The organism is Rhizobium sp. BG4, assembly GCF_016864575.1.
Classification (GTDB): domain Bacteria; phylum Pseudomonadota; class Alphaproteobacteria; order Rhizobiales; family Rhizobiaceae; genus Rhizobium.
In genome coordinates this window covers 113,584-171,254 of the sequence record NZ_CP044127.1, presented here as the reverse complement: position 1 = coordinate 171,254, position 57,671 = coordinate 113,584, and the positions used below count along the sequence as shown (strand labels likewise).

At 57.7% G+C, this 57,671-nt stretch carries 51 protein-coding genes and 4 pseudogenes (2 of these 55 only partly in view); 27 read left to right on the top strand and 28 right to left on the bottom strand.

The window, feature by feature from the left end; translation table 11 throughout:
- From F2982_RS28455 to F2982_RS28420, 7 genes are all read right to left on the bottom strand, one after another.
- On the bottom strand, positions 1-1,144 hold the 5' portion of the coding sequence (locus F2982_RS28455) for a methyl-accepting chemotaxis protein (RefSeq protein ID WP_203431498.1). It extends 1,100 nt beyond the left edge of the window; the window shows 1,144 of its 2,244 coding nt (coding positions 1-1,144); its start codon is at positions 1,142-1,144; its stop codon lies beyond the left edge, outside the window.
- Positions 1,145-1,730: 586 nt separating this feature from the next.
- Positions 1,731-1,883 (bottom strand): hypothetical protein, encoded by a 153-nt coding sequence (locus F2982_RS28450; RefSeq protein WP_199630027.1) that lies wholly within the window; start codon positions 1,881-1,883, stop codon positions 1,731-1,733.
- A 55-nt stretch (positions 1,884-1,938) separates the two neighbouring features.
- The gene (locus F2982_RS28445; protein ID WP_203431497.1) at positions 1,939-2,805 is read right to left on the bottom strand and encodes a DUF1236 domain-containing protein; all 867 of its coding nucleotides are present in this window, start codon (positions 2,803-2,805) and stop codon (positions 1,939-1,941) included.
- 121 nt (positions 2,806-2,926) lie between these two features.
- Positions 2,927-3,211 (bottom strand): DUF1236 domain-containing protein, encoded by a 285-nt coding sequence (locus F2982_RS28440; RefSeq protein WP_148195335.1) that lies wholly within the window; start codon positions 3,209-3,211, stop codon positions 2,927-2,929.
- A gap of 155 nt (positions 3,212-3,366) precedes the next feature.
- Positions 3,367-3,591 (bottom strand): hypothetical protein, encoded by a 225-nt coding sequence (locus F2982_RS28435; RefSeq protein ID WP_246777727.1) that lies wholly within the window; start codon positions 3,589-3,591, stop codon positions 3,367-3,369.
- Between the two features lie 849 nt (positions 3,592-4,440).
- Positions 4,441-4,680 (bottom strand): hypothetical protein, encoded by a 240-nt coding sequence (locus F2982_RS28425; RefSeq protein WP_148195337.1) that lies wholly within the window; start codon positions 4,678-4,680, stop codon positions 4,441-4,443.
- A gap of 692 nt (positions 4,681-5,372) precedes the next feature.
- Positions 5,373-5,912 carry a Pycsar system effector family protein gene (locus tag F2982_RS28420; protein ID WP_203431495.1) on the bottom strand — a complete coding sequence of 180 codons (540 nt, stop codon included), beginning with the start codon at positions 5,910-5,912 and terminating at the stop codon, positions 5,373-5,375.
- Positions 5,913-6,048: 136 nt separating this feature from the next.
- Between F2982_RS28420 and F2982_RS28415 the strand changes: the two genes are divergently transcribed.
- The 3 genes from F2982_RS28415 to F2982_RS28405 all read left to right on the top strand — a co-directional run bounded on the left by F2982_RS28415 (position 6,049) and on the right by F2982_RS28405 (position 12,338).
- Positions 6,049-9,690, top strand: coding sequence for a FecR domain-containing protein (locus F2982_RS28415; protein ID WP_281438231.1), 3,642 nt, complete (start codon positions 6,049-6,051; stop codon positions 9,688-9,690).
- The gene (locus F2982_RS28410) at positions 9,690-11,654 is read left to right on the top strand and encodes an adenylate/guanylate cyclase domain-containing protein (RefSeq protein WP_203431493.1); all 1,965 of its coding nucleotides are present in this window, start codon (positions 9,690-9,692) and stop codon (positions 11,652-11,654) included. The genes F2982_RS28415 and F2982_RS28410 overlap by 1 nt, the downstream gene beginning before the upstream one ends.
- A gap of 288 nt (positions 11,655-11,942) precedes the next feature.
- The gene (locus F2982_RS28405; RefSeq protein WP_203431492.1) at positions 11,943-12,338 is read left to right on the top strand and encodes a helix-turn-helix transcriptional regulator; all 396 of its coding nucleotides are present in this window, start codon (positions 11,943-11,945) and stop codon (positions 12,336-12,338) included.
- Positions 12,339-12,634: 296 nt separating this feature from the next.
- Here the strand turns inward: F2982_RS28405 and F2982_RS28400 are convergent, their stop codons facing one another.
- Both F2982_RS28400 and F2982_RS28395 read right to left on the bottom strand, forming a co-directional pair.
- Positions 12,635-12,949: a hypothetical protein gene (locus F2982_RS28400; protein WP_203431491.1), complete on the bottom strand. Its 315-nt coding sequence runs from the start codon at positions 12,947-12,949 to the stop codon at positions 12,635-12,637.
- 405 nt (positions 12,950-13,354) lie between these two features.
- Positions 13,355-14,251 carry a LysR family transcriptional regulator gene (locus F2982_RS28395; protein WP_203431490.1) on the bottom strand — a complete coding sequence of 299 codons (897 nt, stop codon included), beginning with the start codon at positions 14,249-14,251 and terminating at the stop codon, positions 13,355-13,357.
- A 228-nt stretch (positions 14,252-14,479) separates the two neighbouring features.
- On the opposite strand from F2982_RS28395, the gene F2982_RS28390 reads away from it, so the two are divergent.
- From F2982_RS28390 to F2982_RS28375, 4 genes are all read left to right on the top strand, one after another.
- Entirely contained in the window at positions 14,480-15,760 is a 1,281-nt protein-coding gene (locus F2982_RS28390; protein WP_203431489.1) for a sugar ABC transporter substrate-binding protein, read from the top strand.
- 2 nt (positions 15,761-15,762) lie between these two features.
- On the top strand, positions 15,763-16,719 hold the full coding sequence (locus tag F2982_RS28385) for a sugar ABC transporter permease (protein ID WP_203431488.1): 957 nt from the start codon (positions 15,763-15,765) through the stop codon (positions 16,717-16,719).
- 256 nt (positions 16,720-16,975) lie between these two features.
- A complete protein-coding gene (locus F2982_RS28380; RefSeq protein WP_246777726.1) occupies positions 16,976-17,566 on the top strand; it encodes a carbohydrate ABC transporter permease in 591 nt (196 codons plus the stop codon).
- 36 nt (positions 17,567-17,602) lie between these two features.
- Complete coding sequence (locus tag F2982_RS28375; RefSeq protein WP_203431487.1) at positions 17,603-19,105, top strand: sulfatase; 1,503 nt, start codon at positions 17,603-17,605, stop codon at positions 19,103-19,105.
- Between the two features lie 3 nt (positions 19,106-19,108).
- Here the strand turns inward: F2982_RS28375 and F2982_RS32220 are convergent, their stop codons facing one another.
- Positions 19,109-19,462: a GFA family protein gene (locus tag F2982_RS32220; RefSeq protein ID WP_348652548.1), complete on the bottom strand. Its 354-nt coding sequence runs from the start codon at positions 19,460-19,462 to the stop codon at positions 19,109-19,111.
- A 765-nt stretch (positions 19,463-20,227) separates the two neighbouring features.
- Here F2982_RS32220 and F2982_RS28365 point away from each other — a divergent pair.
- Positions 20,228-21,202, top strand: coding sequence for a L,D-transpeptidase (locus tag F2982_RS28365; protein WP_203431613.1), 975 nt, complete (start codon positions 20,228-20,230; stop codon positions 21,200-21,202).
- Positions 21,203-21,746: 544 nt separating this feature from the next.
- On the opposite strand, the gene F2982_RS28360 is transcribed toward F2982_RS28365, so the two are convergent.
- Both F2982_RS28360 and F2982_RS28355 read right to left on the bottom strand, forming a co-directional pair.
- Positions 21,747-22,136 carry a nuclear transport factor 2 family protein gene (locus F2982_RS28360; RefSeq protein ID WP_203431486.1) on the bottom strand — a complete coding sequence of 130 codons (390 nt, stop codon included), beginning with the start codon at positions 22,134-22,136 and terminating at the stop codon, positions 21,747-21,749.
- Between the two features lie 21 nt (positions 22,137-22,157).
- Positions 22,158-22,910: an SDR family oxidoreductase gene (locus tag F2982_RS28355; RefSeq protein ID WP_203431485.1), complete on the bottom strand. Its 753-nt coding sequence runs from the start codon at positions 22,908-22,910 to the stop codon at positions 22,158-22,160.
- 112 nt (positions 22,911-23,022) lie between these two features.
- Here F2982_RS28355 and F2982_RS28350 point away from each other — a divergent pair, with 112 nt between their 5' ends.
- The gene (locus tag F2982_RS28350) at positions 23,023-23,919 is read left to right on the top strand and encodes a LysR family transcriptional regulator (RefSeq protein WP_203431612.1); all 897 of its coding nucleotides are present in this window, start codon (positions 23,023-23,025) and stop codon (positions 23,917-23,919) included.
- A 182-nt stretch (positions 23,920-24,101) separates the two neighbouring features.
- Here the strand turns inward: F2982_RS28350 and F2982_RS28345 are convergent, their stop codons facing one another.
- The 3 genes from F2982_RS28345 to F2982_RS28335 form a co-directional block, all read right to left on the bottom strand.
- Positions 24,102-25,466: an FAD/NAD(P)-binding protein gene (locus F2982_RS28345; RefSeq protein ID WP_203431484.1), complete on the bottom strand. Its 1,365-nt coding sequence runs from the start codon at positions 25,464-25,466 to the stop codon at positions 24,102-24,104.
- Positions 25,467-25,524: 58 nt separating this feature from the next.
- Complete coding sequence (locus F2982_RS28340) at positions 25,525-26,844, bottom strand: LLM class flavin-dependent oxidoreductase (RefSeq protein WP_246777725.1); 1,320 nt, start codon at positions 26,842-26,844, stop codon at positions 25,525-25,527.
- Positions 26,845-27,264: 420 nt separating this feature from the next.
- The gene (locus F2982_RS28335) at positions 27,265-28,449 is read right to left on the bottom strand and encodes an ATP-binding protein (RefSeq protein WP_130279909.1); all 1,185 of its coding nucleotides are present in this window, start codon (positions 28,447-28,449) and stop codon (positions 27,265-27,267) included.
- A 558-nt stretch (positions 28,450-29,007) separates the two neighbouring features.
- Between F2982_RS28335 and dinB the strand changes: the two genes are divergently transcribed.
- Positions 29,008-30,093: a DNA polymerase IV gene (gene dinB, locus F2982_RS28330; RefSeq protein WP_203431483.1), complete on the top strand. Its 1,086-nt coding sequence runs from the start codon at positions 29,008-29,010 to the stop codon at positions 30,091-30,093.
- 39 nt (positions 30,094-30,132) lie between these two features.
- On the opposite strand, the pseudogene F2982_RS28325 reads toward dinB, so the two are convergent.
- Positions 30,133-30,665, bottom strand: a pseudogene (locus F2982_RS28325) (lipocalin family protein).
- Between the two features lie 794 nt (positions 30,666-31,459).
- On the opposite strand from F2982_RS28325, the gene F2982_RS28320 reads away from it, so the two are divergent.
- From F2982_RS28320 to F2982_RS28310, 3 genes are all read left to right on the top strand, one after another.
- The gene (locus F2982_RS28320; RefSeq protein WP_203431482.1) at positions 31,460-31,636 is read left to right on the top strand and encodes a hypothetical protein; all 177 of its coding nucleotides are present in this window, start codon (positions 31,460-31,462) and stop codon (positions 31,634-31,636) included.
- Positions 31,637-31,911: 275 nt separating this feature from the next.
- Positions 31,912-33,093 (top strand): GGDEF domain-containing protein, encoded by a 1,182-nt coding sequence (locus F2982_RS28315; protein ID WP_246777724.1) that lies wholly within the window; start codon positions 31,912-31,914, stop codon positions 33,091-33,093.
- 205 nt (positions 33,094-33,298) lie between these two features.
- Positions 33,299-33,547 carry a DUF3253 domain-containing protein gene (locus F2982_RS28310; RefSeq protein WP_203431480.1) on the top strand — a complete coding sequence of 83 codons (249 nt, stop codon included), beginning with the start codon at positions 33,299-33,301 and terminating at the stop codon, positions 33,545-33,547.
- 1,287 nt (positions 33,548-34,834) lie between these two features.
- Here the strand turns inward: F2982_RS28310 and F2982_RS28305 are convergent.
- Positions 34,835-35,080 (bottom strand): DUF982 domain-containing protein, encoded by a 246-nt coding sequence (locus tag F2982_RS28305; RefSeq protein ID WP_203431479.1) that lies wholly within the window; start codon positions 35,078-35,080, stop codon positions 34,835-34,837.
- Positions 35,081-35,203: 123 nt separating this feature from the next.
- Here F2982_RS28305 and F2982_RS28300 point away from each other — a divergent pair.
- The 3 genes and pseudogenes from F2982_RS28300 (at position 35,204) to F2982_RS28290 (ending at position 37,761) form a co-directional block, all read left to right on the top strand.
- Positions 35,204-36,298 (top strand): annotated as a pseudogene (locus F2982_RS28300) (IS256 family transposase).
- Between the two features lie 517 nt (positions 36,299-36,815).
- Entirely contained in the window at positions 36,816-37,133 is a 318-nt protein-coding gene (locus F2982_RS28295) for a PepSY domain-containing protein (protein ID WP_203431478.1), read from the top strand.
- A gap of 29 nt (positions 37,134-37,162) precedes the next feature.
- Positions 37,163-37,761, top strand: a pseudogene (locus F2982_RS28290) (general stress protein).
- A gap of 573 nt (positions 37,762-38,334) precedes the next feature.
- On the opposite strand, the gene ctaD reads toward F2982_RS28290, so the two are convergent.
- Together ctaD and F2982_RS28280 are read right to left on the bottom strand one after the other, a co-directional pair.
- Positions 38,335-39,999, bottom strand: a complete 1,665-nt coding sequence (gene ctaD / locus F2982_RS28285) for a cytochrome c oxidase subunit I (protein ID WP_203431477.1) — start codon at positions 39,997-39,999, stop codon at positions 38,335-38,337.
- A gap of 353 nt (positions 40,000-40,352) precedes the next feature.
- Positions 40,353-40,607 carry a helix-turn-helix transcriptional regulator gene (locus tag F2982_RS28280; RefSeq protein ID WP_246777723.1) on the bottom strand — a complete coding sequence of 85 codons (255 nt, stop codon included), beginning with the start codon at positions 40,605-40,607 and terminating at the stop codon, positions 40,353-40,355.
- A gap of 215 nt (positions 40,608-40,822) precedes the next feature.
- Here F2982_RS28280 and F2982_RS28275 point away from each other — a divergent pair, with 215 nt between their 5' ends.
- Positions 40,823-41,515 carry a CBS domain-containing protein gene (locus F2982_RS28275; RefSeq protein WP_203431476.1) on the top strand — a complete coding sequence of 231 codons (693 nt, stop codon included), beginning with the start codon at positions 40,823-40,825 and terminating at the stop codon, positions 41,513-41,515.
- A 215-nt stretch (positions 41,516-41,730) separates the two neighbouring features.
- On the opposite strand, the gene F2982_RS28270 is transcribed toward F2982_RS28275, so the two are convergent.
- A complete protein-coding gene (locus tag F2982_RS28270) occupies positions 41,731-42,036 on the bottom strand; it encodes a DUF6522 family protein (RefSeq protein WP_203431475.1) in 306 nt (101 codons plus the stop codon).
- A gap of 323 nt (positions 42,037-42,359) precedes the next feature.
- Between F2982_RS28270 and F2982_RS28265 the strand changes: the two genes are divergently transcribed.
- The 3 genes from F2982_RS28265 to F2982_RS28260 are packed head-to-tail and all read left to right on the top strand — an operon-like array spanning position 42,360 to position 43,368.
- Entirely contained in the window at positions 42,360-42,830 is a 471-nt protein-coding gene (locus F2982_RS28265) for a hypothetical protein (RefSeq protein ID WP_348652550.1), read from the top strand.
- The gene (locus F2982_RS32215) at positions 42,743-43,030 is read left to right on the top strand and encodes a 5-formyltetrahydrofolate cyclo-ligase (RefSeq protein WP_348652547.1); all 288 of its coding nucleotides are present in this window, start codon (positions 42,743-42,745) and stop codon (positions 43,028-43,030) included. The genes F2982_RS28265 and F2982_RS32215 overlap by 88 nt, the downstream gene beginning before the upstream one ends.
- On the top strand, positions 43,027-43,368 hold the full coding sequence (locus F2982_RS28260) for a hypothetical protein (protein WP_203431474.1): 342 nt from the start codon (positions 43,027-43,029) through the stop codon (positions 43,366-43,368). Before F2982_RS32215 ends, F2982_RS28260 begins: the two co-directional genes overlap by 4 nt.
- A 14-nt stretch (positions 43,369-43,382) precedes the next feature.
- On the opposite strand, the gene F2982_RS28255 is transcribed toward F2982_RS28260, so the two are convergent.
- Entirely contained in the window at positions 43,383-44,009 is a 627-nt protein-coding gene (locus F2982_RS28255; protein WP_203431473.1) for a Tim44/TimA family putative adaptor protein, read from the bottom strand.
- Between the two features lie 190 nt (positions 44,010-44,199).
- Between F2982_RS28255 and F2982_RS28250 the strand changes: the two genes are divergently transcribed.
- The 4 genes from F2982_RS28250 (at position 44,200) to metB (ending at position 48,279) form a co-directional block, all read left to right on the top strand.
- The gene (locus F2982_RS28250) at positions 44,200-45,054 is read left to right on the top strand and encodes a LysR family transcriptional regulator (protein WP_203431472.1); all 855 of its coding nucleotides are present in this window, start codon (positions 44,200-44,202) and stop codon (positions 45,052-45,054) included.
- A gap of 119 nt (positions 45,055-45,173) precedes the next feature.
- Positions 45,174-46,466, top strand: coding sequence for a cyclopropane-fatty-acyl-phospholipid synthase family protein (locus F2982_RS28245; RefSeq protein WP_246777722.1), 1,293 nt, complete (start codon positions 45,174-45,176; stop codon positions 46,464-46,466).
- Between the two features lie 2 nt (positions 46,467-46,468).
- Entirely contained in the window at positions 46,469-47,095 is a 627-nt protein-coding gene (locus F2982_RS28240; RefSeq protein WP_203431470.1) for a peroxiredoxin, read from the top strand.
- 29 nt (positions 47,096-47,124) lie between these two features.
- Complete coding sequence (gene metB / locus F2982_RS28235) at positions 47,125-48,279, top strand: cystathionine gamma-synthase (protein WP_203431469.1); 1,155 nt, start codon at positions 47,125-47,127, stop codon at positions 48,277-48,279.
- Between the two features lie 10 nt (positions 48,280-48,289).
- Here the strand turns inward: metB and F2982_RS28230 are convergent, their stop codons facing one another.
- Complete coding sequence (locus tag F2982_RS28230; RefSeq protein ID WP_203431468.1) at positions 48,290-48,712, bottom strand: helix-turn-helix domain-containing protein; 423 nt, start codon at positions 48,710-48,712, stop codon at positions 48,290-48,292.
- Positions 48,713-48,750: 38 nt separating this feature from the next.
- Complete coding sequence (locus F2982_RS28225; protein WP_203431467.1) at positions 48,751-49,206, bottom strand: MarR family transcriptional regulator; 456 nt, start codon at positions 49,204-49,206, stop codon at positions 48,751-48,753.
- A gap of 48 nt (positions 49,207-49,254) precedes the next feature.
- On the opposite strand from F2982_RS28225, the gene F2982_RS28220 reads away from it, so the two are divergent.
- Together F2982_RS28220 and F2982_RS28215 are read left to right on the top strand one after the other, a co-directional pair.
- A complete protein-coding gene (locus tag F2982_RS28220) occupies positions 49,255-51,111 on the top strand; it encodes a chloride channel protein (protein ID WP_203431609.1) in 1,857 nt (618 codons plus the stop codon).
- A gap of 52 nt (positions 51,112-51,163) precedes the next feature.
- Positions 51,164-51,781 (top strand): carbonic anhydrase, encoded by a 618-nt coding sequence (locus tag F2982_RS28215; protein ID WP_203431608.1) that lies wholly within the window; start codon positions 51,164-51,166, stop codon positions 51,779-51,781.
- A gap of 22 nt (positions 51,782-51,803) precedes the next feature.
- On the opposite strand, the gene F2982_RS28210 is transcribed toward F2982_RS28215, so the two are convergent.
- The 4 genes and pseudogenes from F2982_RS28210 to F2982_RS28195 all read right to left on the bottom strand — a co-directional run bounded on the left by F2982_RS28210 (position 51,804) and on the right by F2982_RS28195 (position 56,394).
- On the bottom strand, positions 51,804-52,928 hold the full coding sequence (locus tag F2982_RS28210; protein ID WP_203431466.1) for an HPP family protein: 1,125 nt from the start codon (positions 52,926-52,928) through the stop codon (positions 51,804-51,806).
- A gap of 18 nt (positions 52,929-52,946) precedes the next feature.
- Positions 52,947-53,843: a LysR family transcriptional regulator gene (locus F2982_RS28205; RefSeq protein ID WP_203431465.1), complete on the bottom strand. Its 897-nt coding sequence runs from the start codon at positions 53,841-53,843 to the stop codon at positions 52,947-52,949.
- A gap of 540 nt (positions 53,844-54,383) precedes the next feature.
- Positions 54,384-54,782 (bottom strand): nucleoside diphosphate kinase regulator, encoded by a 399-nt coding sequence (gene rnk / locus F2982_RS28200; protein WP_203431464.1) that lies wholly within the window; start codon positions 54,780-54,782, stop codon positions 54,384-54,386.
- A 596-nt stretch (positions 54,783-55,378) separates the two neighbouring features.
- Positions 55,379-56,394, bottom strand: a pseudogene (locus tag F2982_RS28195) (putative sulfate exporter family transporter).
- Positions 56,395-56,489: 95 nt separating this feature from the next.
- Here F2982_RS28195 and F2982_RS28190 point away from each other — a divergent pair.
- Positions 56,490-57,371 carry a LysR substrate-binding domain-containing protein gene (locus tag F2982_RS28190; RefSeq protein ID WP_203431463.1) on the top strand — a complete coding sequence of 294 codons (882 nt, stop codon included), beginning with the start codon at positions 56,490-56,492 and terminating at the stop codon, positions 57,369-57,371.
- Positions 57,372-57,540: 169 nt separating this feature from the next.
- Here the strand turns inward: F2982_RS28190 and F2982_RS28185 are convergent, their stop codons facing one another.
- Positions 57,541-57,671 carry the 3' portion of a HAMP domain-containing methyl-accepting chemotaxis protein gene (locus tag F2982_RS28185; RefSeq protein ID WP_246777721.1) on the bottom strand. 2,071 nt of this gene lie beyond the right edge of the window, so 131 of the gene's 2,202 nt are visible here — the last part of the coding sequence; the start codon falls outside the window, past its right edge — the gene reads right to left on this strand; it ends in the stop codon at positions 57,541-57,543.

Below are 57,671 nucleotides of genomic sequence, written 5' to 3'. Positions count from 1 at the left end.
GTTCAGCGATCTGGCGGCGCTCCTGATCCGAAACTTTCCGCTGGTGATCCGCATCTTCCTCCAACTGAAGGGTGCGGATCGCATTGTCCTTAAAAATCTGCACCGCATGCGCCATTGCGCCGACTTCGTCGCGGCGCGCAGTGCCTTCGATCGATACAGCGAGATCGCCGTTGGCCAGCCTCGACATGGTTGCGGTTAGCCGGGCGAGCACCCCGGCAAGCGAGCGCGCAAAGAAATAGAAACCGAGCAAAGAAATGATTGCGACAAGAACCGTACCCAAGACAGTCGTCAAAAGGGCGGCCTGTGCATTTGAAGCGACGTCGGTAACGTTTGACGCCACCTCCAGCACACCAATGGTTTGCCCCGAAAAGTTCTTGAACGGCACGGCATTGACGACCACTGTCGTCTCACCGTCGGCGACCTCCCGTGGGCTGAACACTCCATCCATCGCCGCCTTGAGTTCTTCGGCAGAGAGCTTGGATTTCGAACCCGTCGAGGCTTGGACCGCCAGTTTGCCGTCATTAAGAATGTAAACGGTGATCGCGCCGTCGATCCGGTCGGCAATCGTATTGAAATAGTCGTTCGTGAGCCCCGTGCCGACATCGACGACCCCGACCGTCTTTCCATCGGCAACGATCGGCGCAGACGCGAACATCGAGACCGCCGTCCGACCGGGCTCGATCCCTGCAACAAGCTTACCGCTCGCTAGCGCCTCCACGACGGTCTTCCGCCGGCCGGTCATATCGTCGCCAAACTTGTCCGGTGAATGAATTCGCGCGAGCGCGATACCCTTCGCATCGATGAAGGTAATGTTTTGAAGGCCGCCGGCGTCTTTGATCGCCGGCATCGCGGAGACATAGCGGGCGATTATATTGTCTTTGTCGCCGCCTTTAACCAATGTCGCCGTCTCAGGCTCTCCAGCGAGCGCGATAGCCAATGCCGAGGCGGCCTTCTGCTGGGCAGCCATATCGGTCTGAATGAGTGAAAGGTCTCCTGCTGCCTCGCGGTGAAGGGCTTCGTCAACGGCGACCGATTGCCGATACCAAGCACTTCCTCCAATTGCGATGCTTGAAAACAGAACCGCTGCGAAACCGCAGGCCGTAATCGTGAGCCACAAGGGCCGCTTGATGTTCACATCCGACATATTGACCGTCCTTATACGTGACAGACATCACTGAGATGAAAACGAAAACGATTTCTGAACCGGGACTACAATTTCTCACTAGGTGAATTGCTTCTCCAGCCGCATGGGAAGGAATTTCCGATCGATGTGGCAGCAGCCTTTGAGACCAACCGTCGCCATCTGTCGAGGACGATCTCAGTTTCCAGCCCTTCAATGCCGACACGTGTGTTGCGTTGCCGATGCGAGGCACCCTATCTACGAGGACGCTTGCACTCAGGCGAGACTCGTAAGCTCCGACATCACAACGATTAGGCCGCTGTCACCGGACGCCTTCTCTCCAAAAGCTCAACGGCGGGGTGCGCAATAGTCACGCCGATCACGTAGAAAACGAGAAAATCGGAGCGCGGGACCTCGGGTAGATCGTCGCCCAAAGTTCGACAGCGCTTTGTGAACGCGCGTGGCGAGCGGCTCGTCATGGGATCGCCGCTCGCCTTTGTTGTCGCATATAGGGTGCCTTATCGGTCAATGATCATGTTCCACGGTGAGGTGGTCAGGCATCCCTCATCAGCTCGGATTGGGGTCTGATGCTCTTTGTGTTAATAGCCTATCACGGTGATATGCCAGCCGCGGGGACGAAGACGCGGGCGGGCGACGGGCGCTCCGTCGTCAGCACCAAGCCCCCACAGACGCAGGCGATAGCGATGACAATGACGATTAACGGGAAACCGATACCTGATGATTTTTCTTCACCGTAGATCATGGACATTCCTCCAGCGGCCCCGACGGCGCAAAGTGACGCCGCCGGGTACTGCCTGCTAGGCCTCGATGATGTAGACGATCGTCAGCGCGTCCGGATCGACGATGACGATCCGGCCGTCCGCAAGGAGGAAAAAGCGGTAGCCTTCATACGCCGGTACGATCTTAACGATTCGCGGCGGCAGCCTCTCAAGGTGAACCCGCTTAGGGATAGTTGTGCCGACGGAAACCGTGAAGTCGACTTCTTTGACCGGTGCAACGTGGACTTCCTGGATCACCTGTCGGATTTCAGTGCGCTGTTCGACGGTCACGTTGACGTTGGTCTTGGAATTGGTCGTCTCGTTGCTTGTCGTGCTGTTATTGACGTTCGCCTCGGTTGACTTATGAGTGGAGGTGTTCTGATCGGCAGAACTCTTGGAAGCGTCACCACCTTGAGGGCTCGTGCCAGACGTGGTGGAGTTCTTTGTGGTGCCGTTATTCGCGTCCGTCGCCGCGTCGTTGGTGCCAGACTTCGCCTTCTGCTCGGTCATCGTGCCGCTGGAGGCGTCTTGCGATGCAGACGTCTTCTTCATGTCGGCAGAGGGTTTCCCGGGCTCAGTTCCGCTTGCACCATCGGTCGACTGCTTTGTCCTGCTCTCCTGCCCATCGGACCCTTCGTCGCTCTTCTGCTTGGCTTGATCCTTGGTTTGCGGACATGCGCCTGACGCGTCGGGAGTGCAATCCGTGCCGGAGGCATGCGAGCCGGCATCCGACTGACTTGACTGGGACCCAGAGACGGCATTGGTCGAGGTCGCGCCTGACTGGGAACCGGATTGAGCGCCTGACTGCGTTTTCGTGCCGCTTTGTGCGGCGGCCGGAGTGGTCGCTAACGGCGAAACGCTTAGAGATAACGCGGCCAGCACAGCGGCGAGATGGGTTCGTTTCATGACATAATCTCCAAATTCTAAGAGGCAGCGCCGGCCGTAACGAACGCTTGTGTCGCGGCAGGCGTGGCCACTTGTTGATGGTAGACGGCTGTCGCCGCCCGACGATCACGGCGGAACTGTCTTACTGGATGACCTGGATGACCTTCCGGGTGGAAGGTTCGACGATCACGCGCTCATCGTTGACGATGGCGTAGGCATAGCCAGTTTCGTCGGGGATCGGCGTCACCACGACGGTGTCAGGAAGAGCCTGTCCGACAACGATCTTCTCCTTGACAACCACGCGTTCCTCGGGAGCAGGAGCCTTTTGGACGAAGGTGATTACCTTCTCCGACGGCATGGCCGACTGTGCAAATGCAACGCTCGAAGTCATAAGCGCGGCGGCGGCGATTGCTGCTCTGATATTCATGATGTTTCCTCCTTTTTGATGGACCGTTCCACCGGGAAGGCCAAACTTTCGCACCGCGCACTCGTTCCAGACCCCGGACCTCAGTCCGGGGTCAATTCGACCTTAGTCCGATGCCTCTGCAATTCGCCGTTTGGAGCGAAGGCCCGCCTCGATCATCAGTTCGTCAAATGCTTCACGCGCGGCCATGACATTCGCTGGTTCAAGCGGATTGCCGTCGTCGAAAACCACTGGTGGCCGCGCCAGTGATGCAGGGGAGCGTCTGGGGCAGCGATCCGCGTTTTCGGCAGACTGACGCGCCATGATTTGGCCAGCGGCATGAGCTGCCCGCCAGACGCGCCGATGCCATGCAGGAGGATGACGAGGTGGTCGAGGGATGACATGACCGATCCTGGAGGTTGCGGAATGGCCCGACGGCGCTCGACATTAAGGAAGCGAGCAGCCGTCTCACCCCACACATAAGCCGTCACGCAGACGGCGGCGGATACCGCTGCGGAAGCTCACGTGATGATGGGGTGGCAGATCGTAGATGGTTTACATGCAGCGCCTCCGCAAGGAGGAAAGGCTGGCCATACGCTACTGGACACGGGGCCCGAAGCCGTTGAAGCGCCCTCTCGACTTCCCCACATCTGAGGAAACCTTCACGAATGGCTGTCATGGTAACCAGGATCAGGAAGACGCTGGCCGTGCAACAGCGTTCAGCGGCCTTCGAACGCACGAACAAGATTGTAGCAGACGCCGCAGATGAAGAGCGGCATCTCCGGGAGGAGAGCGCGCGACTTTGCAAACTGAGGTTGGCTGCTTTGAATGCGAGGGAATGAACCACAGATCTCGTGCAACGAAGCTGCTTGTCGATCAGGCGCTGCAACTGCGACCGACAGGCCGCTCTCCGGCTGTCACACCGCTGCCGCTGCCGATTGGAGAAGGCCCATGACGACCTCGGTTAATGCGGTCATACAGGCTGTCGATCCGAGGAGTCTGGCTGGAAGCTGTCGATCCAAGATCTTATCTCTTCGGAGGCACAATGGTAGAATACTGTTCGGCCGCATCTCCGCGTTCTGATCAGGCCGGCCTTGCGCAGCTCGCGAAGATGAGCGGTTGCAGTCGATCGGCTCCGGTCGCAAAGCCGAACAATCTGCTCGGCACGTAATTCGCCTTCCGATACCGCCTTAGCGAGCCTAAGCTTCAGGGGATGGGAAAGTAGCGCCCGGAACAAGGCGCGCTGATCGGGATTAATGTCGATCATCAAGATCCTGAAGGGAGGGACTGTAGTGGAGACCAGCCGGACAATCAACGGCGGAGAAGAACTCAAAGTTATCAAGCATCGCGTGGCTTTCAGAGCCCATCACCGCGACAGTCCAAAATTCGCGCTCTCCACCGAAAACGGATGAAACCATGACAATCTCGGTACGGCTGCTGCCTCGTCGGCGAGCCCAGTAAAACTTTTCGGTTTCGAGCTCTGGTCGGTCCATACTATTCCTCCGAGGGAGGACCGGAAATGGTACCGCCTGACTTTCAGATAGGGCGACTGCAGTCAATTGCCAGCGGAGATCGTACCGAAGATCGAAGTCGAGCTTAGCGGCTCGTCTTCCAGAGCGCTCTTTCGCCCGGATCAGCGCTTTCGTTGCGCAATTCTCTCAAGGTCGAGGCTACCAGTCCCACAAACATGGTCGCGATAAGGACTGTCAGTATTGTCAGAAGGGCGAACATTTTATTTCTCCAGCGTCCCATATGAATGAGCGCCATGTGAAAAAGTTCCGCGAGATTTCCGCGACGCGCGGATGCTGTCAGCGCTTCGATAAGGCGAAAATTCTTGCAGAGCCTAGCAGCGGCTCGCCGTCTGCCTGATTGCCCGCGCGTGCGCTCTGCTCGCCAGTCTGTGGCGCGGGCGACTGAGAGCTCTTTTACCTCCGCCCCAGAGCGTGTTCCGGAAACGATCCGACAAATTCACCGGAAACCGCCTCCTAATCATTCGTTCGCGGCGCGGTCTAATCCATCGATGCCCTCACCTGCGAGACATTGCTGTTAAGCAACTCGCTGCCGATGCCGGCTGGGACGTGTCGTGCAGCCGAAGCGTCGAGGCAGCACACAGATACGGTTTAAGACCAGAAGGAGCCCTTCTTCGAAATTGATTTTATCGAGAGATTGGGTGTGAGTTTCACCCTCACCCGGCGATCAGAAGCAGCACATAAGCGATGACGGTGACCATCAATCCGCGAAAGGCGAGTGTGACGCAGCGATACTTGCCGCGCGCAATGGTGGAGAGAATATCGGCATTGTCGAGATATTCGGCGAAGAGATAGCGCTCGTCGCGCCGTGTCGCCGCGTCCCAGAAGAGCTGCCGGTGCTCGCCCCAGGTGCCCCAGAATAGCGAGGTGGACTTCGTGAGATGGCGCGGCAGCACCACCAGGATCGCTGACAGGATCGAGAAGACGGACGCCGCTGCAAGCAGACCGGAGAACAGAATGTGCTGCAGGTTTCCGTCCGCATAGCGCGTCCATGTAAAGACCGCGCGTACCTCGCTGGAGCTGACGAGAAAGGCAAGCATGAAGGTGAAGATGTAAGCCGCCTTCTGATCGGATATCTTGATCTGATCGTAGAAGATGTCGTTTATCTTCTTGATATGGTCGAAATATTCCGATCCGATATCCCCTGTCGTGGGATCGCTCATCATCAGTTCAGTCGCACTTTCGAAATCCGCCACGCACTTACCTCCGCCGCAAAGTGTTTCCCTGATATTACACTTCACAACCAAAGCAAGAGCATAAGTAGAACTCTGCTTGACTTTTGGCGGCACCAAAGACAAACGCTTTTCTATGAGGGGTAGATTTACGAATTCCATGTCCGCCGTGATGGCGTTGACTGTGGCGGCGTCTTTTGCTGCGCGGCCGGCAGCGGCCGACCCTGTTTTGCGCGCCGAACCGGCAGCCGGTTCCGTCATCGATCGCAAGATGGGCGAGGAAGTCCGCTTCGTCGATCTGTCGAACTGGCAGAATGTCGACCTGCACCAGGATCTGCTCGGCGGCGACGTGCTGCGCACCAATGCATCCGGCCAGCTCGCTATCCTCTTTGCCGACCGCACCCAGGTTCGCCTCGGCCGCAATTCGGCGCTGCAGGTCAAGAAGATGGCGCGCGACGGCGACACGATCCTCAACCTGCAATCCGGTACCATGTGGGCCCGCGCCCAGCGCGGCGGCACGGGGCTGACGGTCGAGACCCCGGCAGCGGCCGCCGCGATCCGCGGCACGGACTGGACGCTGACTGTCAAGGGCGACCAGACCTCGCTGATCGTTCTCGAGGGACAGGTCGAGCTAAAGAACGACTACGGCAGCGTCCAGGTGGCCGAGGGCGAAGGCGCGGTCGCCACCATCGGCCAGGCGCCGCGCAAGCTCGTCATCGTCACGCCGGATGATCGCGAGCAGATGCTCTTCTACCTGACGCTGCGCAGCGGCTTCACCTTCATGCCCGCCTCGCCGCTTCCGGTGCAGAAGATGCGCAGCGAGCGCAGCCGCATCGAGGCCAAGGCGCCCGGCACCCGCAGCGCCGAGGATTGGTTGACGCTTGCCGAAGTGCAGCTCTCGCTCGATGGCCGCAGGAAAGCGCTGGAATCCCTGGCGCAGGCCCGCGCCTCCCGTCTCTCCGCCTCCCAGCGCGCCCGCGCCGATCTCATCGAGGCGCTGATCGCCGGCGCCGAGAAGCGCTATGACGATGCGGCAAAACTCTTTGCCAGAGCCGAACGCTCCCTCGATCCGCTGCGCCGCGGCATCGCAGCCTACGGCGGCTATTACGCCCGGTCGCTCCGCGATCCCTCCCGCAACGAGAAGCCGCCGGCGAGCGTCACCGGCCCCTACGCCGCGGTGATGAAGGCTTATACGGCAGGCTTCCTCGAAGACATCCCGGCAGCGATCGCCACGATGAAGCAAGCCGAGGCGCGCTATCCTGACGACTCGACGCTTCCGGCGCTGCGCGCCCAGCTCGCGCTTCTGATCAACGACCGCGTCCAGATGCAGGATGCAATCGCCCGCTCGCTGGCGATCGACCCGCAGGACCCGAACGCCCTGCAGGCCCGCGCCCGCATGCGCGCCGATTATCAGGGCGATCTCGAAGGCGCCCTCGCCGACTTGAACGCGGCGATCGGAGTGGCGCCCGGCTCATCCATGGCCTGGAACGACCTCGGTCTGCTGCAGGATGCCCGCGGCGCCTCGCGCGAAGCCGAAGCCGCGCTGAAGAAAGCGATCGAGCTCGATCCCGACGATCCGATCGGCCACGCCAATCTGGCAATTCTCTATCTCGATCAATCGCGGATGAAGGAAGCCAAGCGCGAAATCGACCTCGCGCTCGCCGCCGACCCGGCCTTCGACATCGCCCTTCTCGCCCGCGGCCGCTACTATCTGCAGATGGGCGAGATGGACAAGGCGATCGACGATCTCCTGGCATCCTCGACAGCCAATCCGGCACATTCGCAGGCGCAGCTGATGCTCGCCGCCGGCCACTATGAAAAGGGCGACCGCGTCCTCTCCGAACAGGCGCTGGATAATGCCGACCGGCTGGACAAGAACGATCCGGTAATCTCGTCATTCCGCACCGCCGTCGCGATCGACGATTACGATCCGGATGGCGCGCTTGAGAATGCCCAGGAATTCCTGCGCCGCTCCAAGGCCCGCGGCGGCCACTACGGCTCGCTCGGCGCCAATCAGGATGCCGGCTCGACGCTCAACAACGCCTTCCGCCTGCGCGGCCTCAACGCCTGGGGCCGCTATTACGGCGATGCGGTCTTCGACCCCTTCGCCGGCAGCGGCTATGTCGACCAGTCGATCCGCGGCAACATCCGCCCCTTCGCCAATACCGAGATCTTCGACGACGAGATCGATCTCTACAAGCTGAACTCGAACAGCTTCTCGGCGCTCTTGCAGGGTCTACTGCTCGATCCACACATGCTGTCCGGCCGCTCGCGCTCTGCCAACCTCCTGCGGCGGCCTTTTCTTGAAGGGTCGCTTGGCGCGGGCTTTATCAATTCGGCTGGCGAGACGAAGCCGACAGGTGAAGCGGAACTGCAGGGTTTTGCCAATGCCCCGTTCCCGGTGAGCGGGTATCTGAACTTGACGTGGGTGCAGACGCCGTATGGCGGCGATTATGGTCAATCTCTAGTCGGTTTGCTCGGGCCTGGAACCAACAATGGCGATATCAAAAACTGGTCCGGTAATGCGTATTTGACCGCAACGCCAAATCCCGACGATCGCTTCGTCCTCTACGCCAATCATAGCGATAGCCGGATCGATCAAACTATCGATTTCCCCTTCGCACCGGGCGGTGTGCCGTACAACGAAAGCGACAGGGTCAACTCAAGGGAGACTGCGGCCGGGATTGGTTGGAGCCATACCTTCGGGTACCGCAACGTTGTAAATTCAGCTTTCTTCTATACCGATAGTGAACAGCGCATTACCCAAGGTTTTGGCATACCACCAGTTACAGGGCGCTTTGCGACAAGTTCTCAACAGAACTATATAGTTGCGATCAACCACCTCTACGGAAGTGATGATTTAACTTGGCGGTACGGCCTGGAAGGCGGTGTCATCCATGCAGAGGCGTCGGATTCATTTCCTTTCGCGGCCGGAACTGATGAAGCAATCGGTCTTGGCCGTGCCTATATCGACCTGCTTCATGAAATCACTCCCACGCTGAAAGCCGAGTATGCAATCTTCGGAACGTTAGTGGATGGCGAGACAACAGACACGGCTAGGATTGAGCCTCGCCTTGGTGTCGCTTGGACACCTTCCGACGGCCAGTGGTTACGTGTTGCCTACATGCGCCAGAGCTTCGACCTTGGCAGCCCGACGCTGTCGCCGATTGGCGTTCTGGGCCTGCAATCAAACCAGCTATACTCGGGCAACGACGGATACACCGACACCATTGCGGTACAATGGGACGCGCAGTGGACCGATAGCTTCTTCACGAGTGTCGAATACCAGCATCAGCAGATCAAGGATCTGAACCTGGGTTATCCGATCACCAGCCCCTTTGTTCCCTATCTTCCAGGGGGCATCAGCATCAGTGATGGTAGACTTGATCGGCTAAGTGCCACAGCCAACGTTGCTCTCTCCTACGGCTTTGGTATCTCTGCAACGGTTGCCTATGCGCACTCCAAAAACGAGGATGCGAGCAACATTGGCTTCGGTGAGGCTTTGCCTTATGTGCCGGAACGCAGTGCCCAGCTTGCTGTCACTTGGGTCAACGAAGCCAATGTCAAAGCAACACTCGCGGCCAACTACATAGGCACACGCGAGGGGCAACTCGGTCCCTTCACGACCGTTAAACTTGACGACTACTGGACCCTCGACGCCAACATGATCTGGGAGCCGCTCGACAAGCGGTTCGCCCTCGAAGCGTCTGCCTTCAATCTTCTCGACGAGGATTTCGAGGTTGCGCCCGGCGTGCCGGGCTGGGGGCGTGCGGTCAAGGGCAGCCTGAAGATCCGCTTCTGATGCGCTCCAATCCCCGCCAGTCCATCCGCGCTCCCGGCTGGCCGTTCAGCAGCCGGCCGGTCAGGCTTGCCGTGCTCGTTCTGGCGACGCTGGTGGCGATTTCGTTTCTGTCGCGGCTGCCGGCCTGGTCGCTGCTCGAACTCCGGAGCTTCGACTATCTCTCGACGGTCGATGATCCGCTGCCGCCCGAGGATGCGCCCGTCATCGTCGCGATCGACGAACCGGCGCTGGCGCAGATCAACGCCCAATGGCCCTGGCCGCGCCGCCTGCATGCCGACCTGATCAAGGCGCTGCGGGCCGCCGGCGCCAAGGCGATCGGCCTCGACATCATCATGGCCGAGCCGTCGTCTCCCGAGAATGACGCGGCAATCACCGCAGCCTCTGCACCCGATCTGGTGCTCGCCGGTGATGAAACGCTGATCCAGGCGCCGCAGGCCGATCAGCTGATCCGCACCACGCCGATGCCGCAGTTCACGGCCGCCGGTGCCAGAACCGGCATCGCCTCGATCGAGCTTGGCGGCGATGGCACCTTCCGCACCATTCCCGCCTATCGCGACGGCTTTGCCGTGATGCTGGCGGCCGCTGCGGGAAAGGCGGCCGCGATGCCGCCCGCGGGCGCAATGATCCAGTCCTTCGGCCCGGCCCGCAGCTACCCGACGGTCTCTTATTATCAGGCGCTCGATCCGCCGACTTTCCTGCCCCCTGATTTCTTCAGGAATCGCGTTGTGCTCGTCGGCCTCAGCCTGCAGAACGCACCCGAGATCGACAAGGGCGGCGCCGATACCTTTGCGACACCCTATACCGTCCACACCGGCAAGCTGGTGGCTGGCGTCGAGCTCCAGGCAACGATCTACGACAATATCGTCCATCGCTTCTATATCGCCAGGGGCGCGCTGCCGCTCGTGGCACTGGCGATCCTCGTCGCGGCGATCCTCGCGGCGGCAACGGTCTGGCGCTCCACCAGCTGGCTGACACTCGCAGCCGCGATTGCCGCGATCGGCGTCTTCGCTACCGCAAGCTTCGCCGGCATCCGCTTCGGCCATGTCTTCGTCTCACCGCTTGGGCCCTCGATCGCCTATATCGCCGTCGCCTTCGGCCAGGCTGCCTTCGACTTCGCCGAGGAGCGTCGCAACAAGCAGCAGATCACCCGCGCCTTCTCGCAATATATCTCGCCGGAACTCGTCAAGCGGCTGACGGAAGACCCCTCGCAGCTGAAGCTCGGTGGCGAGCGGCGCACGCTGTCGGTGCTGTTTTCGGATGTGCGCGGCTTCACGACCATCGCCGAGACGATGAAGGACGATCCTGAGCAGCTGACGACGCTGATCAACCGGCTGCTGACGCCGCTGTCCGAAGTGGTGATGAACCATGGCGGCACGATCGACAAATATATGGGCGACTGCATCATGGCCTTCTGGAACGCGCCGCTCGACGATCCCGATCATGCCATGCATGCCGTCACCGCATCGCTGGCGATGCAGGAGGAGATCACCAAGCTCAATCGCGAGCTGGAAGCCGAAGCCAAGGCCTTTGGCACGCCGCTGCATGTGCTGAAGATGGGCGTCGGCATCAATACCGGCGAATGCGTCGTCGGCAATATGGGCTCCACCCGCCGCTTCGACTATTCCTGCCTCGGCGACAGCGTCAACCTCGCCTCACGGCTGGAGGGCGCCTCGAAGAATTATGGCGTCGCGCTTCTGCTCGGCGAGACCACGGCATTCCTGGTCAGCGGCAGATACACGATCGCCGAGCTCGACCGCGTCATCGTCAAGGGCAAGACCGTCCCTGCCCCTGTCTTCACCATTCTGCACCGGGCCAATGACGATGCGCTCGCCGCCCACGCGCTGTTCCTGCAGGCGAAATATGCCGGCGAACTGGTCGAGGACGATCCCCGCTTCGACGTGATGGCGGCGATGATCCCGGAACTTTCGGGATATTATACCCTTATGAGGTTTGCCTCGACTTGAGCCGAAGAGCAGAAAACGACGCGAACATCGTAATGCGAAGGCGCGGATACATGAGATCGATCGCAACAAAGGCGCCGCAAAGCCACACCCGGACAACGCGAAAGCCGCGACCGGCTTCTTCCTGAAAGAACCGATCGGGGGGGTGGCCATACCGTCATCGCCACTCTCTGGCCTCGTGAGCTGCTCCACTCCGTTTCATGCATCAGACTAAGGTCCGACCCAGCTGAAAAGCATGGACAGCGCACGCTCGCTAGTGCAACCGTTGCACACCAACTCTCCAGGAAAGTCATGCCGAAAATTCCCGCTATTCCCTCTCATATCGATGTTGCCGTCGGAAGCCGTCTACGAACCCGCAGAAAGCTTCTCGGCATGTCGCAGACCAGCTTGGCCGGCAAGTTGGACATCACATTTCAACAGGTCCAGAAGTACGAAAAGGGCACAAACAGAATCGGCTCCAGCCGTCTGCAGCAGATTGCCAATATTCTTGGCACGACTCCGGCCTGGCTCTTTGGCGAAGAGGAGGAAAACCGACACGGGGCGGTCGGGCCATCTGCGATAGAAGACATGATTGGGACAGCTGAGGGTATTGCGCTGAACCAGGCGTTCATCAGGATCAAAGATGCCGGCGTGAGACGCTCATTGATAGCGCTGGTAAAGACCCTTGCCAGCAATCACGACGAGTGACATGCGGAGGCTCGCACGACCTTGCAGAGGCCCGACGATGTTGGCCTGCGCGAAGGCTAAGTGGAGCGATCAAGAACCAGGCCTGGCAGTCATCGCAAACGCCCCCGGGTTCCTTCGAGGGTTCCGGCAGGGAGTGAGCTGTCCTTATGCCGGCCGTGAGATGCTTACATCTGGTTCGGCGTCATTGGAGGCGGCCCCGGGCATTCCGAGACCAGAGGTTGACTGCATGCGTGGTCTACGGGCTCCGGATGCTGACCTCACCTGCTGAACGCCAATATCTTTAAGCTCAGCAGCCTTCATCCGGGACCATGGTCGTCGACGGATTTCCGGATCCAGCGGTCAGCGTCCTCGCCACGGCCACGCTTTGCAGGGTCGAACCACTCTCCACCAAATTTCGACATGAATGCGGAAGCTCCCGCTCGCGTGGCGAAACAATGGATATTGAACATCTGCCCGTCGCACGTCACCGATGGGATGACACTGCAGCGTAGCAGACGGTTGCAGTAAAGCGCTTGCTCGTCTGCCAAGCCGCCTTCCGACAGTGCTTTCAAGAGCGCGATCTGATGAGGCCAGCCCCGATTGATTGTCGAAAGAGTTAGCTTCTTCGCCACATCGCACTCCATTGAGTTGTCGGCAAGTCCGGTTGACATATATCGCAAAAAGAACAAAATGTGAACATAGGAATTTCGATTAAAGCTTGGCTGCCTCTGGGCCACGGAAACCGCACAAGGAGTAATTCAATGAGTGACCTCGACCGTCCCACGCTTCAGCGCACCCCTACTCTCGTAGCCCGCAAATGCAGTTGCGGGGATTGGGCGGGCTTCGGCTTCGGGAAAGGCGAGCGTGAGGAATGGTGGTGCTGGAGCCACTACCCTTACAAGACTTCTGCCCGGATGGAGGCCGCTGAGATCGCCGACGCGCTCTCGTTGAGGGTAGCGTAGAAGCACCGATGCTGAGAGCCGATGGAAGCTTGCGACGAGGTTGGGGCTACGCCGGTTGGTGAGACCCGCTGCCTGTCATTCTAACGCTGGCAAATCGAATGAATGAGCAGATCCTCTGACAAGACGAAGGAAATCTCTGACAGCTGGCTTTGCAGATGCCGCCGCGGTGCAGATTGCTCCTGATGCCTGGATACCGCCGTGCTCCGGAATGTTGACCTTCGCGATACCAAGGCTTTTGAAGAGACGCTCGAAGCCGGTCGACGCGGCCATCAAAAACGGAGATCCTCGCAAGAGGAAAAGCGCCTGCGTCATGGACTCCGCTCGGACAGCATAATCTCGAGGAAGCGATGCCACCTGACCTGCGGGCCCATCGTCATCCCCGTAGCCAGGGCTCAGCCAGCGTTCTTCGAGCAACTTCTCGATCGTCATATCATGTGCCTTTGCAAGCCTGTGTCCCGCATCGCAGTAGACATAGGTCGCCTGTCGTACAAAGGTCTCGAACTCCACCTGCATAACCGCCTCGTACTTGTAAGAGAGCGTGCCGAAGACGAGATCATAGATGCCCTGTCTCAACCCCTCGAAGCGTGTACCGTCGTCGGCGATCGTGAGCTGAACGACGACGTCCGGATGGCTCTCGCTGAATGTGCGTATGATCTCGGGCAGAATGACCAGTCCCCAAAGATCACCAGTGGCCAGCCTGATCACCGCCTTGGCGCGCCCCTGAAGATGCTCGATTTCTTCGCGCACCTCGGCAAGCGCTGGCAATATCTGGACAGCTTTGCTGTAGAGCGCGGACCCATAGGGACTCAGTTCCACACCTGCACCCGTTCGGACGAACAATGGAACGCCGTAGGAATCCTCCAGCTGGCGGATGGCCCGCGATAGCGCCGGCTGCGAGATGTTCAGCTTTTTCGCAGCACGTGAGATTGAGCGTAGATCAGCGACCTCCACAAATTGACGCAGTTCCTTCATCCTCTCCCCCATGCAAAATCCGCATAACATATAGCATGTTTGCATTTGACCAGACGGTAGTATCGCATCATTCTACACTCAAAAAGTAGACTATTAACGTTTGGTTTGCCGGATGCGGCGCAATGACGTGAAAACAATAGCATACGGATGGCTTGGGTCGAGGGTAAGCAAAAAACAGCGAGGCCGTGAAGTTTGGCCACATGCACGGTCAACGGGAGAATAGACAGCATGATCAAGATGCGCATAGCGAGTGCGATACTGGCAGCAGGTGTTGCCACGCTTTCAGCGGTGATGTTGGCCGGGAACGCACTCTCGCAGGAAAAGATCGAGCTGGTCTTCCGTCAATTCGATCCGCCGACAGAAATCGCGGGGCTCATCGCGGCTGTCGATGCATGGAACTCCAGCCATCCTGATGTCCAGGTCAAACTCCAGACGATGACGGGCGGTGACACCCTCGCGCAGCTGGCACGTGAGGTACCTGCCGGGGCTGGGCCTGACGTACAGCAGCTCGCCTTCGTGTGGACGCGTGATCTCGCGAAGTCGAAGCTCCTTCTGGATCTGGACCCGCTGATCAAAAGCGCCGCACCCGCTGCAGGCATTGACGACTTCCTTGCCGTCGACCTAGCGAAGCTCGATGGGAAACTGTTCGGCGTTCCATGGACGGCCGATACCTTCTCCATGGCGTATCGCCCCGATCTACTTCAGGCAAGCAGCGTCGAAGGGTTTCCAGACACCTGGCAGGCTCTCGCCGATGCAGCCAAGAAACTGACGAACGGAGACCAGTACGGCTTTTGCTTTCCGGCCGGCAGCTCACCTGACAGCGGGATGTGGATCCTGGCGAACTACTACCTGTGGAGCAACGGCGCGACACTGGTAAACCAGGACGGTTCCGGAAAATGGACCGTCTCGGTCACGCCAGAACAGCTCACCCAGACAATCGACTATTTCAACAAATTCTTTGTCGATGCCACCGCCCCTGAAAACCTGATTACCGTCAATGCATGGGGTGATCCGGAACTGGTGGGCGGTCTCGGTCGCGGCGACTGCGCGATCACATTTTTCCCGCCGCAGACATTCCGTGCTGCAGAGAAGCAGTCGGAGAAACCGCTGTTGACCGCTCCCATCCCGCAGGGTTCGGCAAAACGCGTCTCGCATCTCGGCGGTCGCGCGCTTGGCATCAACCCGAACAGCAAGCATCAACAGGAAGCCTGGGAATTTGTCCAATACTTGACGGGGCCGGAGACCTTCAAGACATACAACCAGTATCCCGCCCAAAAATCCTTGCTTTCTAAGCTTCAGTTTCCCGCAACCGAGCAAGGCTATGTGGCCATGCTGCCGGTCGCCCAGACCTTCGAGCGCTATATTTCATCACCGATCCCGGTTTCCAGCATGACGGCGCTCATCAACCGGGAATTCGGTGCTGTCTTCTCCGGCCAGCGCGAGCCTGAGGAAGCGGCTTCTATCATCATCAAGGAGCTGAACGACCTGCTTGCCCGTGGCAAGGGCTGAGCATGTCGGCGACCGTGACTGAACAGAGGCGCGCCGCTGGCGTTGTCCGCAAGGCCAGCACGTCTTTCCATTGGTTGGAACCGTATGGATTGATCCTACCGGCGATGGCGGTCCTCGCATTCTTTTTTGCGGGACCCGCAATCTACAATATTGCGCTCAGCTTTCAGCAGGTCAGCCTGTTCGATCTCGGAAAGCCGAACGCATGGGTCGGGTTTGACAACTTCATTGCCGTTCTGAGCGGCGCCGGCCTCGGTGTCGCGTTCTTCAACACCGCTGTGATGCAGACCTTCATCACGGTCCTGTTACGGCTGGTGTTTGGATTGGCACTCTCGATTCTCCTCAATGCGGCTGTCTTCCGGCGATGGCATCTTGGCTGGCTTGTGCGCTCGCTTGTCCTCATACCGTTCGTCACGCCACCGGTTGTCGCTGTGGCTGCGTGGAAATGGCTCCTCGATCCGCGGTACGGCGCAGTCAACCAGTTACTGATTTCAATCGGCGTGATTGAACGCGGGATCCCGTTCCTGTCGCGGACATCTACGGTCTGGGGCGCTGTCGAGACGATGCTGATCTGGCGCGAGCTTCCGTTCGTTGTCATAACCTTTCTCGCCGCGCTGCAATCAATTCCCAAGGAGCTGAAAGAGTCAGCGCGCATTGATGGCGCATCGGAATTCCAGATTCATATGCGCATTGTCCTGCCGATGCTCAAACCCGTTATCGCGGTTGTCGCCTTGTTGACGACCATCTGGACATTTAACAACTTCGTCTATGTATGGCTGGCGACGCGCGGCGGGCCTGGCGATTACACCCAGGTTTTGGCGACTAAGATGTACACGGTCTCGTTTGTCGACTACCGCGTTGGCGAGGGCGCAGCCATCGGGGTGCTCATGAGCGTGATAATGTTCGTATTCGCGCTCGCCTATTTGACGATCCTGGCGCGTCAGAACAAAGGAAAAGGCTGATGGCCACGTTGTCCACACGCCAGAGCCGGCTCCAGTTTGCCCGGGATCTGGCAACCGTTATTTTTAGTTTAATCATACTGCTGCTGTTGGCCTTTCCCTTCATCTGGGTCGTACTTATCTCATTCCGCCCAGACAGGGAGAGTTTCAGTCGGACATTCAGACTGATCACCAGTGTCACCCTGGACAACTACTACACCCTGCTCGAGAACTCGCCCTTTCCCTCATAAACAGCGCGCTCGTATGTTCGATCTCGACGGTGGCAGCTGTCATCATCTCGTTGGTTGCCGCCTACGGCTTCTCGAGGAACCGCAACTTCAAAGGGCGCGGTGTTCTGCTGATGCTGGTCATCTGTACGCAGCTATTCCCGTTCGTGATCCTGATTACGCCGCTCTACTCGCTGTTTCTTCATCTGGGGCTGATCGACAACCCCGTGAGCCTGGTGATCTCCTATACGGCGATGAACCTGCCCTTCGCCATTTACCTGCTGCTCGGCTATCTCGACACCATCCCTCAGGATCTGGACGAAGCCGCCAAGCTGGATGGTGCATCGACGCTGCAGATCATCTTCAAGGTTATTCTCCCTATCGCGTGGCCGGGCCTCGTCACCGTCGCGGTCAATGCCTTCGTGTCCGCCTGGGACGAGTTCCTGTTTGCGCTCACCTTGATGACCTCGGACGAAAAGAAGACCGTGCCCGTTGGCCTTGCAGGCTTTTTCGGCGAGTACACAACGCAATGGAACCTAGTGATGACGGCATCAGTCATCACAACGCTTCCTACGCTGATCCTCTTCATGTTCCTGCAGCGCAAGCTGGCCTCCGATCTCGCCGCCGGCGCGGTCAAACTCTAGTCAGGAACGCTCCTCGAACCCCTGCGAAGGTCTGCCATGAATATCATCCTCGTGCTCATCGACAGCGTTAACAGAAACGCGCTCTCCGCCTACGGTGGAAGCGAATTCGAAACGCCGAACCTCGAAGGGTTCGCCAAGCGAGCGTGGCGGTTTGATAATCATTTTGTCGGCAGCCTTCCATGCATGCCGGCGAGGCGAGAAATCTTTGCGGGCTTCAGCGGTATGCAATGGCGGCCGTGGGGACCGCTTGAACCATTCGACCTTCGTCTTCCTAAGCTGCTCGAAGAGGCTGGCTACACGACAGCTATTGTCACCGATCATTATCACTACTGGGAGGAGTCAGCGAATGGCTATATACAGAGCTTCCAGGGCGCGGAGTTCATCCGCGGACACGAACTCGATTTCTGGGAACCGCTTGTCGCAGATGAAGACTTGCCGCAGTGGGTAACAAACATCGAGCGTTGGCGGCCCGGCTACGGACACCGCTACTTTTCCAACGTTAAGGATTTCAGCGACGAGAAGGACTTCTTTCCTGCGAAGGTGATGACCGCCGCCAGCGACTGGCTGCGCAAACCCAAGGCAAAGCGCCCGTTCTTCCTTCAGGTCGAATCCTTCGATGTCCATGAACCGTTCGACGTGCCTGAGCCCTATGCCTCCATGTACGGGGATGCGAGTGGACGAGACCATTTTACGCTTTGGCCACCCTACCAGGATGCCGCGCGGCAGGCGGAGTTCTTTGCGCTAGCTACGGCCGAGGAAATCGCCTATGTGCGATCACAGTACGGCGCCAAGCTGACGATGACCGACAAATGGTTCGGCAGGCTTCTTCAGACATTGGATGAAGAGGGCCTTTGGAACGACACGGCCGTTATCGTGACGACTGACCATGGGCACGACCTTGGCGAGCGTGGTGGCTATGGCAAACAGTTTCCGCACTTCGATAGTCACGCCAACATCCCGTTGATGGTTTGGCACCCGCATTTGAAATCGCATGAGGGGCGGGTAGAAGCGCTGACGTCGACAGTCGATATTTTTGCCTCCGTTCTGGAGATTGCCGGAGTTGCGAGACCGGACCGCTCGCACTCGAAGTCATTTGTTCCGCTCCTGGCAGGAGACCTCTCATCCGCCCGCGATGCTGTGATCTATGGCACATTTGGACAGGGGGTTTGCTGCACCGATGGCGACTGGACCCTGATCCAACCCCCGGATCGAACAAAGCCGCTTTACGCCTATTCTACGATGGTGCCGACGACGATCGATCCCAAAGACACGGCTATCGAGCACGGCCTTTACATTCCGGGTGTCGAAATGCCCCAATGGAAGCTGCCGATCGCTTCAGACGGTCCCCAGGATCGGAGGGCCATGGATAGCGAACCTTTCCTGTACCATCGCAAGTCCGATCCCAACCAGCAACACAATGTCTGGAACACGATAATCGAACAAAGATTTCGCATGGAGCGAATTATGAAAGACATGCTCATTAACTATGGCGCGCCCGCGGAGCTGCTCACGCGGCTCCAACTGCCTTTCGGCGGGTAAGTTCTACGACGCCCCCGATTGCTCACTGAAAACCCACCGCGGTTCAAAAGTCGTAAATAGCCTCAGACCCTTGGTCTGGCGGCGGCGTCTCCGAAGCCATACTTCATTCGGCGTGCCTTGATAGCTGGCTGAGATTTTTAGCCCACGGAAACATGACGAAAACCAGAACTGCGCGGCCGGTTCGAGATTTCGCCGAGGGTTTATTGTTCCCAGCCGGATGCCCACCTGCTCTGCGTCTTCCATCTCTGCTGTTATAAAGATAGGAGAGCCGCAAAGTCCACAGCAGTACTGCATCCCTCTGAGGCCGTTGGCGGCAAGCTTGACGTACTCCTTGGGGTTGCCCGAGGTGATAGGCACTGTCACAGTCACACGATAAGCGCTTCCCGTAAGCCTCTGTCATTGCAGTGACGGATCCTGACGTCATTGCGGCCTACCTCCGCATAGTAAACGATCTGCCACAGGCACAAGCTCCGTCGACATCGTCTGGAAAATTCCTTTCCTTACCCGTGAACGGGAGAGATAGAAGCAACCTGTCATAAAGAGCCATGCTGTGGCGCTTGCTTCGCACCAAGGGGATTACCGCGGCGGCCCGGACAACGCCCTCCCGAACTGCAAGAGCTTTGAATTCCCGGCCCCATGCATCGTCATCGATCCCTCGCCTGCTCGATCTAGAGTCGGAAAAAATCGCAAGAGCCTTCGCCGGCCGCTCGACCGTCGCGAAGAAGCACAACCGGGAAGAATTCCGCTGCCTGTCGCCAAGAGCCTTGTACTCAAAGCCTGTAGATACTTTGAGTGCGCGGTGCGACACCCGGCCGGGTCTTGCCGACTGACCCTGAAGGGCATCAGGTACAAGAGGATGTAGCGCACGCCGATTGGAGCAGCCCTCTCTCCCGCGTATCTCATCTTCTTCCCAGGTCGCCCACCAGTTATACTGTTTTTGTAAAACAGTTTAACTCCGGGGCTGTCGATGAAATCCATGGACCTGATGCTGGCCGCGCCGGAACCAGCGACTTTTCTATCTCGACCATATCATCCGACAGAGCATCGTCGCAGTGGTGTCAGCAAATCTTCGCGCTCCTGGCCTCCAATGGAACAATTGAGCTTTTCAGCCCTTTTAGTGCAATGAAAAGACTTCTGTTTGGCTCAATGATCTTTCTCGGCTGGCTTGGCTTTTCGCACGCCCAGGAACTGTCGCCCGATGCAATCAACAACTCGGATGTCTTATCAGGGCTCAACGGGCAGGTTGCGCAGGATCCGCCCGTCCCGAATGCCGCAATAATCCATCTTCAGGTCCTGCTTGACCGGGCAGGCGCATCGCCTGGTGTGATCGATGGTTTTGATGGCGCCAATGTCAGCAAGGCGGTTGCCGGTTTTGAAGCAATGCAGCATCTGCCGGTGGACGGCAAGCTCGACGCTCAGGTGGTAGAGCGGCTCGGCGACGACAAGCATGTTGTAGGCCCGTATATTATTGCGCCGGATGACGCCGACGACCTCGTCAATGAAGTGCCGAGAAATTATGCAGAACAAGCCAAGATGGATCACCTCGACTATACAAGCGTCGCCGAAAAGCTTTCCGAGCGCTTTCACATGGATATCGACCTTCTCCATGCCCTCAACCCGTCCGCAAATTTTTTGCCCGGCGAGACGATTTCTGTAGCCGTTGTCGGAGCACCCAGAACCGGCCAGGTGAAGCGGATCGAAGCGCGCCGCGGGGTTGGGCAGCTCGTCGCCTTTGCCGATAATGGGGATGTTCTGGCGATCTATCCGGCGACAATTGGAAGCGAAGACAATCCGTCGCCTTCCGGAAAGCACAAGGTCAACGGCGTTGCACGCAACCCGACCTACGAATACAATCCGCGTGTCAATTTCCAGCAAGGCAAGAACAAGACGAAGCTTTCGTTGCCAAGCGGACCGAACAATCCGGTGGGGTCTGTCTGGATCGATCTCTCGGAGCCGACCTATGGCATCCACGGAACGCCTGAACCATCCCTCATCGACAAGGCTGGCTCACATGGCTGTGTGAGATTGACCAACTGGGACGTCGAGGAATTGGCAAGCATGGTCAAGCCTGGCGTTGTCGTGGTCTTTACCGACTAATGCTGGCCGCCCGGCTGGACGGTCGCTACTGACTTCGATCCACTGGCGACCCCTGACGCAGTAGCGGGATGGCGACGCCGGTTCTCATTCGTCGCGGTGAAGGGAGAGATTGCCGTCCACGGTCACAAACCCGTCGGGATCTGGCGTCATGATGTAAATGAGTTCCTCGCCGCCGATGATCGCGAGCTGAATCTGCCAGGCATCGACTTTCTTTTTCTTGACGCTGCCGGCGCAATCCGTGCCACGTTCGAGTGCCGCCGGCCTTTCAAAGCGTTGCTGTCGACACCAGGAACGGCGCCCATGATGAGGTCAGGCCGCTGAACTGGGCGCCATGCGTTAAGCTATGGGCGAGAGCTCGCTTGCGCATGGCGCCCTTAAATGTCTGATAGCGGATGAATGGCGGATTGCCGGCTGCGCACTCGAAGCGTTCCTCTCCGCAGCCCAAGTGAAGAAATCGCCCTCATGCACGAGCGCCCAAGGCGGTCCATGGCATCGCGCCGAAACGCGCCGCCCATGTTATGTGGGCGACGGCTCCACTTCAGCGTCAGGCAGGGATCGGAGGACTGGTCGGGTCAGGCGCTCCATCGAAAAACAGATAGAGGCCCTCGATCTTGCCGTCTCTGGCGATGACGAAGTCGGTTCCGGCGTAGGCTGAATCCTCTCCTGGTACACCAGCTACCCATCTCACCCTGCCCGCTCGATCATGAAGAATCTCAGCGTCAGCCAGGGGCGTGTAACGGAAGCTTGGATGCATTCCACGAATTTCGCCGGCGACGCGAACGATCGCGTCGCGTCCTTGATAAATGCCATGCGGTTCGACGAAGACGGCATCTTCATGCAGGATTTCCTCGGCAACTTTGCGGCGGAGGGCTTCGTCGCCCTCCCCGAAGATTCCCTGAAGGTTTCGTTCAAGCAATGTTGCAATGTCGGCCATGATCGTTCTCCTATTGCGGGCTTAGATCTGAACCTGGCCGCCATCGACGAACAGCTCGACGCCGTTCACGAAGCTTGCATCCTCAGACGCCAGGAAGAGTACGGCTTTCGCGATTTCCTCCGGTTTGCCGATACGGCCTGCCGGGATGAGGCTTGCGAGGTAGCTCTTCGTGTTTTCGGCACTGTCGCCGTTGCCGAAGAGCTCGTTCAGGCCTGCGGTATCGGTCACGCCGGGGCTGATCGCATTGACGCGGATGTGGCGATCCTTGAGGTCGAGGATCCAGTTGCGGGCGAAGCTGCGGATCGCCGCCTTCGTGGCGGAGTAGACGCTGAACGCAGGCGTGCCGGAGACGCTGGTCGTCGAAGAAGTGAGAATGATCGATGCGCCGTCCCGCAGCAGAGGGAGGGCCTTCTGCACGGTAAAGAGCGTGCCCTTCACATTTGTGTCGAAGGTGTTCTGGTAGTGCTTTTCGGTGATGGCGCCGAGCGCTGCGAACTCGCCGCCGCCTGCGTTGGCGAAGACAACGTCGATTTGCGAGTGCTTCTGCTGTACCGCGTCATACAGACGATCGATATCGGTCAGTTTGCTCATGTCGGCTTGGATACCTGTCACCCGGCCGCCAATCTCCTTGACGGCGGCGTTCAGTGTTTCCTTGCGGCGACCCGTTATGAATATGGCCGCGCCTTGCTCCGAGAACGCCTTGGCTGTTGCCAGACCGATACCGCTGGTGCCGCCAGTGACGATGACGACCTTCTGTTCGAACTTCTTGCTCATTGTCTTGCTCCTTATGTCTGCGGCGTTTTGCCGTTGAAAAGAAGATGACAGCAGAACGCTGATGCACATAGTCTGCAAAAATGGTACCCATCGTTCCATCTCGAGAACGATGATGAAATCTGACCTCAATGACCTTTTCTATTTCGCCGAGGTTATCGACCACGGCGGTTTCGCTGCGGCCGGGCGTGCCCTTCGCGAGCCGAAGTCAAAGCTGAGCAGGCGCGTGGCGGGCCTTGAGGCCCGGCTGGGCGTTCGCCTTATCGAGAGATCAAGCCGCCGCTTTCGCGTTACAGACGTCGGGCAATCCTTCTACGAGCGCTGCAAGGCGATGCTGGCTGAGGCAGAGCGGGCCGAGGCGCTCGTTGCCGAAGCCCAGTCCGAACCGCATGGCTTGATCCGGATAAGCTGCCCGACAGGGCTCGTTGAACCCATCTCGGATTTGGTGGCCAGGTTTCTCGCACAGCATCCGAAGGTCCGCCTGCAGCTCGTTGCCGTGGATCGGCCCGTCGACCTGATTGAGGAGCGTGTCGATGTGGCACTTAGAGTTCGAACGTCACTCGACGGCGATGCGTCGCTGACCATGCGTTCGCTCGGAAGCTCAATCCGAATCCTCGTTTCGGCTCCGCAGATCGCCAGCCGCATTGGCAGCATCGAAGATCTCGCACGGGAGCCGACCCTGTCGACGACGGATGACCATGGCGAGGTGAACTGGTTTCTCGAAACCGACGATGGCTGTTCACATACGCTTGTTCATCAACCGCGTATTGAGTGTGCAGATTTTACTGCCGTTCGAACGGCAGCGCTCGCTGGCCTGGGCGTCGCGCTGCTGCCTGACCACACATGCCGAGAGGCATTGGAGCAGGGACGGCTGGTTCGCGTCTTACCTGCTTGGCGCGGCATGAAAGGACTTGTGCATCTGGTGTTTACGACGCGGCGCGGCCTTCCTCCGGCTGTCAGGAAGTTCATCGACAGCCTCGCGTCTGGTTTCCCTCGCGAAGCACTCGGTTGATCCCGGCCTCTTCCGGACGAAACCAAGTTGCCGTGTAGATTTCGAAGGGCGGTACGGTCGGACGAATACCAAGCACTGATGCCTACGTTTCGGCGAGATAAGCAGCAGGGATCAGGGAGCAGGTGCTGCCAACGCCAACGGCCCGAAAAACCGCGGCGATAGTCGCAGCCGGCTGTCGCCGGTCATTCTCTCGCTGTGATCACGGAAGCAATTTCGTTTGCAACGGCCTGCGCTTGGACGCGAATATCCGGCACGGCCGTGATCTCCCAGAACTGGCCTGCGGTCAGCGCGCCGACCGCATAGAGCCGCGCGCGGATTGCGGTATCGCCGGGCACTCTCGATTGCGGATCGACAACGATGCCGAGACCCCGCGGATCTGCCTTGATCAGAGCCTGACGCTTCATCTCCGCAAGCAGCGGTGAATGCGCGATACCCGCCCTTTCGACGCCGGTGCAGTTGATCAGCCAGTCAACGTTCATTCGCTTTCCGTCCCATGTTCCCTTGGCCCGGTAATTGATCGACAGGCCCTTTCCTGCCTCCTCCACTGCCGAGAGGAAGCCCGCATGCACAACGACTTGGCCATTTTCCACCAGCTCGCGAAAACGGCCGTGCACATCTGGCGCCACCCGATGGCGGTGAATGTTCCACCACGGCAGGGCGTGACGAAGAAATCGGCTGCGCTCGGCCGCAGGCAGGCGCGCCCAGAGCGCTTGCGTCTGCGGGCGCAGGCGGTCCATGACCGAGCGCCAGTCGCCTGTAACCCTGCTTTCCTCGCGCAGCCGGTGAAGCAGCGCGCTCATCTTAACCGGCAGGGTCTGCGGATCGAAGTCGGCGGGCGGCTTGGGCGCCACCACATGCCCATGAGGGACGAGCCCACGTCGCGAAAGTACATCAATCTTGCCACGGAAACCGCGCGCTTGCAGCGCCAGAACCTGATCGATCATCGTCAGGCCGGAGCCGAGGATGCAGACGACGTCTTCTCGCCCAACACGCCGTAGCCAAGAAAGCCGCCACGGGTTTTCGATGATCCGCTCTTTGGCCGAAGCGGCCAATCCCGAGACATCGACCGGCAGCGGTGCATTGCCAACGCCAAGGCACAGCACAACATTCCGGCCTGCGATCTCGCCGCCATTGTCGAGGAGAAAGCCGAGCGTTTCGTTGTAACGCTCGACGCAGCCTGTCGCTTTGGCCCGGATGAAATCCACCCTGCATCGCTGCTTCTTGTTGCGCAGCAGTGCTGCCAGGCTATCGCGAACGTAGAGGCCGTAATCCTGTCGGGAGGCAAAATCACCCTCCTTCAACGGCCGCTTGCGCTCGGCAAGCCACTCTACAAAGCCATCGGGCCTGTCGGGAAAGAGGCTCATCCGCCCTGCCGGGACATTCAGCCGGTGAAGATAAAGCTCCGACCTGTAGGCGGTGCCGCGGCCAAAGCCCGGGTCATCGCCAATAACAGCCACCGCCGCGGAAGCCGGAAGGCGTTCAATGAGATTGCAAAGTGTCGCAATCGCCGAGAACCCAGACCCGACCAAAACCGCATCATAGATCATTCATAGCCCTCGCATGCGCACAGCAAACGCGTCCGGACAGGATCGAGTTCCCACGGCTTCAAGCGTAGCGGCTCTTCGGCCGCGAAAGCCCGAGGTGGTCGCGTAGCGTTTTTCCCTCATAATCCGTGCGAAAGAGCCGCCGCCGTTGGAGCTCCGGAACCAGCCGCTCGACAACATCGTCGAGCCCCTGCGGCAGATAGGGGAAGACGACGTTGAAACCGTCGGATCCCCCTTCATAAAGCCACTGGGCCATGTCGTCGGCGATCTGCTGCGGCGTGCCGACAAAGGCGAGACCCGAGTAGCCGCCATAGCGCTGCGCCAGCTGGCGGACGGTCAAACGCTCCTGCTCCGCGAGCCTCAGCACCTGCTCGCGGCCGGTCTTGCTGGCATCGGTCTCAGGCACCTCGGGAAGCGGCTGGTCAGGGTCGAATTTCGAGGCGTCATGGCCAAGCGCGATCGACAGCGAAGCGATAGCGCTGTCGTAATGCACGAGGGTATCAAGACGGGCGCGCTTCGCCCTCGCCTCCTCAAGTGTATCCCCGATCACCACGAATGCCGCAGGCAGAATCTTCAGATGATCAGGGTTGCGCCCCACCTTTCCCATCCGCCCCTTGATATTGGCATAGAGCGCCTGTCCGGAGGGCAAGTCGCGCGGCGAGCAAAAGACGACCTCAGCCGTTTCAGCGGCAAGCTGCCGGCCCGGGTCGGATTGACCGGCCTGAACGATGACGGGCCATCTTTGTGGAGGGCGGGCGATATTAAGCGGACCCCGTACGGACAGTTCAGTGCCTTTATGGTTGAGGGCATGCAACTTCGCCGGGTCGAAGAAGGCACCGCTTTCGATATCGCGGATAAAGGCGTCGTCGTCGAAGCTATCCCACAAACCGGTGACGACGTCATAGAATTCGCGCGCACGTTCGTAGCGTTCGCCATGAGCGACATGCGCATCAAGGCCGAAATTCAGTGCAGCATCGGGATTGGAAGTCGTGACGATGTTCCACCCGGCGCGTCCGCCGCTAATGTGATCGAGAGATGCGAAGCGCCGCGCCACATGATAGGGCTCGTCGAACGTGGTCGATGCCGTGGCGACGAGACCGATGCGGCTCGTCAGCGCCGCAATAGCGGAAAGCAGCGTGAACGGCTCGAACGACGTGACCGTGTGGCTGCGCTTCAAAGCCTCCTCGGGCATGTTGAGCACGGCAAGATGATCGGCCATGAAGAAGGCGTCGAACTTCGCCGCTTCCAGTTTCTTCGCAAACGCGACGATATGGGCAAAGTTGAAATTCGCGTCCGGATAAGACCCCGGATACCGCCAGGCTCCGGTATGGAGGCTGACGGGGCGCATGAAGGCGCCCAGATGAAGTTGCCGTTCGGTCAATTGCGTTCACCTTCTCGGCTCCCGGTGCCGATACTTGTCGGCGGCGTGGGAACTCGGTTGTCGCTTGGGTTCGGCCCAATATTCTCTACGGCGCGCCGGCGCTAAAGGAATATATTTTCGTTCTGCAACTCGGCTGCGAAAAGAAGCCGTGTTTGCGCACGAGCATCAGGTGCCACGTACAGGTCCGCACACGTTAGCATGTGGTGGCGGATGTCGGCACTATGGTACCCGCGCCCAGTCTCACGAGACTCTTTCCACTGAGGAAATAGCCTGCTCTTCAACCTGGCTTTACGAGTTAGCACGCACGGAAGCCGCGCCTTCGCTACGGAAAGCCACACGGCGCCGCCGCAGCATGCAGCTCTGCGTTGAATCGACCTTTTTTGTGTGAGCATTCCCGCAAGCGATGGGCTGTTTCCGAAATCACTCGCCCCAGAGGCAGGAAAGCGGGACCGCCGCCAGTCTATCACCAAAGGGTAGGATCTTGTCCCCGTCGTAAAGAACCCATCCTGCCTTGAAGGCGCTTCCGGTGGCAGCCGCAACTTTCCGGAGGCCCTTGAAATCCGGCGCTGTGACCGTCGCCGCAGCCTTTACCTCAAGCCCGATGATATCGCCGCTCTCATCTTCCAGAATAATATCGACCTCGTCCTGATCTTTGTCACGATAATGATGGAAGGTCGGTCGAGCATCGCTCCATGTGGCGAGCCTGAGAATCTCATTGGCAACGAAGGTTTCGAGCAGGGCACCGAAGGCCGAGCGGTCTCTTGCAATACGATCCTGGGTCAATCCCGTTAATGCGGCAAGAAGTCCGCTATCCAGGAAGAACAGCTTCGGCGTCTTCACGAGACGCTTCAGTGGATTGCGGAACCATGGCTCGATCCTGCGCACCAGAAACAGGTTCTCGAAGATGCCGATATAGCGACGCGCGGTTTTATCATCGAGACCGATTTGTCCTGCCAGCTGCGCGAAATTCAAGAGCTGTCCCGAGTGATGTGCGAGTGCGCGAAGTAGCTGAGGCATCTGGTCGAGACGCTCGACATCGGCGATTTCGCTAACGTCGCGCTCGACAATCGCTCGGATATATTCTCTTGCCCAAGCAGAACGACGGCGAGGATCGGGGCGTGCGATCATCTCCGGATATCCGCCAGTGAGGACGTGTTCGATCAGGTCAGACCCGACAATAACGCTCCCAGGCGCCGTAAGCTCTCCGGCAAATGCCTTGTCGAGGAAATTGCCCTTCCCTCTCAGGACTTCTGCCTGGCCCAGGGGCAGCAGGGTCACAACCTCCATCCTGCCGGCAAGGCTTTCCGAGACGGTCGGAAGCGCAAGGATGTTGGCGGATCCTGTCAAAAGAAATCGGCCGGGACGTCGGTCGTTGTCGACGGCGCTTTTGATGGCGCGCAACAGTTCGGGAGCCCGCTGCACTTCGTCGAGGATTGCAGTATCGATTTGCCTGATAAAGCCGACCGGATCGGTCTTTGCCGATGCGAGCGTCGTGTCGTCATCCAGCGTGAAATACGGCCGGTCTGTCTTGAGGAGAGATCGTACCAGAGTGGTCTTGCCGCATTGTCGGGGTCCATTCACGAGGACGACCGGCGTATCTGTCATGGCTATGGCCACGCGTTGAGACGCACCTCTGGGAAACAGCAGGTCGGCCTTGTTGTTGCTGATCAAATATTGGCCCCTTTGGAACTAACCGTAACTATTCGTCTGATCCGGAAGATATCTTCGTCCAATCCGGATTTCAAGTTCGGCCAATCCGGAAAGGCACGCCGTCTATATCGGAGCTGCCGTCCAGCCAAAAAATTGAGATGGCAAAGGAGAAAACAAAGCGTACTCGGTCGCAGCTCGATCCTCTTGCCCCCGGCTGTCGCTCAATCGCCGCCTGCGCGATCAGCGCAGGTTGTCCATCGCAGGTCAGGTGCCCCGCTCGTCCTGGCCTGCAGGGATGCTCGGCAGCAGTCGCGGCAGTCCGGCCGTCCCGCACTCCGGGAGGTGTCTTCAGAAAAAATGAACACAGGATGGGCTGGCAGGGCGCTAGCCGAGGCAACGGATCGCCACAGCTATTTGACTCCAGCTAAAAAAGTTCTTACTTTGTTCTATTCATTTAGATAGATGAAATAGACATGAACCGGCACACTTCGAACTTCACCTGAGGCCGCACCAATGGATGTGACGGCAGCTTCGACGATTAGAAAGATCATCCATGTCGACATGGATGCGTTTTACGCGTCAGTGGAACAGCGCGATAATCCGGAACTGCGTGGCAAGCCGCTCGCCGTCGGTGGTGCAGCCGCCCGAGGCGTGGTTGCGGCTGCTAGCTATGAAGCACGAAAATTCGGTGTCCACTCGGCGATGCCTTCGGTCACGGCCGCTCGCAAATGCCCTGACCTGATTTTTGTGACGCCCCGCTTCGAGGTCTATCGCGCCGTCTCGCAGCAGATCCGCGAGATCTTTGCCGAATACACGCCGCTGATCGAGCCTCTGTCGCTCGACGAGGCCTATCTCGATGTGACCGAAAACCTCAAGGATATGCCGATCGCGACCGAGATCGCGCTGGAGATCCGCGCAAGGATCAAGGCCGTTACCGGGCTGAATGCTTCAGCCGGAATCTCCTACAACAAGTTTCTCGCCAAAATGGCCTCCGACCTCAACAAGCCGAACGGGCAGGCCGTCATCACGCCGAAGAACGGCCCTGCCTTTGTCGAAGGGCTGGCCGTGAAGAAATTCCACGGCGTCGGGCCGGCGACCGCCGAGAAGATGCACCGCCTCGGAATCCAGACCGGCGCCGACCTCAAGGCGCAGTCGCTGCAGTTCCTGACCGATCATTTCGGGAAAGCTGGTCCATACTTTTACGGCATTGCCCGCGGCATCGATGAGCGCCGCGTCAAGCCGGACAGGATCCGCAAATCGGTCGGCGCCGAGGATACTTTCGCGCAGGACATTCACAGCTATGACCCGGCGCTCGAGGGCGTGCGCCCGCTCATCGCCAAGGTCTGGCGCTATTGCGAGACCAACTCGATCAGGGCAAAAACCGTGACGCTGAAGGTGAAATATGCTGACTTCACGCAGATCACGCGCGCAAGGACAGTCGAGCGGTCTTTCCTGTCTGCCGGCGAAATCGACGAGGCCGTCGCCTCGCTCTTGAAGTCAATCTTTCCGCTGCCGCAAGGCATACGATTGCTGGGGGTGACGCTATCCTCTCTCGAAAGGGCAGATGACCTCCGGACGGATCAGTTGCAGCTAGTTTAGATGACGCGCCCCTCAGAGCGGCGAGCATCCACAATGCTTCTAATGCTGCGTCCACCGCAGCATGTCGACATCGTAGCCGAGCGCTTTGGCCTTTTCGACAAGCATGTTACGGGTCTTTTTTGTCGGGTCGGGTCTCCGAGTCAGGAACCATAAATATCGACCCGAAGGTTCGCCAATTATCGACCAAGAATAATCCGCGGCGCGATCAAGGATCCAGTAATCCCCGTAAAACGGGCCGAAGAACGATACTTTGAGCTTGGCGTTGCCGCTATCCGGGACAGTTTTTGCCCTGCCTTCGGATTCTTTGCGCCTACCGTCTATTCCGCCTTCCCGGCAGTGTTGAGCACGCGGACCATACCATCTTCACCAAGCGAGTAGTCGGCAGTAACGGCCTCGCAACCGCGCTCAAACTGATTTCCGTAGCGCGCCATCTCGAACCAATGGCCTAGGTATTGCTCGATTTCGACAGGCTTGGCTGGCTGAGGTACGGACGAGTTGCCAGAAGGTCCAGCCGGGCTGCACGCAGCCAACACGGCGCCCGCCATTGATATGATTGCGATATTGATTCTCATGCCGTCAGAATACATAGGTGACCGATAGTTCCAGTTGCTCGTTCGCGATGGCGCGTGCGACCGTGCCCGGCTAGCCGTGGGATTCGTGCGACCGGAGCCGATCAGTTATCAGTGCCGCCATTCGTTGGAGTTTCGCAAGGGTCACGCAGACACCGTGCCGATGAAGAAGAAAAACGCGGTCGTGGCTCCCGCAGCCGCGCCCCCGTCGGGTCGGAGCGGACAGCTCGTTCGGTTGCTTTGTCTGCGCAACATCCGCTCCGTTGCGAGAATGGGTCATGCAGTAAGGTTGTCTGGCAAATTGCACGACCTTTCCGTCAGGACGCTGGGCACAGGGCTGACGAGGATCGAGGCGGTTCGAGAACCCGCAAACACATAGAGGTCGAATAGTACCTTAGAAGAAGCGCCTTCAGAGCCCGAGATCGTGTGAAAGAAGAAGTCAAGCGCCCGCCCAGATGACTTCGCCACTCGACCGCCGCCTCCACAGCGTCCGGGACGGCCGGTCGATGTTGATCCATGTGCCGGACGACATCAAGGTCGGGGCGCAGGGCACTTTTTACTGATACCAGACGGCACCCACGTTCGGCGCGATCGAAGGGGCCTCTCCAAGCCGCATTTCATCTTCCGAGTCGTCGGCCAGGGTGATGGCGCCGATTTTTGACTTGACCTTTTCCAACCTTTCGGATGGACAAGCCAGAGTACGTTAGCGTACTATCGGATATCGGCAGCAGAAATGACGAGGCTCGTTGCCGCTGTGAGATTGGCACCTTGCGCCCCGAGACGCGGAGGACGCAACGATGGAGCTGAACTCTGTCAATGTTGATTTCAAAGACAATAAATGGTGGGTACGTGTCGTTGAGAACGGTGCTGTGACCGAACGAGACTTCGTACTTGAAAGCCACGCCCGCAGCTGGGCAAGCGGCCAGAAAGCTCGGTTGAGCCAGTCTGGCAATCGCACCGAGGCAGCAGAGTAACGACCTGCCGAGCCCTTCACAGCTTCAATCAACACCCGCCTAGTCGGATCTATAGTAACCGTGCTTGCGGTCGGAACTATCAGAAATCTACCCGAACCGCCGTACCCACACTTTCACGACTTGGCTCCAGTCGGGATGACCGGTGGCCTTGCTCATCCTTTGTCGCGACCTAACTCACAACCATGGGTATGGAAAGAGTCCGCACTGGCGCCCAGCCGTCGCCGCCGAGAGAAACTCCCGTTGTTACCGAAGGGGGCTGGGCCGAGGTCCAACGGTTGCTAGACGGCCGGACGCGGCACATACGCCTCGAAGGAGAACTGGCCCAGCTTTTCCGTGAACGTTCGGCCACGCAGGCAGCGAAGATCATCCGTGCATGGATGGTGTGGGTTGTTCTGCTGGATGTCGTCACTCTCACGCTAAATCTGCTCCTCCTTCCGTCGCAAACAGCTACAGCAATGTTCTTGCCGGCATCACTGCTTCTTCCCGCCGCAATATCGACCGCCATTTTTTTCTCGAAGCCGCGTGGGCCACGGCAACAATTCTCAGTATTGCTCGGTGGCATCCTGGTCATCTTGCTGTCAGTCGCCCTGGTTGGGGTAGCTTCCGGGGGCGAATTCTATGAGCGGCATCTAACGATCATGTTGTTCGTGGCTGTGACTGCGATAGTGATATTCCCGGTGCCGCTCACCCTTGCAACTATGGTGGGCGTGGGAGCGATCTTTATTTACCTGATATTCCAGCTCCGAAATCCGATGATAGGACCGGGGAGCGCGATCGCGGGCTCGCTGTTTTTTGCGGCTGGCATAATGGCAACCCTGGTAGCGCGCCGGACCGCAATTATTCTGGCGCAGAAAACTTTTCTTCTGGAGCTACGCGATCGCAAACGCCTTGCAGATCTGAAAGATGCTAACGGCCGTCTGGAACGACTGGCCCGCACCGATCCCCTGACAGGTGTTGCAAACAGAAGATCAATGATGGCAACGCTTGAAGCTTATTGGAAGAATGGACCTGGCGGCCTGGAAGCTGCGATGTTGATGTGTGATGTCGACGACTTCAAGCGCCTCAATGATAGTCTCGGCCACGCCGAAGGTGATCGCTGCCTCGTCAAGGTGGCCGGTATCATCGAGAGCAGCTTGAGGAACGACAACGACCAGGTCGCGCGCTTTGGTGGGGAGGAGTTCCTGATTTTTCTTCCTGGTTGCGATGCAAAGACGGCCCTCAGCTTGGCCGAGACGATCCGACAGCGCGTCGAGGCTGCCTCATTTCCCAACCCCGCATCGAGGGCGGCGCCAGTAGTAACGCTCAGCATCGGCGTCGCTACCCTCCCCCTGGACCGTGCGCCAAAGAGCGTGGACGACCTTCAGCGGGAAGCCGATGCAGCACTTTATGCGGCAAAGAGAGAGGGCCGCAATCGGACCAGGGTATGCACTCACGGCAGTTCAGCCAATCAAACGTAAACCTGAGTCCAAACGCTGGCCTTGAAGGATGTTGACCGGCGGCCCGCAACCAATCGATACGAAAATTGAAAACTTAGCCTCCTGGTTTGTCAGGGGCTAACTGCAACCTGAGAAAAACAGCGGCTTATGAACAGTTTGCCCATCGTCAGCCGCTAGCGCTATCCCATATAGAGTCACTCAGGGTTCGAGAGAATGAAGTCGCGCGATGACCAAAGATGCTGAATCGACGATCTCAAGTTTCGTGGCAAGCCGACCTGCTGGCACAACCTGTCCGAGCGAAGTGGCGCGCAGTCTTGCGCGGGATCACAACGATCCGCTGGACTGGCGCAAATTCATGCCGGTCGTCCATGAAGCGGTAGATGTGTTGCTGGCGCGCGGCGAAATTACCCTGACCTGGAAATCTGTCGTAACGAGCGAGCGAGCCGGCCCCTACCGAATAAGCGGTCCCAGCTGAAAGGCTCACTATAATACAGTCAGGATTAGGCAACCGTCATCACCGAGGCGATAGAGGTCGGGGCGTTTTCCGGGAAGCGCAGAAACAGCTGGTTTACGAGCACCGCGCGCTCCCACTTGAAAATGCGTAGCGAACTTCGCACTAAGGTATAGCTTCACCGAAACGCCGGGAAGAGCAACAGGAACCATCGGCGATCTGAGGTCATCCCTCTACATCACCGAGGTTCCTTTGCATGAAGATCGCCGCATAGGACGTGAAGGGCTTCGACGGCGTCGGCGCCGCCCGTTCATTCATGCACTCTGCAAACCTCGCTCTCCAACCTTCCCGAATATCTTCAAATCTTCGCTTGCTCGGCGGAGCTAAAACGCAGTGCTCGGTCGTTTGCCGGAACGATCGCATCCCTCTCCTCTGCGAGAGCATCGCTGGCGGATTTGCTGGGCGCGTAACCAGAGCCAGCCATGACGAAAACTGTTGCCCGTTCCGCCACCAACGAGTTTTATGATCCGGCCGCTGCCCTGGGCCAGCATCATAGGGCCGGCCAGGCGGCAGGTGTTAACGTGCCACGCAGATTGATCTCTACATCCGGCTACCAAATAAGGGGATCGCAGTCCCAAATAGGACTAAAGCCAGGAAACGAGCTGTGGTTGTTGATGAGGACGTCGATTAGGCCCAATTCGCTCGCGACGCGAACAAAGGCATGTTCAAAGGCGGTAAGGTCATCAGGTCGGCCGCAAGGGCGATCGCTTCTTTGCCCGCTTCCTCAATGAGAGAGGCTGTTTCCTTAACTCGGTGGCCTCCGCGCAACACGACAACTTTTGCCCCATCCCTACCCTGCTATGGAGCGAACTCTTAGACCTATCCTCAACCGCCGCCAGTTACGATGGCGACCATGTTTGAAAGGAAGGCCATGGTTACTCCTATGGTGTTTTGAGAATCGATCTGGATACACAAAATATGCGTGTTTCGGCGATCGATGGCAATGACGGAGGCTCGACTTCGATCGGTCACGGCTAATTCCAAAGCATCGTACCAGGAACCGCTGGACGAGGCACTGGCGCTGGGACGCCCAGTCGACCTAGAAGTCCCCTCAGATCCTGCGTCCATGCCAACGCCGAAAAGCAACAGGGGGGCTTCAGCTCCCGATGCTGATTGACAGTTCCAAACCGGCATGCGGCATTCATGCGCCGACCGGTTGTGGGAGCGTTATATCGCCATAGTCCGGTTATACGTCGACAGAGCTCCCAATGTTGTTTACTTGCGACACGATCGAAACGTCTTGGCACCGGTTTACTGCCGTAGCAGGCCGGCTTCCAAGGCCGCGTTCTTGAACGCTTCCGCTGCTACCGACGGGTCCACACGACCGTCCACAGCGCCGATACAGGCCCGCCGGGCGGCGGCAAAAGCTTTGCCGCCGCGGCTGGGCCAACAGGTCATCAGGCACGCAAGCGCTTCTCGGCTGTTGCTCACGCTCTTAAAATGATCACCGCCGTCGATCGCCACCTCGATTGTTGATTGCCATAGTTCGATCGACATTTCTTTCCCTGCCTCTGTTTTCCATTTTGATCGTGTCCCGCCGCGTGGTGTAGCTGACAGGGTGGTCACCGGCGTTTTCCGCTAGGGTCGGGTTGCTTAGAGCCAACCTGAGGGACACCACCGATGACCGACGACATGATGAACCTGCGCTCGCTTGTTGAGAAGAGCGCTGATGCCGATTTGCTGCGCGAGATGATCGGCTTTGCTGCCGAGAAGCTGATGGCGCTGGAGGTCGCGACGAAGACCGGCGCGGGCTATGGCGAGAAGAACGGCTTCCGACTTGCCCAGCGCAACGGCTATCGCGACCGGGATTGGGAAACACGAGCTGGCACAGTCGAGCTTCGCATTCCCAAGCTTCGCACAGGCAGCTACTTTCCGAGCTTTCTCGAACCACGCCGAATGGCCGAGAAGGCCCTGACGGCAGTCATCCAAGAGGCCTATATCCAGGGCGTTTCGACCCGATCCGTCGACGACCTCGTCAAGGCGATGGGCATGTCGGGCATCTCCAAGAGCCAGGTGTCCCGCCTGTGCGAAGAGATCGACGAGAAAGTGAAGGTCTTCCTCGACCGTCCCACCGAGGGCGAGTGGCCATACCTCTGGATCGATGCCACCTACCTGAAGGTTCGTCGTGGCGGTCGTATCGTCTCGGTCGCGGTCATCATCGCCGTGGGCGTCAACACTGATGGTCGGCGCGAGGTGCTCGGCATGGAGATTGGCACTTCCGAGGCCGAGGCGATCTGGACCGAGTTTCTGCGAAAGCTGACCAGGCGGGGTCTGCGTGGCGTCAAGCTCGCCGTTTCCGATGCGCATGAGGGCATCAAAGCCGCAGTATCGAAGGTGCTCTGCGCCACTTGGCAGCGCTGCAGAGTCCACTTCATGCGCAGCCCATGCTGGTAAGAGCGGACGGCGGGTCGTCTCCGCCTTCATCGCCACCGCCTTCGCACAGGACACCCCGGACGCGGCAAGCACCCAATGGCGCAATGTAGCAGACCAGATCAGGCCGAAGGTGCCGAAACTCGCCACGCTGATGGATAGTGCCGAACAGGATGTGCTCGCATACATGACCTTTCCCAAGCAGCACTGGGCAAAGCTTCACAGCACAAATCCAATCGAACGCCTTAACGGCGAGATCAAGCGACGCACTGAAGTCGTCGGCATTTTCCCCAACGACGATGCCATCGTCAGGTTGGTCGGAGCATTGCTGCTCGAGCAGAATGACGAGTGGGCCGTTCAACGATCTCGCTACATGACACTGGAAACTATCGCCACGATGAGCGATGATCCACTCATCAGCCTGCCAGCAGCAAGCTGACACTCATCCGGCCCTTTGGGATGAGCCGTGGTCGTCTAAGCTACACCACGCCCTGGGACATGATCTCCATTTTGTCTTGAACGCGCCTTCAACGCGTGCTGTTCCGCGATCGGACTTAAGTCCAGGTCATCACCATGGCGGAAGTTGGAACCATTCCAGAACCGTCAGCAGCAGGCTTCGTGCTGGCCTGGAAGGACGGTTTCACGGGCGCTGCGGCAGCTCGTTGTCGCTTCCCGGCGCAGGCTTCGATTTGTTATCCGCTGGGCCATTGCGCGGTATCGGGTTCAGGGCCCGTCCAGGCGTTCCTGTCGCTGTCCAACGGTACTTCAGCCTATCGGACTAAGGTCCGATGCTGGAACCAATGCAATGTCAGAGGGTTGGTTGGGTAGATTCAATATGACGATCTAAACTAGAGAGGAAACCATGAAGAAAATCGTTCTCGCAGCCGCATTCGTCTCCGTCTCGTCTCTTTCAGCACTGGCTCAGACCGCGCCAGCCGCCAACAGCAACGGCGACACGCCGGCAGTTGCTACCCCCGACACCAAAAATCCGACGGCTCCGGTGGAAGGCGCAAACAGCTTTACTGAGGACCAGGCTAAGGATCGGATTGAAAAAGCAGGTTACACGCAGGTGAAAGATCTCAGCAAAGACGACAAAGGCGTTTGGAACGCCAAAGGCATGAAGGACGGCAAAGCCGTTTCGATCGCCCTCGATTATCAGGGCAATATTGTTGCCAAGTGAGTGCGAAACGCAAGCGCAAGGAGGTTATCATGAAAACTGTTACCGGACTTTTTGACGACTATACGGACGCCAGCTCCGCTGTCAGTGAACTCGAAGCTGTTGGTGTTCCATCTACTGATATCAGCATTGTATCCAACAATGGTGATCGACGGCACGGCGAGTCGAATGCCGCCGAAGGGGCCGGAACTGGCGCCGGGATCGGTGCTGTTGTCGGCGGGGCAGGCGGTTTGCTCACTGGTCTCGGCTTAATGGCGATTCCGGGTGTTGGCCCGGTTGTCGCCGCCGGTTGGCTTGCTGCCACCGCAGCGGGGCCGCAGCTGGTGCGGTGGCAGGTGGGGCCGCTGGTGGAATTATCGGCGCACTGACGAGCTCCGGCGTACCAGAACGAGATGCTCATTTCTACGCCGAAGGTGTGCGCCGAGGTGGAACCCTCGTCACCGCCAAGGTGGATGAGGCACTGGCGCCAGAGGCTGAAGCTATTCTGAAGCGCTCGAATTGGGTTGATCCGACAGAACGGCGCACCGCCTACGAGAAGCAAGGATGGACCCGTTTCGACGATACACTCGCGCCCTACAATGCCGAACAAATTGAACAGGAGCGGCTTCGTTATCGCCGGAATGGGATGTGAATTTTGTATGAAGGGCGCCCCGAGGCGCCCTTCATTATACTCACGGCTTGTGGCATAATGCTATTTTATGGAACTTATGGGCGGTTTTGCGCGAACCTTATGGAACTCGACCTGGCTCCGCTGTGCCCGGCTGCGAGCGCAGCGCAGACGTCAACGGAAGCTTCTCTCGGGACAGGGTCAGGACAGTCGGATGCAAACAGTATGGGACAGACGCAAAATCAACACTCCCGCCGCACTATGGTCGTGTGCCTTTGAGCATATGACGGTCCGCATGCTCGCTATCAATCGAGAAAGCACAGTTGCCGTCGGTAGGGATCGCAGTCGCTCGCTGCGTTCAGCTACCGAATTGACGTACCTATCCCGCAGGAAGATAAGATGTTGGCGACCAATGGATTCGGCTTCCAGCAGTTGCTATTGCCTGGGGCAAACGGTCACCAAATTCACGGTTCTATCGTAACGTGCTACATTCTCCCGAGGTTCGCCTGATAAAAATCGCGGGCCGCACCGTAAAAAGTCCAGTTCGACATTAGGGCGATGAGTGCGCCGTTTTTGCAGTCGGCCGATGAAATACCCTCAACGAATCCTTGGGAGCCTCTCCCACTGGTGATACGGCGGCGGCGAAGGCAGCTGCCATTCCAATGTTGTTGCCCCGCCCCCCCAAGCATTGTCTCCAGCGAAACGCTTTTTTGCGAAGGCTTCGAAGACACCGTAGAGGAAGATCAGCACCGCGAAGGCCGAGATGTAGGAGCCGATCGAGGAAACGTAGTTCCAGCCGGCAAATGCATCCGGATAGTCGATGTAACGACGCGGCATGCCTGCGAGACCGAGGAAGTGCTGCGGGAAGAACACCAGGTTGACGCCGATGAACATGACCCAGAAGTGCAGCTTGCCGAGGAACTCGTTGTACATGTAGCCGCTCATCTTCGGGAACCAGTAGTACCAGGCAGCGAAGATGGCGAAGACGGCGCCGAGCGACAGAACGTAGTGGAAGTGAGCCACGACGTAGTAGGTGTCATGCAGCGAGCGGTCGAGACCAGCATTTGCCAGCTGAACGCCGGTGACGCCACCGACCGTGAACAGGAAGATGAAGCCGATCGCCCAGACCATCGGCGTGCGGAACTCGATCGAGCCACCCCACATCGTTGCGATCCAGGAGAAGATCTTCACGCCCGTCGGAACGGCGATGACCATCGTCGCGAAGACGAAGTAGCGCTGTGCGTCGAGCGACAGGCCGACCGTGTACATGTGGTGAGCCCAGACGACGAAGCCGACGGCACCGATGGCGACCATGGCGTAGGCCATGCCGAGGTAACCGAAGATCGGCTTGCGCGAGAAGGTCGAGATGATGTGACTGACGATGCCGAAGCCCGGCAGGATCAGGATGTAGACTTCCGGGTGACCGAAGAACCAGAACAGGTGCTGGTAGAGGATCGGGTCACCGCCGCCTTCCGGCGCGAAGAAGGTCGTGCCGAAGTTACGGTCGGTCAGCACCATGGTGATGGCGCCAGCCAGAACCGGCAGCGAGAGAAGCAGCAGGAAGGCCGTGATCAGAACAGCCCAGGCGAAGAGCGGCATCTTGTGCAGCGTCATGCCCGGTGCGCGCATGTTCAGGATCGTGGTGATGAAGTTGATCGCGCCGAGGATCGACGAGGCACCCGAAATATGTACAGCGAAGATTATCAAATCTACCGCGGGCCCAGGGTGTCCAACACTCGACAAAGGAGGGTAAAGCGTCCACCCGGTACCCGACCCGTAGGCTCCTGCCGGGCCTTCGACGAACATCGACAGCACGAGCAGCAGGAAGGCCGGAACGATCAGCCAGAAGGAGATGTTGTTCAGACGCGGGAACGCCATATCCGGGGCACCGATCATGATCGGAACCATCCAGTTGGCGAAGCCGCCGATCATCGCCGGCATGACCATGAAGAAGATCATGATGAGGGCGTGAGCGGTGGTGAAGACGTTGAACATGTGTTTGCCACCGTCGATCGCGGCGTCACCTTCGAAGCCGTAAACCATCGAGGCCAGACCGTTGAAGATTTGGATGCCGGGCTCCTGGAGTTCCATTCTAATGGCGATCGAGAGAGCGCCTCCGACGATACCAGCAACGATAGCGAAGATCAGGTATAGAGTTCCGATGTCTTTGTGGTTCGTCGAGAAAAACCACCGATTGACGAAGGAGGGCTTGTGCGGATGCTCATGAACTCCGTTTGGGACGCTTGCGTCGGAATGAGACATCTCTAATCTCCAGAAAAGTACCGGGTGCGAACCTAACTATGGGGAGCTTGTCACTCGACCGCACCTGCAGATATAGGAAAATTATCGCATACCGATAGTTTTCCGTAAAGCCATATTCCGGGTGACTGCGGTAAACCTAAATCCCGATCGCTCTGGAGGTTGCTACCAAAAACCCCTCTCCATTTTTTCTCGGTCAATCTGACGTCTCTTCGTGCTCTTCCCCCGTAATGACCTTAAGTAAAGCAAGGAACCGTTTCCGAAGACATCCGGGGGTTTCTCTAAACGCTCTCAATAATCGTACCTCCCGACTACTGGTCACAGCCATCGCCTTTGCACCAAGCCTGACGTCCACCTCAGATGGCACTGGTTGGTCGAAAAAGTACTGGAGCGGGACTTTGAAAAACTTGGAAACCGAGAACAACATCGCCGCGCACTCGGTTTGTGCCGTTCTCGTACTTCTGCACTTGCTGAAATGTGATCCCAAGTTCTTGGGCTAAGTCACTTTGAGACCAACCAAGACTCAACCTCGCTGATTTAACGCGAGCGCCAATGAACTTGTCGATGTCTGTAAGTCGGCGAGTTCGCGCAGCTTTTTCGGAGACGATCACAGGCGTCCCCCCAATACATTATGCGTGCGTCACCCTAATCGCATCGTCACGGGCTGTGTGCAAGCAAATGTCGGTACGGGTTCGATCCGGACCGTTACGTGGACGAATGCGTTCAAGCGATTTTTTTGCACTTAACCGACAATTATCCTCGGTTGTCTTTCGCCAAACGAGCGAGCAAAGTCGTTTTAAAACAGGCCGTTCCGAAGGAGCTAGCCATGTATGCGCAAGACGTAATGACCACCCGCATTATCTCCGTGAGACCAAAAACGACCATTCGGGAAGTGGCGAACCTGCTGGTGTTACACAAGATCAGTGCCGTCCCCGTGATTTCATTCGGGCGGCTGCTGGGTGCGGTCGGAGAGAACGATCTTCTGCACCGTGTTGAAATCTCAACAGAGAACCACATTCGGACTTGGTGGCGCGATCTATTTACAACATCAACGGCCATCGCAAGAGACTACGTAAAATGTCATTCCTCCTACGTGGAAGACGTGATGAACATCAATGTGACGACGGTGTCCTCCACGACCACCCTCGCAGACATTGCTGATCTTCTGGAAGCGGGACGAGTGAAATGGTTGCCCGTCCTCGAAAACAACCGCGTTACAGGCATCGTCACGAGAAGCGATCTGGTGCGCGCGCTTGCTTCCAAGCCGGTGCTGAATCGTTCATTCATGCGCGCTGACTCGACGATCCAAGACGATGTCATCAGCTCCCTGCGAGATGCAAACTGGACGATTTCCGGAAGCACTCGGGTCAAGGTCAGCGATGGCATTGTGTTGCTCGAGGGCACATATCGTTGCGAAGCGGAACGCAAGGCCAGCGCAATATTGGCGGAAAACATTCGGGGGGTTCGGCATGTCGACGATCGCCGCGAATTCCTGGACCTCAGTTTCGCGGCCTTTTGATGAAAGGGCAATAAAATGGAAACTTTAAACATCGACGTCTTCTTCGATTTCCGTTCCCATCGTGCACGGGCTTGTTGGAGCAGCCAGGAAAGGGTTCTGCCCGGCGAATACCGAGATCACGAGGCAGCTAGGCGGGCGGCCCTCAAGCTCGTAAGGAAGACGCTTGCACGCGATCGAAAACGCATTGGGAGTCCCGAGATCAGGGTGTGGTTGCGTTAGCCTTTATCGGAGCGAAGGTTTTGCATTCGATGGAGCGCGATAGGTGAAGGCCTACGGAAGGTCATGATCTCGTGAAGGATGGCATTCTCATTCGTGATAACCGCCTGCCATTGACGGTTTCCGAACACGAAAGAGATACGACGAGTGCCTTCATCGTCGCCCACACCATTCTCCACACGGCCCACTATAAAGCCCTCGCGCATATAGCGGCGAAATTCACCTTCCGAAATTCCAAACCGGTCGGAAACAACGTTTCCGTCTATAATCGGGTCGTCGGCTTTATGGTACTTTCCCTCGACCATTCTGAACGCGGACCTCCTCTTACGACGAGCGACAAACATAAGATCACATTCTTTCTGCGAGAACAATATGACGGGTTTGTTCTGTCGACAAGATGGTAGGTTGAGGCTATGCATGGAAGTCACGGACTGATTGACAAGCTTTATCGCCGGCGTGAGAGCCTCCAAGCCGCGCTTGATTGGCGCGAATCCCTTCACTCGTCCAGCGACGAGGATGCAGGAGACGGTACCGAGACGGAATTACGCGATGAGATAAAAGACATCCAACTGGAGATCGCAACTATCGAACGCCGACTAGCACATAGACATTAGTGGAGGACGTCATCTTGGCTTCAGTGATAAATGATTCCGAGCCAAACGAGTTCTCGTCTCCAGCTTGCTCGCTCCACGAGGTGAGTTCGTCCTACATGGGATCGGATAAGAACGGCGATGCTATCACCGATGTCGCTGTATGGCGAAAGGCGGAGCGGGTTCGACTGATAGAGGCGAGGAAAAGCCTTTCGCGAGAGGACCGAGAGCGTTGCACGTTTGCCATTGCGACCGCGCTAGACGAGATTTTTCCCGAGATCGATGGTAGGATTGTCAGCTTATACTGGCCGTTCCGGGGCGAACCGGATTTAAGAGCATGGATGGCAGCCGCAGTCCTACGCGGCGCGACCTGTGCCTTGCCTATTGTCGTCGGAAAGGAAAAGGCGCTTGCCTTCCGGACGTGGAACACCGGAGAGGCTCTGACGAGAGGCGTTTGGGATATTCCTATCCCCACCGGGGAAAGGAAGTTCGTCCAGACCTCATCATAGCGCCCTTAGTCGGCTTCGACACATCCTGCTATCGACTTGGATACGGGGGTGGCTATTATGACAGAACGCTGGCGGGTATCACCCGACCCATGGCTGTGGGCGTCGGCTTTGAACATCAAAAACTTAAAACGATCCATCCATTGAAGCACGACATTCCGATGGACATGATAGTGACCGACGTAGGGGTCCGCGTCCGGTGATGGAGGCTCTGGGACCGCATTTGCTGTCAACCGGCCCGATGTTTCTGATGCCCGCACTACTGTTGGCAAGCATCGCTCTCAGTTGGAACGCCTTTCTCTTGATGTTCGAACCCGTGAAGGCTGGACACCAGGCTAGGATTGTCATCATCAACTTCGCAGCATCGATCGCGGTCAGCGCGAGCGGATTACTATTTGTGAACTGCGGCGTCTGGTTGGGGAGCGGATTGTTTGTTACCGCCCTTGGCCTGGCCAACTCGCTCCGACGATATCGAGAGCGGGGCTCGCTGGTTTCCGTTTCCGCGATATTCTTTTGTCTGTATCTGATCACCGCGAACTGACTGCTTCCTATTTGCTAGGCCGCTTTGGTCGTTGTGGATGCCTTAGGCCGTTCGGGGACTTCGTCGATTCCCACGGTATCAATCACCGCTGCACACCAATTTTGACCGCGATCGTTTTGCTCCCTTCGAAAGATCCAGCGGTCCAGTCGTTTATCCGACGACCAGCTATGTTCGGTGCCGTCGGGTCTATGCACCGTCTCAGTCTTAACGCCAACGAAAATGACGGTGATTTCAGAGCAATCGGCAAGGTTTCTTGCATCGGTGATGCAGGCGCTTGTAGTCTCGCTCAAAGCGATATCCAACGTTTCTTGCCGCAAATTTCTTTCGTCAATGGCTTTGCAGAAAGCGTCGAAGACTTCTGATGTCATCAAAGGGCGCAATCCGTCCTTGTCGCCTCGGGCGAAATCTTGGAGTATGAGGCTGCGTGCCTCACGTGCGCCATACAGAAAATCACTCTCCGAAAAGTGTTCGCCGCGCTTCTCAAGCATATCGCGGGTAAACGCTTTGAGTTTACAATCCGCGTCTGGCGGCTCGCTCTCGTCGCCTCTATGACTAAAGGCGGGAGCGGCAAGATTGAAAATCATCCAGTAGAAGACGAGAGTTGCTACGAGAGTTATACTGTCGCTGGGAGTGTTGTGCATGGTGGCCTCCTTCGTTGCTGGCAGGCCATTGGTTTTTTTGTGCTACGATGCCAAGGAAACAGTTTCCAGGTTCCGCTTCATAAACTCGCGGACCATGACCTTGAGAAGAACCTCTCCCCTATTTGATGATTGAGCAAACTGATTTAAATGCTAGTCTCAAGCAAAATTATTGCTTGAAAGGAATACGGCAATGGACGTCGACCGGGCGCGAACCTTCCTTGAGATCATCAATACCGGAAGTTTCTGGAAAGCTGCTGAACGGTTGAACGTCACGCAGACCACCGTCAGTGCCCGCATCAAGACACTTGAGGAAACCCTTGGGCGGCAGTTGTTCACGCGAAATCGAAATGGTGCCCAACTCACCCCTGCGGGGCGCGAATTCGAGAAATATGCAGCCTCGTTCCTTCAGGTCTGGGAGCGCGCCCGTCATCAGCTTTCTCTTCCTGAAGGCCAGACCAGCTTGGTAGCGCTCGGTGGAGAGCTAAGTCTGTGGGACCCTTTGCTCCTGGATTGGTTGATCCAAATGAAACATATGGCACCCCACGTCTCCCTTCAGGCACACGTCGGAGTACCTGAGCACCTGATGGAGCAACTGCGCACTGGGACACTCGACATTGCCGTCCTGTACGCTCCCAGACTTCTTCCCGGATACAAAGTCGAGCTCGTCGAGGAGGAACACTTGGTTCTTGTACGAAGCACGGTCGACAAGGCAGCGACAACCGGTGTCGCCGAGTTTGTTCACGTGGATTGGGGGCCAATGTTTTCATCCCACCTGGAAGCGGTCTCAGGTAGCCGGGGAGACCCCGGCTTGATGGTCGGCCTCGGCCCGCTCGGCCTGAATTACATCCTTCGGGTCGGCGGCACAGGCTATTTCAGAAAGGGCGCGGTGGCCCGGCTCATTGAGCAGGGCAGATTGGAGCAGATTGAAGGAGCTCCGGAATTTTCATATCCTGCTTACGCGGTCTACCCGGAAGCATCTGAAGACAACGTCGATATACAAACCGCTATCATGGCTCTTAAAGGCGTGTCGGATCTTGCCGGCTGACATCGCGCCTCCCACTTCATGTTCCCTTTTTCCGAATTAACGTCTCTTGTCATTCATTTTTCAAGAACTATAGTGCCTGTGATGCGAGCAGTCGCAGCTTGTTATGAGGCATGCCAAAAGTGTTATTCGAAGCCCTCCTTTCCAATCTTATTCAGATCGGAACTCTTGATGTCACCCTTCCCAACGGCACCCGCAAGCAATTTGGTTCCGGGCGCGAGCCGAGAGCATCACTCGTCATTAGGACCCGGCGCGCAATGCGACGGCTTACCTTCAATCCAGCGCTAGCCCTTGGCGAAACGTACATGGACGGCGATATAACGCCCGGATCGGGAACACTGTTCGAAGTACTGGATATTCTAACCCTCAACTGGATGGAGGGAGGGCAACATTTCTTCGACAAGGCGTTCGAGAAATTTCGCTGGGTAAGGCGCTGGATCGACCAGCTCAATTCGATAAGCGCCTCACGACGAAACGTAGCTCATCACTACGATCTCGATGGCCGCGTCTATTCACTGATGCTGGATGAGGACATGCAGTATTCGTGTGCCTATTTTCCGAGAGGAGACGAAACGCTTGAGGAAGCGCAACTCAAGAAAAAGATTCACATAGCCGCAAAGCTGAAACTTGATCAGCCCGGCCTGGAGGTTGTCGATGTCGGATGCGGTTGGGGAGGCATGGCGCTGTTCCTCGCGCGGGAATACGGTGCTCGTGTTACTGGTTTGACGTTGTCGACCGAGCAATTGAATGTTGCGAGAAAGCGAGCACATGAAGCCGGCCTCGCCGATAGAGTAACATTTCAGCTTCTTGATTACCGGAACTGGACGGGTCAGGTTGACCGCGTCGTTTCCGTGGGAATGTTCGAGCACGTAGGCATTGATCACTACCGAACTTTCTTTGACAAAATTTACTCTATGCTGAGGCCTAACGGCGTTGCCTTAATTCACGCGATCGGGCGCGCAGACGGCCCTGGCAGTACAAATCCATGGATCGCTAAATACATTTTCCCGGGTGGTTATTCGCCGGCAATCTCGGAGGTCCTATCCGTCGTCGAAAAATCGGGCCTATGGGCAACGGATGTCGAGATATTGCGCCTTCATTACGCAAAAACGCTCGCGCTATGGAGGGAAAAATTCGAACAAAATCGGGCGGCACTAGCCAATATCTATGACGAACGGTTTTGCAGGATGTTCGAGTTTTATCTGGTAGCCTCAGAGCTCGCATTCCGTCGGGCCGGGCATATGAATTGGCAGGTGCAGCTGACACGTGACATCGCGACATTGCCGCTTTCCCGCGATTACATCTTCGAAGAAGAGAAACGGATTTCCATGCCGCTTCCGCACCAGCTCGGACAGCCCATGGTATCAAACCAGAACATGCCAGCCGACGAGCGCGTCGGCAACACAGGAGCTTGAAAATGACTCTTCGACTTGGACAGACAGCGCCGGACTTTCAACAGGACAGCACCCAAGGTATGATTAACTTCCATGAGTGGCTGAGAGGCTCATGGGGCATCCTATTTAGCCACCCCAAAAACTTTACGCCCGTTTGCACAACCGAACTGGCGGAAGTCGCGCGGCTCAAGCCGGAGTGGGACAAACGGGGGGTTAAGCCTATCGGGTTGTCGGTAGATGATTTGGATGCTCACGAGAGCTGGGAGCGCGACATCGCCGAGACGCAGGGTCACGCGCTCAACTTCCCTATGATCGCCGACGTCGATAAAAAAGTCGCGGAACTTTACGGCATGATCCATCTGGAGACCGATCCGACTGTGACCGTACGAGCGGTTTATGTCATCGATCCTCAAAAGAAAGTCCGCTTGACTTTAACCTACCCGCCGAGCGCCGGACGAAATTTTGTCGAAATCCTTCGTGCCATCGACAGCCTCCAACTCACCGACGCCCAGAAGGTCTCGACGCCTGTCAACTGGGAGCCCGGTCAGGAGGTGATTATTTCGCCATTACTGACCAAAGAGCAGGCCGAAAGTCTCTTTCCTCAAGGCTGGCGTGAGCTGCGTCCGTATTTGCGCATGGTAAAACTCTAAGAATCCGAGGGAGCCGGACGGTTCGTATCATGCCGGAAAACAAGGACAACAAGACCGTAGCCGTCTCCAACGGTATCGCCGCCGACACCGTCTTCGGCGCGGTAACACCGCCACTCTATCTCTCGAGCAATTACGCTTTCCAGCAATTCGAAGCCGCCCAGCAATATGAGTATTCGAGGACTTCTAACCCGACGCGTGAACTCTTGGCGGACACCGTCGCAAAACTTGAGGGCGGCGTCGCCGCGGTCGTCACAGCTTCCGGCATGGCGGCACTGCATCTGGTTCTCAGCTCTCTGGCAGTCGGCGATCGCGTCCTGGCTCCCCATGATTGCTATGGCGGCACTCACCGTTTGCTGACATCTCTACGAGACAAGGGACAGCTCGCCCCAGACTTCGTCGACCAAAGCGATCCAGCAGCTCTTGGTTCAGCCTTCTATAAAAAACCGGCATTGGTACTCGTGGAGACGCCGAGCAATCCACTGATGCGCGTCGTCGACATTCGCACGATAGCGCGCCTTGCAAAGGAAGCCGGAGCGAAACTCGCGGTGGACAACACCTTTCTTTCGCCCGCACTACAGCAACCGATCGAGCTCGGCGCAGATATGGTCATCCACTCGACCACCAAATATCTCAACGGGCACTCGGATGTTGTCGGAGGTATAGTGGTTTCCGCATCACCGGATGACGACGAGAAACTCAAATCCTGGGCAAACCTTATCGGTGTTACGGGTTCGCCCTTCGACGCTTACCAAAGACTGCGCGGTGTAAGGACGCTCTTCGCGAGGATAGAGAGGCAGCAACGAACGGCCGGCCTGATCGCAACAATGCTAAGCCGCCGGAAAGAAGTTAGCCGCGTCTATTATCCCGGACTGCCTTCGGACCCAGGGCACGCGCTTGCGTCGAAACAGCAAAAGGGTTTCGGCGCAATGCTGAGCTTCGAACTCGACGGCGGCATAGGAGCAGTGCGAAATTTCGTGCGGGGCCTCAAGATTATTACTCTGGCGGAATCACTCGGCGGTGTGGAAAGCTTGATCGCACATCCGTCCACTATGACCCATGCCGGAATGGGCAACGAGGCGCGCCAAGTCGCCGGAATACGAGACGGTCTTCTCAGGATGTCTGTTGGGCTTGAAGCCGAGATGGATTTGCTTGGTGAGCTTTCCGATTGCCTTGACAATCTTTGAAAGAGGTATTTCAGCAGTCCTGCAGATGTTGCAGGAGCAGGATCAACTCAGGGGCCATCTCCTTGATTTCCGTCATATGCGTTGCGCTCAGCCTAAGCATGATCTCCTGTGATTTGTCGGTCAGCTCGAGGTATTGCCGCCTCTTGTCCACGGGATCTACCTTGCGATCCACGAGGCCGTTTTTGGCCAGACGGTTGACGAGTTCGGTCGCAGTATGAGGCGCGATCAGCAATCGTCCCGCCAAAAGGCCGATTGTCATCGGCTCCGGGCCTGGATGCCCCTTTATAGCAAGCAAAGCCTGATGTTGCTGCGAAGGAAGCCCCTCCTCCTGCGCGGCCGAGGCGCTGAATTCCGAAAATTTGCGCAATGCGAACCGGAGCGTCGCCAGCGTCTGATAATCGGCGGCGCTCAATGTTTTTTTACCGCGGGTCATCCGTCCTCGTGTTGCCTTGTCTCGTTATGAACGGACGATTACGCCATCCAGGCGATCTTTTCCAGCTTTCGGCGGTCCTGCAGGGCTCGAAGCGCAAGCATGAGCTTTGGTGCCATCTCACGAATTTCGTGAAGGTGCACGCCGCTCAAGCCTTCGAGAATTTTCTCCGCTTTCGCAGTCAGCGCCAAAGTCTGCTTCCGGCCATCAGACTTCACTGCCTGCCGCTCCACCAGACCCTCTTCCTCCAATCGATCGACCAGGCCAGTCGCTGTCTGTGGTGCCACCAACAGACGATCGGCGAGCATTCCAATCGACATCCGTTGAGATCCGGAAAGGCCTTTGATCGCAAGGAGCGCCTGATGCTGCTGTGGCGTCAAACTGAGTTTTTGGACCTCATAGGAACTGAAATCGGTGAACCGTCGAAGCTCGTAACGCAGGTTTGCCAACGCCTCGTAGTCTCCGGGTGAAAGGAGCTCTGTATCGTGTTGCGTCATTTTGCACTCCACTCTGAATTCCAATTGCTTTGTATCGTAACACGATATATGTGCGTGCCAAGAACGAACTTCATTCTGGAGAAAGAATTGCCAATACCCCCTCCCCCACGAAATTATCCGCAGCACGATTTTACCGGCGGCCTCGCACGACGCGAAGCTGGCGACTTCACGACCGATCGGCGCGTTCTGCTACTCATCGGCATGGCTGTGATCGTGGGTTCCGGCGGCGCTATGGCGGCATGGGTTCTCGTGAGCCTTATATCTCTGGTGACGAACCTGGTCTGGTTCGGACAATGGAGCATTACACCGTCGTCTCTTGCGGCGGCGGCGCGCTCGCCTTGGATGGTCGCTGCGCCAGTCCTCGGTGGGTTGGCCATAGGTCTGATGGCGCGCTTCGGATCGGAAAAAATCAGGGGTCACGGGATTCCGGAAGCAATCGAAGCGATCCTCATTGGCGGCAGCCGCATGTCGCCGAAGGTCGCTCTCCTGAAACCGCTGTCCTCCGCCATCTCCATTGGCACAGGCGGACCATTTGGTGCGGAAGGCCCGATCATCATGACCGGCGGGGCAATTGGTTCGCTGTTTGCCCAGTTCTTTCACATGAGTGCGGCAGAGCGTAAAACGTTGCTGGTCGCTGGCGCGGCAGCGGGAATGACCGCGATATTCGGCTCGCCGATCGCGGCGGTCATGCTCGCGGTCGAACTGCTGCTATTCGAGTGGAAGCCCCGCAGTTTCATCCCCGTCGCAGTTGCCGCCGCCGTTTCTGTGTGCTGGCGTCCGTTCATCTTCGCCGACGGCCCACTGTTTCCCACGCAGTTCCATGTTCATCTCGCATGGTGGGGTATCCTGCTCTGTGTCGTGATGGGAATTGTATCGGGCCTTCAGTCCGGCCTGCTGACCACCCTGCTATACAAGATCGAAGACGCGTTCGAAAAACTTCCGTTTCACTGGATGTGGTGGCCGGCCGTTGGCGGTCTCGTCGTCGGGTTGGGCGGACTGATCGAGCCAAGAGCACTCGGTGTCGGCTACGACATCATTTCCGATCTTCTCAGCAATCACATCGTGGCCAAGGCCGTTATAGCCATTCTCCTGGTTAAGGCAGGCATTTGGCTAGTGGCGTTGTCCTCCGGAACGTCTGGCGGCGTTCTAGCGCCCCTTTTGATCCTGGGCGGTGCGCTGGGGTGGATCGTCGGACTTGCTTTTCCAGGCGAGCCCGGTTTCTGGGCTCTACTCGGCATGGCGGCGATGATGGGCGGAACGATGCGCGCGCCCCTGACCGGAGCGTTCTTCGCTTTTGAGATCACTGGCGACGCAAGTGTCATGGTGCCACTTCTTGTTGCGACGGTATCTGCCTACGCGGTCACCGTTCTGTTGTTGCGCCGCTCGATCCTCACCGAGAAGATCGCGCGCCGCGGTCAGCACATCACGCGGGAATACGGCATCGATCCATTTGAGCTGACCCGTGCAGCCGAAATCATGATCGAGCGTGTCGACACCTTCTCAGCCAAGATGACGGTGGCGGAAGCCTGCGTGTTTTTCGCCGGACAGGAAAAGACGCATCGCGTCTATCCTGTGACGACTGACGACGGGCGGTTCGAAGGCGTGGTTACCCGTGGAGACGTTCTCGGCTGGCAAAGCAACCCTGAGCTCGGCAGCCAAACGCTCGGTGAGCGGGTATCAGACGCCTCGCTTCCTGTTGGACATCCCGATGACACAGTCGGCTTCATCGCCGACCTAATGCTCTCAACTGATAGTGCGCGGATACCGATAGTCCATCCTGAGAGCGGGAAGCTTCTTGGCCTCATCGCCAGAAAGGATCTCCTGCGATTGAGAAGCTCGCTGAGGACGAGCGAGCTTGAACGCCGGCCATATCTTGGAGCCAGGAATCAAGAGCCCGCGCGATAGCGTCCAGAAAGGGCTGCGCGACGCATCATGCGCCGCGCAGCCAAGCAGCGTGATGGAGATCTCAGTGCTAGACCATTTGTTTCAAAAAAACCGACTTTGGGCGCAGGGCAGACTGGAACAGGACCCCGCGTACTTCAAAAAGCTCGCTGCGATACAAAGACCTCAATATCTTTGGATCGGCTGTTCAGACAGTCGAGTTCCCGCCAATGTCATCACCGGACTGGAGCCGGGCGAGGTATTCGTGCACCGCAACGTCGCAAACCTCGTTCACCCGAGTGACCTGAATCTACTTTCGGTGCTGGAATTCGCGATCGAGACGCTGAAGATCGAGCATATCATCGTGTGCGGGCATCATGGGTGTGGCGGCATCAGGGGCGCAGTCGACGGCAGGTCACATGGCATCATCGACCACTGGCTGCAACCCATCCGTGACGTCGCAAGCAGGACATTCGAATGCAAAGATTGTCTCATTGAAGACGACGAGGGGCTCAACAAGCTCTGCGAGGCGTCGGTGATTGATCAGGTCGCAAAGCTTGCGCGGACCCCGATAATCCGCAAAGCTTGGGATCACGGAGCGCGGCTTCGCATCCACGGATGGGTTTACAGCCTGAGCGATGGTATTCTGACGGATCTCGACTCCAGTCAGGGTACGACACGTCATAGAAAATAACATCAAGCGAAGGACTTCGCTATCACGCCGCCTTTTGTTGTGTGGTCTTGTCTGTGGGCAGCAAACGGGCAACCGCGCTCAACAGGTCTGTCTGCGAAATCAGTCCTATAACGTGACGCTCTTCGTCGACCACAATAACGGCATGGCTCTCGCCATCGGTTAGTGTTGGTAGAACGGACATCGCGGGGTCGCGCTCGTTTGCGGTCGCAGCCACACGTACCTTGGTGATCGCATGGCCGTCCTCAAGCAACTCCCGCAGTCCCACGGTGCCGACCAGCTTGTCGAGCTCGTCCTTCACCGGGAGGGTTCGAATGTTATGCTTCAGAAGGAGGCCACGCGCGGCCGATGGGTCAGCGTTAAGATCGATCGAGATTACATCGCGGGACATAATGTCTCCGCAGCTTATCTCACCATGCGACCTTATAGCGGCCTGGAACTCGACTTGACGCAACAGCCGCGAAAGGTCGTCGCGATCAATGTCGAACGTTTCTTCAAGCGTGTCTAAGGCCGCATCAAGGTCCTCTTCGCGGAATCCCACGCGAAGCGAGGACGGGCGGTCCCGCGTGTTGTGAAGGTTTTCCGCCGCATTTTGCGCTACATGCGGATAGTTACGGCGCGATAGTTTGTGAAAAACCAGTCCGAGGCCGACGAGAATGCACGAGTTTAAGGCCACAGGGATGAACGGGAAAAGGAAGCCCCATCCAGCAACAACCGGTCCACCAAGCACGGCGGTCAAGGCGGCCGCCCCGCCCGGCGGGTGAAGGCTTTTGGTGAAAGACATGGCTGCGATCGCCAGCGCGACGCCGACGCCCGTGGCGATGATGGGGTCGCTGATGAAATAAGCTGCGGCCATCCCCATAAACGCCGAGATTGTGTTGCCGCCAATGATCGACCAGGGTTGTGCAAGCGGACTTGATGGCACCGCGAAAAGCAGTACAGCCGAAGCCCCCATGGGGGCAACGATGAACGGCAAATGAGGACCCGCTCCGAAAAAGTAGCCACTGACCAGGCCCGTCAATCCAATGCAGATAAGTGCTCCCAAGCATCCGACCATTCGTTCGCGAAGCGTCGCGCCAGCGAGGATTGGCTGAAAGATCCTGTAACGCGGGCGAAGTTCGCCGCCACTGTGCAGTGGTGTTTGGGGCATAGGGTGTCTCTCGGGAGGTTAGGTGCTATGATGTCTATTGATGTCTCGGGTGCTCGAAAGCACCTTTTCAAAGGCAGCCAGCGATTGGGGCTGATGATCTTTGCGCGAAACCAGGATGGTTTCGATCGCGCCTAGGGAGATCGGCATCGTGCTGGCAGCATGAGGCATGAGATCGTAGACGGATCGTGGCATCACGCCGGCTATGTCCCCTGTCGAGATGCTGGCCATTATTGCGTGGTAGGAGCCGTGCTCGATGGTGCGAACACTGGAGTGTTCAAGCCACCGTTCGGCAGCCCGGCGATAGGTACATCCGGGCTCCAGTGCTGCAACGCCTGATACACGCAGGTCACTCGCGTTTTTTATCGGCTTATGTCCAAGAGGCAGCACTACCAGCAGATCTTCCGAGAAAACGGATCTCGCGTCCAGCTTCGAAACATCCTTTTCGAAAGCAATTGCATCCGCGACCTGCTTGGGCGGCCGCGCTACTAAAGCGCAATCGAGCGTCCCCCGGACAACTTCAGACAGCAACTCTTGGGACGCGCCAAGCTTCAGCTGGAGGGAAACTTCCGGCCACATCCGATTGAACTCGGCAAGCGCAGTGGGGAGCCGACTCGCCGCGGTGCTTTCCATCGTACCCACTCGCAATTCTCCGCTCGGAGCAAAAGGCCCAACGGCCTGTCTGGCTTCGAGCGCGAGAGCGAGGAGGCGAGTGGCGTACTTTGAGAACACCTCGCCCTTCGCCGTTAGCGTCATCTTCTTACCGTCACGGCTGAAAAGAGAAGCGCCGAGGTCTTCTTCGAGTTGCTGGACACGCGTGGTGACGTTCGAGGGAACACGACCGAGCTCTGCCGCAGCCCTGGTGACGCTCGACTCTCGTGCCACGGCGAGAAAGATTTCGATTGACGAGAGGTCCAAATATTTGATCTCTATCTCGGAACGGTTCCAATGGATGGTTCTCCATTACAGAAAGAACCAGGGTTGCTCAAGGGCTTTTTTGGAGGGGCCGCCATGGATGTGAGATCGGAAAGGGATGCTTGGCGATTATGGTATGCATGGTATCCAGTGAGACCTCAGGACGACGGGGTACATTGGCTTGAGGTTATTTGGCGGCGTCGACTAAGTCGATGGCCGATCCCCTATGAGTTTCGGACATTCAGAAGGTCTGTAGACAAGGCGCGCGAGGCGGCAAGGCGTGAAATTTGAAATTCCGGACGATGCAAACCCGTGGCGATCAATGTCAGTCGCCATTCCTGGCCCGCTGCCATCTCCCTCTAGGCGGCGGGCCATTTCCTAATCGAAAACACGCATGCCGAGACAATACATCGCGTTTGACATGATATCACCGGTGCTGCGCATGGATCAGTTACCGGCAAATTCCTTGACAGTCAAATGTCGAAACCGATCGTTGGACGCAGTTCTGACATCGTCACGCTTGAGATTTCCATCCAGCGATCATCACTTTCCAACCGACACAACCTTCAAGGTATGCGTCGTTCCGTCGCGAGCTACCCAGCTTATGGATTGTGCTTTCGATAGTCCAAGCAACGCTACCCCGATTGGCGTCAGGATTGAAATTCGGTTTTCCTCAATATTGGCTTCGCCCGGATATACGAGCGTCACATTCCGAGGTTCGCTCGTCCCGGTCCGGTATGTGGCTGTTGATCCCATCTGGATCGTCCGCTGAGCCGCCGCATCATCGACTACGACAGTTGCTCTCTCGAGTTCAGCCATGAGTTCATCTCCGACGGCCATATCTTTGTCCATCGAAGCCTGCGCCAGAGCCGTAAGGCGTCCATAGTCGGCTTGTCTGACGAGAATAACTGGCTTGTTCGAAGTTAGCGTGCTTTTAGTCACGAGCGCCTCCATTTTCACGGTTCTACAACCGCGGCAGAAAAATTGGAAAGGTGGAAGTCGCGCAAGAACGTGAAACAGACCCGTCGCCCGGGGCGCGACGGCAACCGGGAGCGGGCTACGATCCTGCGATCGGGCACAAGCGGAAGGGCACGGACTGTTCCAACTTTGACATCTCAGCAGCATCGCTTCGCCTACCAGCGATGTCAAGCACTCAAGGTTCCCGAGAACCGCAAATGTACCGAACCGACCGCGATCATGAGACGCCTAAAATCATCTGCGCCGCTCCGGGATATGACTACAATCGGGCTCCGCCTTCACTCCGTCACACCCCGGCGCGAGTCTCATCCTGATTGACGCTGAATCTCACCTAGATTGCCGCTGTGCAGACGTGATCACCTGAATTGGATGCTTCGTCATATGACTACTCTTAGTGTTACCATTAGGACTGGCAGTCAGCAGGACGTCAGCGCAAGACGGCCTTCACCGTGGGCTTACGACACTCGCTACAACGAGCTTTTCTGAAATTACCTGACTGCTGTCAAACCCGAAGCGGCGAGAAATCTGCAAACAGAGTCATGGTTCAACAGCCGAGCATACTAAGCAATTGGCTGAGGCAAAAAATGGGTAGTGGCAAGCGCTAGGCAGAGCAGCATTGCGATTGATACGCAGCCGGCAATGAGCACACGTCCACCGGACGCCATCACACTGCGCAAGTCGACCGAAAGCCCAAGGGCAGCCATCGATACAGTTGTGAGAGCTGTAGAAGCTGTTCTGAAGGAGCTAACTGCCACATCCGGGATGAGGCCGATGGAACGGCAAGCAATCATGGCAACAAAGCCAACGATAAACCACGGCACTAAATGTCCCATCTTCATTCGAACTGATCCGCGGCGGCCCGACTTCAGACCAAGCAAAACAATAACCGTCCAAGCATAAGAACGCGGACCAATTTTACCAGTGTACCGATTTGAGTGCTCACCGTTCCGACAGGGACTGTCGCGGCGAGGACTTGTGGGACCGCATAAACTGTTAGCCCAGCGATGACTCCATATTGCCACTGTGTCACGCCTAGGATTTTGAATGCGGCCGGCAGCAGTAAAACCACCGCAACACCTAACACCGCAGTGAAGGCGATAGAGGATGCGACATCTTCCGAAGAGGCGTCGATTACCGGAGCTGCAGCGACAATCGCGGAATTGCCGCAGATCGAATTGCCGCATGATACAAGCGTCGCAAGCCTGTCATCCAGTCCAAAGGCGCGCCCGATAGCATAACTCAGGCCCAAGGACGCCACAACAACCGCAACAATCGATCCAAACAACAGAGGACCCGCCGCAGATATCGCTGACGCGCCTATAGTTCCGCCCAACAGCACGATGGCGACCTCAAGCAGGATCTTTGACGAAAATCCGATGCCGAGCATATATTGCTTCGGCAGTGCGAAGGTTGTGCGCAGCAGCGTGCCGAGTACAATCGCGAGAACCAACCCATCGACCCAGGTCTCCCCGAACAACCACATCTCCAACCGCTCCCCGCCGTAGGCGGCAATCGATATTGCCGCGGCGAGTGTGATCCCGGGAATGACTTCCAAAACTTCTGTGTCACGCGACATTTATGTGCTCCACATTGGCGGAAAGAGAGAATACTTCTCCTAATCTTTGATATCCATCTGATGTTTGTTGGTGCTTCATTCGGAAAGTTTGAACGATGACCCTAGAACAGCTTAGAGTGTTCATCGCAGTTGCGGAGCGACAGCATCTTACGAAGGCTGCCGAGGCCATTAACCTCACCCCATCAGCGGTGAGCGCGTCGATTAAAAGCCTCGAAGATTCAAGCGGCGTGCAGCTCTTCGACAGGGTTGGCCGAGGAATCCAACTCACGGCAAACGGCCGGGCGTTCCTCAAAGAGGCGCGAGAAACAGTATCGCGAGCATCCGCCGCAGCGCGCTTTCTTTCGGATCTAGCCGGACTTCACCGCGGCCACCTCGAGATCCAGGCCAGCCAAACCATTGTGAACTACTGGCTTCCACAAAGAGTGATGCGCTTCCGCGAGAGGTACCCCGCCATCACCGTCGGTGTTGAGATGGGAAACACGGTTAGTGTAGCAGAGGCTGTTATTTCCGGAGACGCGGAACTCGGTTTTATCGAAGGCGAATTCGAGCATCCGCTGCTCTCGTCCAAAGTAATCGCAGAAGACCAGATGCTGGTCTTCACTATGTCGGGTTGGATAGATTCCACGATAAGGGCAGAAGATATTAATCGATACCCGTGGGTTACCCGAGAGCGAGGATCCGGCACGCGCTCCTTTTTCGAGACATCTATACAGCACCTAGGCTTCGCCGCCGAAAGTTTAAATGTCGTCTTGACGCATCCGTCCAATGAGGCCGTTTTGAGCGCTGTCAGGGGCGGCGGGTGCGTAGCGTGCTTGTCTCAGGCTGTGGTGGAGCCGTTCTTAGCAAGCGGCGAGATGATAAGGCTCCCTCTTGACCTTCCTCCACGGTGCTTTTCCATCTTACGGCACAGGGACAGAGCATTGTCCGCAGCGGCCGCAGAATTCAATGCCTCATGTCATGCCGAGACAGATGGATGACACACCCCCACGTCATAGTAGGAGGAGATTGCAGCGAGTTCCGACGACTTGATGGTTCGTTTTTCGAGCGCCGCGTGGGAGTAAGGGCAGCCGGGTTTTGAAGGCTCGGGCTTGGCTCCGAGCTCGGCTTTGCTTTTAGCAACGCAACTATCTCGCGGGGGGCGCTGGCTCATGAACGTGCAGCAGAGCTCAGACGCCCACCGGGGCCGGTGAAGGCGCTTGCAAGTTTGGCAATAGCTTGCCGAGCAGCGGATGGAACAGGGATTTGCGCGGGTGCGATCGCCGGGTGGGGGTACGAAG

Excerpts from the sequence above, each read along its gene's own strand:
- F2982_RS28450 (WP_199630027.1), bottom strand. The coding sequence starts at position 1,883 with ATGATCTACGGTGAAGAAAAATCATCAGGTATCGGTTTCCCGTTAATC.
- F2982_RS28445 (WP_203431497.1), bottom strand. The coding sequence starts at position 2,805 with ATGAAACGAACCCATCTCGCCGCTGTGCTGGCCGCGTTATCTCTAAGC.
- F2982_RS28440 (WP_148195335.1), bottom strand. The coding sequence starts at position 3,211 with ATGAATATCAGAGCAGCAATCGCCGCCGCCGCGCTTATGACTTCGAGC.
- F2982_RS28435 (WP_246777727.1), bottom strand. The coding sequence starts at position 3,591 with ATGTCATCCCTCGACCACCTCGTCATCCTCCTGCATGGCATCGGCGCG.
- F2982_RS28425 (WP_148195337.1), bottom strand. The coding sequence starts at position 4,680 with ATGGACCGACCAGAGCTCGAAACCGAAAAGTTTTACTGGGCTCGCCGA.
- F2982_RS28415 (WP_281438231.1), top strand. The coding sequence starts at position 6,049 with ATGTCCGCCGTGATGGCGTTGACTGTGGCGGCGTCTTTTGCTGCGCGG.
- F2982_RS28410 (WP_203431493.1), top strand. The coding sequence starts at position 9,690 with ATGCGCTCCAATCCCCGCCAGTCCATCCGCGCTCCCGGCTGGCCGTTC.
- F2982_RS28405 (WP_203431492.1), top strand. The coding sequence starts at position 11,943 with ATGCCGAAAATTCCCGCTATTCCCTCTCATATCGATGTTGCCGTCGGA.
- F2982_RS28395 (WP_203431490.1), bottom strand. The coding sequence starts at position 14,251 with ATGAAGGAACTGCGTCAATTTGTGGAGGTCGCTGATCTACGCTCAATC.
- F2982_RS28390 (WP_203431489.1), top strand. The coding sequence starts at position 14,480 with ATGATCAAGATGCGCATAGCGAGTGCGATACTGGCAGCAGGTGTTGCC.
- F2982_RS28385 (WP_203431488.1), top strand. The coding sequence starts at position 15,763 with ATGTCGGCGACCGTGACTGAACAGAGGCGCGCCGCTGGCGTTGTCCGC.
- F2982_RS28375 (WP_203431487.1), top strand. The coding sequence starts at position 17,603 with ATGAATATCATCCTCGTGCTCATCGACAGCGTTAACAGAAACGCGCTC.
- F2982_RS28365 (WP_203431613.1), top strand. The coding sequence starts at position 20,228 with ATGAAAAGACTTCTGTTTGGCTCAATGATCTTTCTCGGCTGGCTTGGC.
- F2982_RS28360 (WP_203431486.1), bottom strand. The coding sequence starts at position 22,136 with ATGGCCGACATTGCAACATTGCTTGAACGAAACCTTCAGGGAATCTTC.
- F2982_RS28355 (WP_203431485.1), bottom strand. The coding sequence starts at position 22,910 with ATGAGCAAGAAGTTCGAACAGAAGGTCGTCATCGTCACTGGCGGCACC.
- F2982_RS28350 (WP_203431612.1), top strand. The coding sequence starts at position 23,023 with ATGAAATCTGACCTCAATGACCTTTTCTATTTCGCCGAGGTTATCGAC.
- F2982_RS28345 (WP_203431484.1), bottom strand. The coding sequence starts at position 25,466 with ATGATCTATGATGCGGTTTTGGTCGGGTCTGGGTTCTCGGCGATTGCG.
- F2982_RS28335 (WP_130279909.1), bottom strand. The coding sequence starts at position 28,449 with ATGACAGATACGCCGGTCGTCCTCGTGAATGGACCCCGACAATGCGGC.
- dinB (WP_203431483.1), top strand. The coding sequence starts at position 29,008 with ATGGATGTGACGGCAGCTTCGACGATTAGAAAGATCATCCATGTCGAC.
- F2982_RS28320 (WP_203431482.1), top strand. The coding sequence starts at position 31,460 with ATGGAGCTGAACTCTGTCAATGTTGATTTCAAAGACAATAAATGGTGG.
- F2982_RS28310 (WP_203431480.1), top strand. The coding sequence starts at position 33,299 with ATGACCAAAGATGCTGAATCGACGATCTCAAGTTTCGTGGCAAGCCGA.
- F2982_RS28305 (WP_203431479.1), bottom strand. The coding sequence starts at position 35,080 with ATGTCGATCGAACTATGGCAATCAACAATCGAGGTGGCGATCGACGGC.
- F2982_RS28295 (WP_203431478.1), top strand. The coding sequence starts at position 36,816 with ATGAAGAAAATCGTTCTCGCAGCCGCATTCGTCTCCGTCTCGTCTCTT.
- ctaD (WP_203431477.1), bottom strand. The coding sequence starts at position 39,999 with ATGTCTCATTCCGACGCAAGCGTCCCAAACGGAGTTCATGAGCATCCG.
- F2982_RS28275 (WP_203431476.1), top strand. The coding sequence starts at position 40,823 with ATGTATGCGCAAGACGTAATGACCACCCGCATTATCTCCGTGAGACCA.
- F2982_RS28270 (WP_203431475.1), bottom strand. The coding sequence starts at position 42,036 with ATGGTCGAGGGAAAGTACCATAAAGCCGACGACCCGATTATAGACGGA.
- F2982_RS28255 (WP_203431473.1), bottom strand. The coding sequence starts at position 44,009 with ATGCACAACACTCCCAGCGACAGTATAACTCTCGTAGCAACTCTCGTC.
- F2982_RS28250 (WP_203431472.1), top strand. The coding sequence starts at position 44,200 with ATGGACGTCGACCGGGCGCGAACCTTCCTTGAGATCATCAATACCGGA.
- F2982_RS28240 (WP_203431470.1), top strand. The coding sequence starts at position 46,469 with ATGACTCTTCGACTTGGACAGACAGCGCCGGACTTTCAACAGGACAGC.
- metB (WP_203431469.1), top strand. The coding sequence starts at position 47,125 with ATGCCGGAAAACAAGGACAACAAGACCGTAGCCGTCTCCAACGGTATC.
- F2982_RS28230 (WP_203431468.1), bottom strand. The coding sequence starts at position 48,712 with ATGACCCGCGGTAAAAAAACATTGAGCGCCGCCGATTATCAGACGCTG.
- F2982_RS28225 (WP_203431467.1), bottom strand. The coding sequence starts at position 49,206 with ATGACGCAACACGATACAGAGCTCCTTTCACCCGGAGACTACGAGGCG.
- F2982_RS28220 (WP_203431609.1), top strand. The coding sequence starts at position 49,255 with ATGTGCGTGCCAAGAACGAACTTCATTCTGGAGAAAGAATTGCCAATA.
- F2982_RS28215 (WP_203431608.1), top strand. The coding sequence starts at position 51,164 with ATGGAGATCTCAGTGCTAGACCATTTGTTTCAAAAAAACCGACTTTGG.
- F2982_RS28210 (WP_203431466.1), bottom strand. The coding sequence starts at position 52,928 with ATGCCCCAAACACCACTGCACAGTGGCGGCGAACTTCGCCCGCGTTAC.
- F2982_RS28190 (WP_203431463.1), top strand. The coding sequence starts at position 56,490 with ATGACCCTAGAACAGCTTAGAGTGTTCATCGCAGTTGCGGAGCGACAG.